The organism is uncultured Corynebacterium sp., from assembly GCF_947253065.1.
Classification (GTDB): domain Bacteria; phylum Actinomycetota; class Actinomycetes; order Mycobacteriales; family Mycobacteriaceae; genus Corynebacterium.
Window position 1 is genome coordinate 1 of record NZ_CAMXWS010000011.1, and the last position, 57,671, is coordinate 57,671.

The window sequence follows — 57,671 nt, forward strand, 5'->3', positions numbered from 1 at the left end:
GCGCGATTAGCTCAGCGGTAGAGCACTACCTCGACACGGTAGGGGTCACTGGTTCGATCCCAGTATCGCGCACAGGGCGAAAGCCCGATGCGGATGTAGCGCAGTTGGTAGCGCATCACCTTGCCAAGGTGAGGGTCGCGAGTTCGAGTCTCGTCATCCGCTCCACTCCCCCAGTTGCTGGATTCATTTCCGGGCAGCTGGGGTTATTCTTTTGCCATGACTGGAACCAACACCTCCCCAAAAACACACGAAGAAATCATTGGTGCGGACACCCCCGCTGAGGAAGTACGTGCTGTGGCGATCACGACGACATTCGGATCCTTCACCGCGTCAGGCACCTCTGGGGCACTCGGCAACGATGCGGACAAGGAAGTCATGTTGGCGCTGCGCGAATGGGCTGATGTCATCCTGGTCGGTTCCGGCACGGTCAAGGCCGAGGATTATGGCCCAGCAGCTACCGCGATGGCGGTCGTGTCACGTTCATTAGATTTCGACACAACTACAAAATTATTCTCCGGTACGCCCCCGCTGATCCTCACGCCGGACAAGTCACTGACTGACCCGGAACTACAGGACAGGCGAGATGCCCTTGCCCAGGTGGGCGCAGAACTCATCGGGACGGGCACGGGCGAGCCGCAAGCAATCGTCGATAAGCTTCGTGCCCGCGGTTACGGCCGCATCGTGTGCGAAGGAGGCCCGTCGCTGTATGCCACGATGTTCGAAGCATCGCTTATCGACGTCCTCCACCTCACCTGCTCACCCCACGTCAACGGCGAACCATCAGGCCTTGACGGCAATATCGATGTGGAGCTCGAATTGGAAGATGTTTACTCCGCTGGCTCGCATATCTTCGCTCGCTACCGGCGGGTAAGCGCGGAAAACTAGTTTCGCTTTAGTAGTTTTGGGTGCTGTGACTACCCGCATGAACGCCCTTCGCACGACCTGGTCCTCCCCCGCTACGGAGGAACCACAACGCTGGTCGGCTGTGGCGAGCGCGTTCCTGTGGCCGCTGGCCCTGTTCCTCGTTGCGCACCGCCTCTTGGTCATGGCGCTTCCGGGTGGCAAGACCGATGATTTCACCACGGTGTGGTCAGCTGCGCGGCGGTTTGTTCTGCGCGAGCCGGTATACAACGAGATCTACCACCACGTCGATCCGCACTATCTGTACAACCCGGGCGCGACATTGTTGTTGTCCCCTCTGGGTCTGACTGGCAATACCGATGCGATGCGTTCGCTGTTCATCCTGTTCAACGCCGTATGCATCATCGGTGCACTGGCATGGTTGACGCGACTTGGCGGGTTCCCACTGCGTGGCCCAGTCTTTCCGGGGGCTGTGGCGCTGGCATTTCTCACGGAAGCAGTGACGAATACCCTCACCTTTGCCAATATCAACGGCGTGCTGCTGTTGGGCCTGACAGCCTTTTTGGCATGGCTGCTCGCCGCGGGCGCTGGCTCGTCGTGGGCTGCCGGCGTAGTGCTGGGCCTGTGCATTCTGGTCAAGCCGATGTTCGCGCCTTTGATGTTGCTCCCACTGCTGCGATTGGATTGGCGTGCGCTCAGCAGTGGGATCGTCGTGCCTATCGTGTTCAATGCGATCGCCTGGCCGCTGACCCCGGGGGCACGTGACTACATCGATGTTGTCGCCCCGTATCTGAAGCAGACGCGCGATTATGCGAATTCCTCGCTGGCTGGTGCTGCGGTCTATTTCGACATGCCGGGCTGGCTGCACGGGGCCTTTTTCCTGTTGTTTGCCGCTACTGTGCTCGTCGCAGTGGTATTCCTCGCACGCTTCCGCTTCACCGCAGAGTGGGTTTGGGCGGCGACCACGGCAGCGGTGCTGCTCGCTGGTGTCTGCCTGTTGTCCTCGCTGGGGCAGGCGTATTACTCCATGATGTTCTTCCCCGCGATTTTCACCGTCGGCAGTGCGCTAAGCGCTTTGCGCTCCCCTTCTGCATGGGCGGGAATAATCCTGTGCTTGTCGCCGCTGACGTGGGTAGTGGAAGGCCACGTTGTCACCGGCCGCTGGTTGAATACCTTCCTGCCCACCGTGGGCTGGGCCGTCTTCATCGTTGCGGTCGCTGCTTGGGTTGTGGCCCTCACTCGCTTTCAACAACCGGAAAGGACGCACGTTCATGGCGGACAACACAAATTACAGTGACTGGACCGAACAGCAGTGGCGCGAGCGCTTAAGTCCGGAAGAGTATTACGTGCTGCGCGAGGCCGGCACGGAGCCACCGGGGGTGGGCAAGTACACCAACACCACTACTGAGGGCGTCTACCGCTGCCGGGCATGCAATGAGGAACTCTTCCGCTCCACCGAAAAATTCGAATCCCATTGCGGTTGGCCGTCCTTCTTCTCGCCCCTGGCAGGCGACAAGATCATTGAGCGCGAGGACCGCTCGCTGGGCATGGTCCGCACCGAAGTGTTGTGCGCCAATTGCAATTCGCACCTCGGTCATGTCTTCGCTGGCGAAGGCTATAACACCCCTACTGATCTGCGTTATTGCATTAACTCGATCAGCATGACGCTGGAGGAAAAGCCAGTCCAGTAGTCACGCGACTTCATACTGGCCACGCTCTAGATAAACAGAATAAAACGCCTGTTCACGCGAAAATGCGTGGACAGGCGTTCGTCGCTAAGCGAACTGTTGCTTAAGGCAAGACCTCGATGATCTCTGCGACGTCCTTCACGCGACGGCCAGAGAAGAACGGCAGCTCCTCGCGCACGTGCAGGCGTGCCTCGGTATAGCGCATCTTGTGCATCAAATCGGAGATGCGCTCCAGGGTCGGAGCCTCAAATGCCAACATCCACTCGTAATCGCCGAGCGAAAATGCCGACATCGTGTTGGCGCGAACATCCTTGTAGTCGGCTGCGGCCTGACCATGCTCGATAAGCAGCTGACGGCGCTTGTCCGCGTCCATGATGTACCAGTCGTACGAACGGGTGAATGGGTAGACCGTGATCCAATCTTGTGGCTCTTCGCCCATGATGAATGCCGGAAGGTGGCCACGGTTGAACTCGGCCGGACGGTGCAGGCCCACGCCGATCCAGAACACCTCGAGGCACTTGCCAAAAACGGTAGTGCGGCGGAAATCGTTGTACGCCTTCTGCAGATCAGAGAATTCTTCGGCATGCCACCAGATCATCACATCCGCCTCAGAGCGGATGCCGGAGATGTCGTAGATGCCGCGAACAACGACCTTGTCCTCTTCCTCGAGGCCGGCAAAGAACTTCTTCGCCTCAGCGATGACGTCTGCGCGATCGTTTCCGAGCGCACCCGGAATGATGCGGAACGTTGCCCACTGGGCATAACGCTGGGTGTTATTGAGCTTTTCAAGGTCCGGCTGTGCCATGGAGGCGCATCCTTTCTTCCCGCATGGGACTATCCAACAAAAGTTCTATCGATATCCTACCCCGCGCCATGGGGAAGCTAACGGCGCGCCTCCACAGTTTGGAGGCAGCCACTGGATAGCTTGGAACGCGTGACACATTCGGACCACCCGCATCTCTCCGCCGCTCCCTCCCCTGCGTCTAATTCCGCGGCTCACACCGCAGCTAATGGGGAGTCTGCAACCATCCCTGCCGAATTCAATGAGGCAGTGGAATCGATGCATCGTGCACAGTTGCGGCCGGAGATCAGCCTCGGCACCATTCGTCCGCCGCAGCGCCCCGCGCCGTACAGCCATGCAGTGGGCCTTGAGGTGCAACAGCTTGACGACGACGCCCCAATCCCCACCGACTCCCAAGGCGATGCCTTCGGACGATTGATCCTTCTCTACTCCCCTTCCTCGGAGGAGGCATGGGAAGGTTCGATGCGTCTCGTCGCCTATATCCAGGCCGATATGGACGATGCCGTGGCTTCCGACCCATTGCTGCCGGATGTCGCATGGCAGTGGCTCGGCGAGTCCCTGGCTGAGACTGGTGCTGATTACACCAATCTTGGTGGCACGGTGACTTCTACCGCCTCAGTCCGCTTCGGTGAGATCGGTGGCCCGCCACGCGCATACCAGATTGAAATGCGTGCCTCCTGGACCGCGACCGGCACTGACCTCTCACACCACGTCGAGGCGTTCTCAAAGGTGCTCGCTCACGTCGCTGGCTTGCCGCCGGAAGGCGTTGCCGGCATTGATGGTCGCCGCTAATCCGCGATGCGGCACAACCCACAGCGTTCAGCAGACACCACGGATTTTGAGCTCGCGGCCACGCCGGATGCTTATCGACGCGCCGCCGACGCCCTTTCCGCCGGCCGTGGCCCATTCGCTATCGACACCGAACGTGCGTCGGCCTACCGTTATGACGACCGCGCGTTCTTAGTTCAGATCTATCGCCGCGACGCCGGGACCTTTCTGCTCGCCCCAGAAGGCCACCGCGTTGAGCTCGAGGAGATCATCGCTCCTGTAGTCAACGGTGGCGATTGGATAGTTCACGCTGCACCTGAAGACCTGCCCAGCCTGGCTGAATTAGGCCTATATCCCGGCACACTCTTCGACACCGCGCTGGCCGGACGCATCGCTGGCTTTGATAAGCCCAACCTGGGCGCCATGGTCGAAGAATTCTGCGGCATCACCCTGGAAAAAGGCCATGGCCGCGAAGATTGGTCTGAAGTTCCGCTGCCCGCTGATTGGCTGAAATATGCCGCCGAAGACGTCATCTACCTCAATGAGCTCGCCGAAGCTCAGGCTGAGCTGCTCGCTGCCGAGGGAAAGCTCGATTTCGCTGATGAGGAGTTCGCCTTCATCGTCGCTGAATATGAGGACTTTCAGCCAGCGACCAAGACCTGGCGGGACCTCAAGGGGGTCTCACACCTCAAATCACGCAAATCCCTCGCCGTGGCCAAAGCACTGTGGGAAAAGCGCGATGCGCAGGCTCGCAGCCGTGATATTTCCCCGTCCCAGATTTTGAACAACAAGGCACTCGTGGCAATCGCCAAAGAACTACCTCGCACGCCACAAGAACTTGGCTCTATTTCGGGCTTTCCCCGTCGCCGCCGCGGCGCGGTGAACGCCTGGTTCCGCGTACTCCGCGAGATCTACGCATCGGATCCTGGCACCTGGCCGGACCAAACCCAGCGTGAGGATGACGGATCAGCCCCCGGTAAATCTGCTTGGCAACGCCATCACCCTGACTCCTGGGAGGCACTGCAGGCCATGCGCTCTGCAGTAGCATCCACCGCTTTCGACATGAAGGTGCAGCCTGAAGTACTGCTCACGCCAGCGATCTTGCGCGAAGCAGTGTGGACGGTGACCAATGAGCCAGGCCCGTGGAGCACCCACCAAGCAGCTATTCTGCTCCGCTCACTCGGGGCACGTGAATGGCAGATCGCCGAAGTCGCCCCATTACTCGGCTCGCTTGAAACCGAGTAGAACTACAGGTTTTTAATCCACGCTTCGATAGCCGCCTGAGCCGAATCTGCATCCAAGCCCACATCAGCGATGAGCTGCGAACGCGATGCGTGCTGCGGGAAGACATCCGGGAATGCGAGATGACGCAGCGGCGTATCCACCTCAGCGGCATTGAGAACTTCGCCCAGTGCGGAACCGATGCCACCGCGGACCACACCATCTTCGTACACCACGACCATGTCGGCGCTCGCCGCCATGTCAACCAGTTCAGGATTGATCGGCACAATCCAACGCGGGTCCACCACTGTGATGCGGTGGCCTTTCTTGTTCAGGCTCTCTGCGACTTGGACCGCGAACTCAGCAAATTCACCGATGGCCACGATGAGGACCTCGGGTGTTGCATCATCGCTGCTCTCACCATCTCCGGCTGCTGGCTCGACCAGAACATCGCAACCGCCGTCAGTTCGACGCACAGCCTCGATCGCAGGACCGACATCGCCCTTGGGGAATCGGACCACGGTCGGGCCATCATCGACCGCGATTGCCTCACGGAATTCCTCACGCAGGGTGTCCGCATCACGCGGAGCCGCCACGCGGATACCTGGCACAATCGATGTGATCGCCATATCCCACACACCGTTGTGGCTTGCGCCATCACTACCGGTGATACCGGCACGATCCAGCACCAACGTGACCGGCTGATTGATCAAGCCGACATCCATGAGCAGCTGATCAAACGCACGGTTGAGGAATGTGGAGTACACCGCGACGACCGGATGCAATCCGCCCAGCGCCATACCGGACGCAGAGGTCACTGCATGCTGCTCGGCGATGCCGACATCGAAGAAGCGGGACGGGAATTGCTCCGCAAAAGGCGTCAGACCTGTCGGACCTGCCATCGCGGCGGTCAGCGCAACGATATCTTCACGCTCATGTGCTGCACGCAGCAGTTCCTCCGAGAAGACAGAGGTCCAGCCCGGACGGGACGTGCCCAGCGACTCACCGGTGACCGGATCAATCGCACCGGTCGAGTGCATCTGGTCGGCCTCATTATTCACCGCGGGGGCGAAACCATGGCCCTTCTCAGTTGCCACGTGAATGATCAGCGGACCATCATGCTGCTTCGCATACGCCAGCGCAGTCATCAAGGCCTCGATGTCGTGCCCCTCAATCGGGCCGACATATTTCATGCCCAGGTCTTGGAACATCTGCGTGGTCACTACCTGGTGCTTGATGCCCTCTTTGACTGCCTGCAACGCACCGAACGCACGCTCACCTACCCAGCCCATGGACTTCAAGGTGCGCTTGCCTTGCTGCATCACCTCGTCATAGCCAGGCTGAATCCGGATCTGTGCGATCTGGGATTTCAAATCCTCCAGGTTGCGGGCAAAGCCACCGATCGTCGGCGAATAGGAGCGACCGTTGTCATTGACCACGATCACCACATTGCGGTTGCCCGCAGCGATATTGTTCAACGCTTCCCAGCACATGCCACCGGTGAGAGCACCATCACCGACAACAGCGACGACATTGTCTGCACCATGGCCTTGCAGCACCTTCGCCTTCGAAAGCCCATCGGCGTACGACAACGCCGCGGATGCGTGCGAGGACTCAGTCCAGTCATGCTCAGACTCACTGCGACTGGTGTACCCAGACAGGCCATCTTTTTGGCGGAGAGTATCAAATTCGCCAACACGTCCCGTGAGAATTTTGTGCACGTAAGACTGGTGCGACGTATCAAACAGGATCGGCTCCTGCGGTGAGTCGAATACCGCGTGCAACGCGATCGTCAGCTCAACGACACCGAGGTTCGGGCCGAGGTGCCCGCCTGTTTTAGAGACCTTTTGAATGAGGAATTCGCGGATTTCACGAGCAAGGCGGTCGAGTTCCTCCGCCGACATACGCTTCAAGTCAGCGGGAAGGTTGAGGTGGTCAAGCCTACTCACTTTTCGTCTTGGCTCCTTCTCAGCGAATTCTCTCCCGCCTGTATCACCCCAGTTAGGGCAATCATTAGCGGTCTTCATCGTTTGGACTAGTTTACACGCTAGCCCAGCAAAACCATTATTTTCCGTGGGCCGGAATCAGACTGGTCAGCACTTCGAAGTGGTGAGTGTTCGGGAATGCGTCGATAAGCGCCATGTGCTCGACAACATAGCCTGCTTCGCCCCAGGCAAAGAGGTCGCGGGCAAATGTCGCCGGGTCACAACCGATGTGAATCACTCGCTGTGGTTCACGCGCTGCTACTGCTTTAACGACTTCTTCACCCGCCCCCGTGCGCGGTGGATCAAGCACGACCAACCCCGGATCGGGCAAGGCGTCGATGCTGGCTTCGACCTTTTGGTTGCGTACCTCAACATCGAAGTGCTCCAGTACGGGCTGTTTTGAGCGGGTCGCTGCCGCCGAATAATCCACGCTGACCACCTGGGCGCCAGTGCCTAGTGCCTCGCTGATCTGCGGGACGAAGAGTCCGACACCGCCATAAAGGTCCCACCCAATGGGACGGGCATACGTGTCTTGCGCCCACTTAGCGATGTAGCCGCAATAGGTCGCCGGCGCGGACGTGTGTGCCTGCCAGAATGCCGTTGGCGGAAAGGTGAACACAGACTCTCCTAGTCCGCTCCCCACCGGCGCCGGCACGGCCTGCGTGACATTCTCTTCGCCTTCAATGCGCGTTTGGATCCGCTCAATGCGCTTGCCTCGCTGAGCACGCTGTGTTTCCACGACATGGCGCCGGCCGCGTGAATCCATGACAACGACCAATTCCGCACCGGGTGTGAACGTGCGTGCGTCCTCGCCCACGATTCCGTCTTGCACTTCGTCGCCCACTTGCGTGCATCGAATTCCTGAAATCACATCGTGGCTTTTCGCCTTACGCATTCCAGCACGCCCATCGGGTCCAACGCCGAACCGGACGCGTGTGCGCCAGCCTGTTTGCGGGGCGAGAGCTTCCTGCTCAAGATCGGAGGCGAGATCGAATCCGGTGAGCACGCCACTGCTCTTAGCAAATTTATCCAGCTGCCCTACCAGGATCTCACGCTTAAACCGCTGCTGTGCAGCCGGTGCGATATGCGAATAATCGCAACATCCAGCACCTGCCTTTGCTGCTGGGCACATCGGGTCCACACGATCAGTAGACGGTGCCTCGATCGATGTCGCCGTCCCGCGCGCCCAATTCTTCTTCACCCGGGTCAAGGTCACTCGAGCGGTATCACCAGGGATCGCCCCGGCGACAAAGACCACTCGCCCATCAGGCGCTTGCGCGATGGCCTCCCCGCCGTGCGCCATGGCGGTGGGAGTGAGTGTGAGTTCATCTCCCACATTGAGGTTGGAAGGTGCCCCTGGTGCGGAGGCAGAAGACATTGAGGGTTGGTCGTCCATTGAAGGTCTAGTTTTCCGGATTCTGGTTCTGCTGATTCTGTTCGTTTTGCTGCTGTTGCTGTTGCGCCATTGCCTGCTGGAGCTGGGCCGCTAGCTGTGCAGGAAGTTCCACCGGCAGTGAGTTACCAGCCAGCACCGGCGTCGAACCGCGGTAGACGAACGAGCGGGCAATGATCTCGCGTGCGAGTTTGGCCAGGTCGTCTTCCTTACCGTGCGGTGCAGCTAGGGTGACGCGGTACAGCCAACGCGGTCCTTCCACACCAACGATGCGAATCACGCCATTCTCACCGCGGCCAACAACTTCGCGTCCCCATGGGCCAGCCTCGTACGTGACGGGCATGCCTTCTTCAGTCATGCCTTCGAAGATCTCGTCACTGGATTCTTCCCACATGCCGCCAGAACTTGGCGACGCAAAAGCGACCGGCGTGATGCGACCGTACTGAGTGACAACATGGAGCATGCGCGGGCCTTGCTCCCCCATCTCCACCTGCACCTGGGAGCCCTTCGGCAATGGCAGCTGGATCGAACCCAGATTCAAGATGCCTTCGGCGAAATCACTGAAGTCAAAATCATTGATGTCCACGCTGTCGCCATCGAACGGGCCAGTGTTTCCACCAATGGCATCGTGCTCGATGGTGACGGGACCCTGGTCAGCTGGCTTCGCCGGTGCGGTGCTTTCGGGCTCGTTGTCGCGCTCAGCCTCGGTTTCGGAAGGCTCCTCATTGGCCTTCGTGGTTGCGCCTTCTTGAAGGTCCGTAATAGTCAGCTCAGAACTCGGATTCTGCGAAGATTCCTGGGAGGTCTGATCTGCAGATTGCGGTGCCTGCGCAGCCTCATTTGCTTTCTTATTCTTCTTGCCAAACGGCCACAGTGCCATGGTGCGAGGTACTCCTTAACGTCGTTTTCGTCGCTACTAACTAATTATCGTCGTGCTTGTCTCGTCATCAGTTCACGCCAGTGGAGCCGTAACCGCCGGCACCACGAACTGTTTCATCCAATTCGTCCACTTCCATGAAATCAGGCAGCTCCACACGCTGAACTACGAGCTGAGCAATGCGCATCCCACGCGTGACTTCAAAAGCAGTGTCCTTATCAGTGTTCAACAGGCACACTTTCAACTCACCGCGATAGTCCGCGTCAATAGTGCCCGGTGTGTTCACGATGGTCAGACCATGCTTAGCGGCTAAACCAGAGCGCGGATGAATCAAGCCCACTGTGCCCAACGGAAGCGCCAAGGCAATACCCGTGCTCACCAGAGCGCGCTCTCCCGGTGCAAGAGTGATGTCTTCAGCTGAGTGCAGATCCACCCCGGCATCACCGCGGTGCGCACGCTTTGGCATTGGCAGCTCCGGGTCCAACCGCTTCAGCGGAATCGGCCCAATGCCAGCTGACTGCCCGTTGTTTTGAGGTTCATTCACGTGATTAGTCACGGCCCCACACTACGTCACGGGGTTGAGCGGACGCTGAAGACGGTTGCTGTCGGCGTCGATAAGCATGCCCCGTAGTTCGGCGCGCAGTGCGCATGATTAAGCGAACCGGCCCGCCCTGCTTAACATGGAATGCGTGACCGAAAATACGAGTGAGAATATGAGCCCTGCTTCGAGCGATAATCCCACTGGAAGTCCCCGTCCGGCCGCTGGCCCGGAAGTCCTCTACTCCGAGCGCCAATGGGTTCCGGCGTGGTGGTGGGTTGCTGCCATCGCATTCGCAGCACTCATCGGAGCCCAAATGGGCAATAACCGCGGAATTGCGTGGTTCGCCATCGCATTTCTGGTCGTCGCAGCGGTCATCGCATGGTTCTTAATCCACCTGTCTTCAACCGTGGTCAAGGTTGAACGCGATACCGATGGCACACGGTGGTTGGTGATCGGGGAAGCGAACCTTCCAAATACTGTGGTCACGCGCTCTTTGGCTGTGCCGAAATCCGCGAAGCGCAATGCGCTCGGCCGGCAGCTCGACCCCGCTGCGTACCTCGTGCATCACGCCTGGGTAGACCAGCTGACGCTGTTTGTACTCGACGACCCAGAAGACCCCACCCCCTACTGGTTGGTGTCGTCAAAGAACCCCGAAGAACTGTTGCGCGCCTTCGTGCCCGATCAAGCCGACCGGGCCATCGAACCCCTCACGAAGGCGTAACACCCAGTTTTATTCGCAGTCGAGGCAGATCTTGGAGCCGTCCGGCTCGGTGTGCCCCAGGCGGTTGTTCTTCTGCACCAAGAAACAGGACGCACAGGTGAACTCATTCTGCTGCTTCGGCACAACAGAAACATTGAGCTCCTCCCCAGACAGATCAACCTGCGGAGGATCAAAAGCGTCAACAACCTCGCCGTCATCATCCATGCTGCTTCCGGCAGCCTCCTGAGCCTTGAGACCTTCGAGCGAGTCGGTCTCAATCTCATCGTCGAGGCGGCGGCGCGGTGCGTCGTAATCGGTGGCCACTAGTGGGTCTCCTTTGCCAAACATCGTCCCAGTAAGAACCGCACAGTTGTGGCGAAAAGAACGCCTCTCGAAGGCCCTTACTGCTCTACTTTCGACGCGATCCTAAAACAACGATCTTGATCTGTCATGTTTCTGACACACATTGGCCTTTCTGGCGTGTCGTACGGGGTGCCTTCGCCGAGCCTCGTGGCCCCAATCTCGCCGTGAGCCAGCTAGAATTGTGCACCATGGTTAACGGAGTTAACGGCAATAGCGAAAACAGCACGCAGCCAGCAGTGACAGATGCAGAGCATTACTGCTGCGGCATCGATATCGGAGGCTCCGGTGTCAAAGGCGCCATCGTGGATATGCACACTGGCGAGTTCGTCGGTGAGCGCATCAAAATCGCAACTCCACAGCCCGCAACGCCCGAGGCTGTCGCGTCCACCGCGGCAGAAATTCTCAACCAGCTTGGGTGGGATGGTCCGGTGGGCGTGTGCTTGCCGTCAGTTGTCACTGACCAAGTCGCCCGCAGCGCCGCGAATATTGACAGCTCGTGGATTGGCACCAACGTCCATGACCTTTTCACTGAACATCTCGGCGGACGCCACATTGCAGTGCTTAACGACGCAGATGCGGCCGGCCTCGCCGAAGTCGCCTTCGGTGATGAGACTGCTCGCTCTGGTGCCGTCATCTTCCTGACATTCGGCACCGGAATTGGATCCGCATTCCTCATGGACGGCGAGCTCTACCCCAACACTGAGATCGGCCACATGATCGTGGATGGCAAGGAAGCCGAGCACCAAGCGTCTTCCTCAGCGAAGGACCGTGAGGACCTCAGCTACAAGAAGTGGGCAAAGCGAGTGGATAAGGTCCTCACTGAATACGAGAAGTTGTTCAATCCGACCACATTCGTTGTGGGCGGTGGCATCTCCCGCAAACACGACAAGTGGGTGCCTCTTCTCACCGTTGAAACTCCTGTGGTGCCGGCACAGCTGCGCAACCGGGCAGGCATCGTCGGTGCCGCCATGGCTGTGTGGAAAAACGTGGCACCCTAAATTCCCCACTCAGACGAAGCGAACAGCACGGTCATTAACCAGACCGTTCACCTACAGCACTGGCCCTAATCGCCCACCGTTGAAACTAAAAAGTTAATGGAGGTGGCGCACACTACTTGTACATGCGTATGCTGTAGGGTTGTTCAATACCCAGCGGTACTGGCACCGGCAAGGACAATCCTTTTCGGTGCTGGTGCCGCGCCGTAACTCATGGACGTAGGAATAGACTCCGCCTCTCCTTGTTGAAACCACTCTCCCGTATGGTGGTGGCACATTGACAACGAGAAGCGACGAGCTCATGAAAGGTCGTACGTGGCAGCGAGCACCGCATCCAACAAGAAGAGCCCTGATACCAGCTCTGACGCAGCAACTAGCAGCGCCGACGGCCAGGCATCCGGAAGCACCGGGGCTGCTTCGCCTGCCCGCAAGACCGCTGCGAAAAAGACGGCAAAGAAAGCAGCGAAGAAGACCGCCCAGAAGACCACTGCCAAAAAGACTACGAAGAAGGCAGCTAAAAAGACTGCCAAGAAGGCAGTGAAGAAGACCGCCAAGAAAACCGCGAAGAAGACGGTCCGGAAGTCGGCTGCGAAGAAGACCGTGCGCAAGACTGCAGCAGCTAAAGCTGCTCCGGAGGCGGACGAAATCGACGAGTCCGAGGACAGCGAGGACGAACTCAACGACGACTTGCTGGACGATGACATCGATGAGGACGGTCTGGATGATGACCTCGACGATGACATCGATGAGGACGGTCTGGATGATGACCTCGATGAGGACCTTGATGATGAAGAGGTCGTCGATGCTGTGATCGAGGAAGACGAGGACGAGGACGACGCAGAGGATGTCGTGCCGGAGCTGGGCAAGGAAGACGCTTCCGATAAAACACCAGCACCCAGCGATGATGATGAGGATGACAGCAACTCCGCACCGTCCGTCTGGGATATTGAGGAATCTGCTGCCCTGCGCCAGGCTCGTAAGGATGCACAGCTCACGGCTTCTGCTGACTCGGTCCGCGCTTATTTGAAGCAGATCGGCAAGGTCGCACTGCTCGACGCTGAGCAGGAGGTCTCTCTGGCAAAGCGCATCGAGTCTGGCTTGTACGCCCAGTACCGCCTAGATGAGATGCAGCGTGCTGCTGATGAGGGCGATAAGGACGCCAAGCTCACCCCTGCGGTGAAGCGCGACCTGCGTGCCGTGGCACGCGATGGTCGCAAGGCGAAGAACCACCTGCTCGAGGCAAACCTTCGTCTCGTGGTCTCCCTTGCTAAGCGCTACACCGGCCGTGGCATGGCTTTCTTGGACCTGATCCAGGAAGGCAACCTCGGTTTGATCCGTGCGGTGGAGAAGTTCGATTACTCCAAGGGTTACAAGTTCTCCACGTACGCAACGTGGTGGATCCGCCAGGCAATCACCCGCGCGATGGCTGACCAGGCCCGCACCATTCGTATTCCGGTGCACATGGTCGAGGTCATCAACAAGCTCGGCCGCATCCAGCGTGAGCTGCTGCAGGACCTCGGCCGTGAGCCGACGCCGCAGGAGCTGGCTAAGGAAATGGACATCACCGAGGAGAAGGTCCTCGAGATCCAGCAGTACGCTCGCGAGCCGATCTCGCTGGATCAGACCATCGGTGATGAGGGCGATAGCCAGCTTGGTGACTTCATTGAGGACTCTGAGGCAGTCGTTGCTGTCGATGCTGTGTCCTTCACCCTCCTGCAGGATCAGCTGCAGGACGTGCTGCACACGCTGTCTGAGCGTGAAGCTGGAGTTGTGCGCCTGCGCTTTGGTCTGACGGACGGAATGCCGCGCACGCTCGATGAGATCGGCCAAGTCTACGGCGTGACCCGTGAGCGTATCCGCCAGATCGAGTCGAAGACGATGTCGAAGCTGCGCCACCCGTCGCGTTCGCAGGTGCTGCGCGACTACCTGGACTAATTCCAAGCAGTACAAAGCGCTTATCGACGATTGAACGGCCCCACGGGATTCACTCCCCGGGGGCCGTTTTCGTGTTTCAGCTACTTCATTTCAGCTCTTAAGTGTGTTCCATGTAGCGGTCGCGTGACCGGTCCAGGAAGCTTTCGTTCTCCCCGACTCCGCTGTCGGGAACAGCAGGATCGGTGAGAGTGCCACCGCCTTCTTCCATGATGATCATGAAGACAAGCACCGCGAAGATGATGGCGATGACCAATGCCAGACTGCTCAGGATGATTCCGATGATGCTTCGCGCTTGGCCTGATTGGGTCAACCCGCGACGGTGCTGGCTCAGCCCGATTGATCCGAAAATGATGCCGGCGATGGCACCAAGAGTGCCAAAGATGAGGAAGTACCACGAACCCAGAACCGTAAGGATCCCGAGAGTAAGCGAGGCTGTAGCGAACCCATTGCCGCGTCGCGCAAAACCAGCTGGGTGTGGCTGCGGGACCGGCGGATACGAATTCGGCACATACGGATTTGGCCCATGCGGGGTGTAGCGACCGTATGGGTCAACAGGGCCACGGTTCATGGGATTCGGGTGCGCCATAATGCGGCCGAGCCTACCACTGGGTGAGGTATTTGATCCGCTCTCTGAGCTGGTCGGCTGTACACAGCGCTGTCGGTGGACCGCCACAAGCCTTGCGTACTTCTGTGTGGATCGCGCCGTGCGGGCGCCCCGTGCGAGACGCCATGATGGCCACACGAGCATTGAGCTCTTGGCGCAATGCCGGGATGTCCTCTGAAGCCACACCACTGTCACCGGCCGACGACGGCGCACCATGCACAGACGGCGCGCCTGCCTGCGATCGCTTTTCTTCAGCAGCCTCTTGCGCCCGGCGCGCTTTTTCTTCTGCTTCCCTAGCGTCGAGCTGTTCAGATTGACGCTTGCGCAACAAGGTCTTTACTTGTTCTGCATCAAGCAGGCCCGGCAGTCCAAGGAAGTCTTGTTCTTCTTCGGTGCCAGCAAGCGTCGGTGTGCCATACGTTGAGCCATCAAAGATCAGGGAATCTAGTTCGGCGGAGGCCCCGATGGACTCATAGGTGGGGGCCTCGTCCGGTTCACTGCGCTTTTGGTTGGCTTGTTCCAGTAGCTCATCGGACCACCCGGGTTCGCGGTGCGGTTTGCCCAGAACGTGGTCACGGGAGACTTCCATCTCCTCGGCCAGACGGAGCAGTACCGGGACGGATGGTAGGAAGATCGAGGCTGATTCACCCGGCATACGGGAGCGAACAAAGCGCCCGATTGCCTGAGCGAAGAACAGCGGGGTGGACGCTGAAGTGGCGTACACGCCTACTGCTAGACGGGGCACGTCAACGCCCTCAGAGACCATGCGGACAGCCACCAGCCATTCGTCCTGCGAGGCTGAGAACTCGGCAATGCGTTTGGATGAGCCTGGCTCATCAGAAAGCACCACCGTCACCGGGGTATTACTGATTGTCTTCAGGATCTTCGCGTACGCACGCGCAGTAGTCGTGTCGGTAGCGATGACTAGGCCACCGGCATCAGGCATGTGCCCACGAATCTTGGTCAACCGTGTCTGTGCTGCTTGCAGTACCGCGGCGATCCAGTCCCCCTTCGGATCAAGGGCGGTCTTCCAAGCACGGGCTGTCTGCGCAGCATCGAGCGGTTCACCCAGGCGTGCGGAATACTCTTCACCCGCGGAGTCCTTCCACTGTGCCTCACCACTGTAGGCAAGGAAAACAACGGGGCGCACCACGCCGTCGGCAAGCGCTTCGGCATAACCATAGGTGTAGTCCGCTTGTGAGACGAGGTGGCCTTCCCCGTCTTCTTCATAGGTGACAAACGGGATCGCCGAATCATCTGAGCGGAATGGCGTACCCGTTAGTGCGAGGCGGTGCGTGACGTCGTTATATGCCTCACGTACACCATCACCCCAGCTCTTTGCGTCACCGGCGTGGTGGATCTCATCCAAGATCACCAGAGTGCGGCGAGCAGACGCCACCGCATGGTGCTTAAAGGGGTGCATACCCACCTGTGCGTAGGTGACCACCACACCGTCATAGGCAGGGTTGACCGCGGAAGAGTTAGTGAACTCCGGGTCAAGGGAGAGCCCGAACCGGGCTGCTGCCTCAGACCACTGCACCTTCAGGTGTTCCGTGGGCACCACCACGATGATGCGCTCCACAGTCCTTTCGGCATGCAGCGTGCTCGCCAAAGTCAGCGCAAAGGTCGTCTTACCTGCGCCAGGTGTAGCCACGGCAAGGAAGTCCTTCGGCTTCTTAGCGAGAAAAAGGTCAAGGGCCTCCTGCTGCCATTGGCGCAGAGACGGCCCATTCCCTGAAACAGCCTGGGTCACTTGCGGCGCAGCCCCTTATAGATCCGCTCACAGTCCGGGCACACAGGTGAGCCGGGCTTGGCTTGCTTGCGCACCGGGAAGGTCTCTCCACACAACGCGACCACCATGTCACCGCTTACAGCGGAGCTGACAATTTGGTCCTTCTTCACGTAGTGGAAGAACTTCGGGGTGTCATTGTCCTGCGAGGTGTCTTCGCGGACATCGGGCCGTTCAATAGTCTTCGTCGTTGTCTGCGTCACGCACCCCATCATGCCTCATTGCCCGAACCATGATGAAACGCGCTGCGGCACACCCGGTCGCACAAGCATCGCTTCCGGGTCTACCCTTGGGACTCATGAGTACACCAGGTGATTACAACGATCCCTCCGTTGTGGAGGGGGATGCTGTAAGCACGCCCGGCAAGCGTTTTTCGCGCAAGAAAGCGGCTTTGATCACCTCGGCGCAACGCTCACAGTCGGAGAATCGCCGTTCCCGTGAACGTGCGTATTTGATCATGCAGGGTCTGCGTTTGCCATTTGTGTTCTTGTCCATTGCGGCTGTGATGTGGTGGCACAACTGGTGGCTTGCCATCCTCTTTTTCGCTATTTCCATTCCATTGCCCTGGATTTCGGTCGTGGTGGCAAATGACGGCCATGAGGTGCGCGATAAGCGCACGCGCAACGTGTACAAACCAGCTGTCGCACGCCAGGCACAGATCGCGGCGGCACAGCAGCAGCAACTGACATCCAGGATGCCTCACGGCTCCTCGCCCAATCTCCCCGACACGATCGACCACGAGGATTAAGGAGAACACCGTGCAGCCACTATCCGTCGCGCGCGAACTAACCCGCGAATTCGAAGCTGCGGGGTTCACCGCTGATTCCATCGCCGCACACCTTGGCCCAGATGCGGTCGAAGCGCTCTTCCGCGGCGAGCCCGGCGCGGTGTTGGAAGCCTGTGATGATTCACGGCTCTCCGGCTTGATCCGTTTCTTCCTCGTGCGCGAAAAGATGACGGCAGAAGAGCTCTCTGAATTCCTTCCGCCGCGCCTCGTGCTTTCGCTTATCGACGCCGGGGTGCTCACCCGTACCCCTTCCGGCGACGTCCAAGTGGCATTGGATATTCGTCCGCATTTCATCGCCGGCCACGATCGGTTTGTGTTCTCTGACCTCGATGCATCTGTCACTGACCATGTGCCGGGACCGAACCATGTCCTTGGTGTCGGTGCGGCGAGTTTGTCTCTGTTGTCTGCTACTCCCCTGACTCCGGTTGAAACAGTGCTGGATTTGGGAACGGGCTCGGGTGTTCAGGCGTTGGCGCAGTCAGCCGCTGCTGAGCGGGTGGTGGCGACCGATGTTCACGGGCGAGCCCTCACTCTTGCAGAAGCCACCATGGCCGGCGCAGGAGTGAACAATGTGGAGCTGCGCCACGGTTCCTGGTTCGAGCCAGTCGAAGGCGAGAAATTCGACCGTATTGTGACAAATCCACCTTTCGTGGTCGGACTGCCTGAAGTCGGGCATGTCTACCGTGATTCTGGTCTGGACCTTGATGGTGCGACGGAGCTCGTTGTCGGTGCAGCACCGGATTATCTCGCTGAGTCCGGTTCTGCGTTCGTTCTCGGATCCTGGGTTCACACCAGTGGGCAATCGTGGGAACAGCGCGTGGCTAGCTGGTTCCCGTCCACGGGTGTTTCCGCCTGGGTGCTGCAGCGCGATGTAGTCGATCCGGCGCTGTATGTGTCGACGTGGTTGAAAGACGAATCAATTGATCCACGCTCGGCAGAAGGAATCGCTCGCACACGTACGTGGCTTGCTCACTTCCGGGAGCACGATGTCCGTGCTGTCGGGTTCGGGTGGATCTTCATTCGCGATATCGGTGACGCCCCCACGGAGGTCACCTCGGAAACACTCGCCCAGCCATTCACTGATCCGCTCGGCCCGGAAGTCGAGGAGTATTTCGTGAGGATGGAGTGGTTGCGGGAGGCGTCGATAAGCGATGTGCTCGATGCGCGCTATGCCCTGCGCCCTGGCGTCGCACTCGAAGACGTCAGCCTGTCCGATACTGAAACGGGCATGGGCTTTGCCTCTGAGGTCAAGCGCGTCACGCGTACCGACGGCCCACGATTCACTCACGATGTTGATGATGCTGTCGCCGCGATCCTCGCCGGACTCAATCCAGACGGCCTACCGCTGCGTGACATCGTTTCTTTGTGGGCCGCATCCCATGGCCTTGACGATGATGCGGAAAACGCGCTTTACGACGAAGCCGCTGGCGTCATCATCGACCTCATTCGCCACGGATTCGTCCTACCGGCTGATCTGGTCAGCCTGACTACCTAGTACTGCCCTGTTGAAAGGAAGCAAAAGAACCGATGAAAGCTGTGCTCACTCGCGTTACGCAAGCATCCGTCACCGTCGATGGTGAGGTCGTCGGAGCGATCGATTGTCCGGAAACCGGCGGGATTCTCGCACTCGTCGGTGTCGGCACCGACGATGCCGATGATGCATGGGAAACCATGGTGCGTAAGATCGCTGAACTGCGCATCCTCGACGGTGAGGTCTCCGTCGAAGATGCCGGCGCTCCTGTTCTTCTCGTCAGTCAGTTCACGCTGATGGGCCGCACGAAGAAGGGACGTCGTCCCTCTTGGTCTGACGCTGCACCTGGCGATGTCGCCGAACCGGTGATTGCCAAGATCGCGGCTGGTTTACGCGAGCGTGGAATCCACGTTGAAGAGGGCCGCTTTGGCGCGATGATGGACGTTGCTTCAGTCAACTCTGGGCCGTTCACTGTTCTTGTTGAAAGCTAGACCGAAGCTGCTAAAGTCCCTTTCAGACAACCGCGTATCCGCTCCCTACGAAAGATCCCACCTGAACTGCATGAATGCGTATGCAGCCAAAGGGGCCTGACAACGGGGAACAATTTGCTCTTGTCCGGCGTTGTACCGATAGATTCGCGAGACTTAAAGGAGCTTCCATCCATGACTCAACCCGATGTGGATCATGCTGATGCCAATGAAGAAAAGGTCGACCGCGGGAGCCGCCGGAACCAGACGAATGACAACCCGTCTGCAGACTTGGTTCGTGTGTACCTCAACGGCATCGGCAAGACCGCTCTGTTGAACGCTGAGGAGGAGGTCGAACTCGCCCAGCAGATCGAGGTCGGTCTCTACGCACAGCGTCTCCTCGACGACCCGGAGGTAGAGCTCACCCGCGCTAAGAAGCGCGATATGAAGATCTTGGCCAAGGAAGGCCGCAAGGCACGCTCCCACCTGTTGGAAGCTAACCTGCGTCTCGTTGTCTCCCTAGCGAAGCGCTACACCGGCCGTGGCATGCCACTGTTGGACCTGATCCAGGAGGGTAACCTGGGCTTGATCCGCGCGATGGAGAAGTTCGACTACACCAAGGGATTTAAGTTCTCCACATACGCAACCTGGTGGATCCGTCAGGCGATCACCCGTGGCATGGCTGACCAGTCGCGCACCATTCGCCTCCCAGTCCACCTTGTGGAGCAAGTGAATAAGCTCTCCCGCATTCGCCGTGAGATGTACCAGTCCCTGGGCCGCGAACCAACGAATGAGGAGCTGGCCGACGAGTCGGGCATTGAAGAATCCAAGATCGAGATGCTGCTGCGCCAGTCCCGCGATCCGGTGAGCTTGGATATGCCCGTCGGCGCTGATGAGGAAGCACCTTTGGGTGATTTCATCGAGGATGCTGAAGCTGCTGACGCTGAAGATGCGGTCGTTTCCGCACTGCGCCACGACGATATTAATGACATCATCGGGGGCCTTGAGCAGCGCGAGCAGGACGTGATTCGTCTGCGCTACGGCCTTGATGATGGTGTGCCACGCACCCTGGACCAGATCGGCCGTAAATTCGGTCTGTCCCGCGAGCGCGTACGCCAAATTGAGCGCGAAGTGATGAGCAAGCTCCGCGTGGGCGAACGCGCCGACCGTCTGCGCGATTACGCGCTATAGTCCCAGTTCCTTGCCACGGCGACACCGCCCTTGCGGACCGTCGCCGGTTTTCTGGGTTACTATGTGCCCTAGCCATTGCTCAGTCTTGAACGAGTAGCGGCCAACGAGCACTCCCCTTAGCTCGATCTACGAGGAGCGCCCGCTCGGCTCGCATGAGGATCGAAGGAAGTTCGTAGTGAGAGATCTCGTAGATACCACCGAAATGTACTTGCGCACGGTCTACGAGCTAGAAGAAGAAGGCATTATTCCCCTGCGCGCCCGCATCGCTGAGCGCCTCGACCAATCAGGTCCGACAGTGTCCCAGACTGTGGCGCGCATGGAGCGTGACGGGTTGATGGTCGTCGAAGCTGACCGTTCACTCTCGCTGACGGAGCGCGGCCGCGAACTCGCAACCTCCGTGATGCGCAAGCACCGACTCGCTGAGCGCCTGCTTACCGACGTTTTGAATCTCGAGCTCAGCCAGGTCCATGCCGAGGCATGCCGCTGGGAGCACGTGATGAGTGAAGACGTGGAGCGCCAACTGATCAAGGTCCTCGACGACCCGACTCGCTCCCCCTTTGGCAATCCGATCCCCGCGCTCGACGAACTGGGCTACGAAGAACCGGCCGAAAACGACCTTGGCGTTCGCGTCAGCGAGCTCGACTTGAGCGAACCAGTCCGCGTTGAAGTCGTGCAGATCAATGAGATTCTCCAGCTCGATTCCGAGCATTATTCTTCGATCTGCCGCTACGGAATCAACCGCGGTGTGCACGTCACTATCGAGCGCACCGATAACGGCACGATCGCTGTTACCACGGAAGCGGATTCACAGATCACCCTCGCGCCGGAGCTCGCCCACGCCCTCCGCGTCACCGTGCTGGACTAGCCCGCATCCCTGAAACAAACCGGAAGGAACCATGTCCCACCTCGTTGTCACGGGCGGAGCCGGCTATGTCGGCAGCGTCTGCTCCAAAGTTTTGCTGGAAGCTGGCCACGCAGTCACGATCGTGGACAATTTCTCCACGGGTAACCGTGACGCTGTGCCGGAAGGTGCGACGCTGGTCGAAGGCGATATCAACGATGTGATCGACGATGTGCTTTCCACCAAGGACGGCCAGCCACCTGTCGACGGGGTGTTGCATTTCGCCGCCCGTTCCCTCGTGGGCGAATCCGTGGAAAAGCCTGATGAGTACTGGCGTGACAATATGGGCACCACGCTGAAGCTGTTGAATTCCATGCGGGCCAACAATGTGACTTCCTTGGTCTTCTCCTCCACCGCAGCGACGTATGGCGAGCCTGAGCGTGTCCCGATCACGGAAGACATGCCCACTAAGCCCACCAACGCTTATGGCGCGACCAAACTGGCGATCGACTACGCCATCACCTCGTATGCCACCGCGTTTGGGCTGGGTGCCATGAGCTTGCGCTATTTCAATGTCGCTGGCGCCTATGGCGGTCTCGGCGAGAACCATGCGACGGAAACGCACCTGATCCCGCTGGTGCTCCAGGTCGCGCAGGGCAAGCGCGAGAAGATCTTCATGTACGGCAATGACTGGCCCACCGCTGACGGCACGTGCGTGCGTGACTACATCCATATCCGTGATCTGGCTGATGCTCACCTGCTCGCGCTCGAATCGAATACGCCGGGCAAGCACCGCATCTTCAACCTTGGTTCCGGCGACGGCTATTCCGTCAAGGAAGTCATCGAGGCATGCCGCCGCGTCACCGGCCACGAGATTCCAGCCGAGGTCGCTCCCCGGCGCGCTGGTGATCCGGCAACGCTTATCGCATCCTCGCAACGCGCGAAGGAAGAGCTGGGGTGGGAACCGACCCGCACCGATCTGGACCAGATTGTCCGTGATGCGTGGGAGTACACCCAGTCGCATTAGTGCAATTGATCAGGCGCTTGCTGCTTGGTCAAAGTCCAGACCATCATCACGTTCTTCATCTGTCCCGGTGATGTGTTCACAGGCGAGCTCGCAGCCCTGCAGAATCGTTGTAACGAGGTGCTGCTGTTGACCGGCAGCGAGGATCTCCAAGCAAATCGCTGACATGGAGTGCTTCGGCATTTCTTCTTGCGCAGTCACTAGTGCGGCGGATGCCCATGATGACAATCCCCGACTAATGGCCACGATCGCCCACAGGCTCAATGCATTGGCACGAATGACCCCTTTGAAGGAGCGTGCAATGGCAAGCAAAGCTGTGGCAGATTGCTCCGGGTAGCGCACGGCTGTGCCAATGACACAATCGCGAAAAAGGGACCTGCTCAGCGCCGTCGCGAGCGCATTGAGTGCTTCCACTTCCTGGAACGCATGGCCCAAGCTGCATCGCCCATCCACTCCGACGAGGGGTTGTGGCGGAGCATCGCGCAAAGCTGTCATGGCTCTCCGCACGAACCATCCCGGCGTGGGACTGCCCTGATCAAGCTGGCGGCGAAGCACGTCAGCACGGCGCGCGGCATCGCGTGTAAGTGAAGCGATATCCACGATCTCCCCATCGACGATGACATCGATTCCGCTGTCAGCGACCGAATCATGCTCGAAGTATTCGAATGTGTCCGAACGATTCAATGCGGGCAGCGTGCCGTTGTCACGCATTGCTCGCATTGCGGGGGAATTGATCACTGATCCCACTACCCCATGGCCCCAATTCACGTGCGGCCATTCACGGGCCATCAACGCAGGATCCGGCCCGAAGAGCATGGTGTACGGGGTGCCTTGCGCGATTTCGGAAACATGCCACAGCACATCAACGAGCGGTTCGCCATCCTCGCGGACCAGACCGTCGAGATCGTTGATCGCGGTGCGCGCGCTTGCGGCATCAGGTGTGCGCGTAACTAAGACGCCAAGGAAGGCGACACAACGTTCAACCGGTGCAGTCTCCAAGAAGTTGGCCAGTTGGCCAGCATGGGCAAGATCAGCGCGCAACACGGGCCCTAAGATCAGTTCCTTTCCGTTCGCTGGATCAGGGATCAGTCCGATCACCACGATGGATTCCTGTGGGTAGTACCCCAAAGTGCCAGGAATGGTGGCGATGATTGCAGATGGGTCATCAACGGAACCGACATCATCGGTCCACGGGTCAAAAGGTGGCAGGTTCTGTGAGCGTGAGGATTCATTTTTCATGCCCTATTGGACTTCCCTACCCATGCTCAAGGTTCCCTGGGGAGGGTGAAAAGATTGGGAACACGGGGCGTCGTTAAGCGAAGCTGTGCATTTCTGGACAAAGTGACAGGTGCGCAACCGAATGCCGCGCCCGGTCCGTAAGGTGGGAATGAAACGCTGTACCCGGTAGTTGAACGGGGTGTTAGACGGTTCGAAAGCAAGGAGGATGTCATATGACGTCAGACGACCAACGGCACATGTACGAGCTGGAGTACCCAGCTCCCGCCGTGGACGCCGGCGCGTCCTCTGGGCCCACCCTGATCGTGGCCATGCAAGGCTACGCTGATGCAGGTCACGCCGTTGAAGGCGCAGCCAGTCACTTGAAGGCCGCGCTGGATTCACGCACTGTTGCCACCTTCAATAACGACGAGTTGATTGACTACCGCGCCCGTCGCCCCATGGTGACGTTGAGCGAGCATGAAATCACCGATATGGACAATATCGACCTGGATATTCGCGTCCTGCGTGATTCGAAGGGCGAGTCTTTCTTGCTGCTGTCTGGCCCGGAGCCAGACCTGCGGTGGGAGGCTTTTTCGAAGTCCGTTGCTGATCTGGCGGATCGCTTCAATGTGGATAAGACGATCTGCTTGTACGCCGCGCCGATGGGTGCGCCGCACACGCGTCCGCTCGTTGTGTCCGCGCACGGCAATGACCGTGACCTCGTTGGCACAATGTTCACCTTTGACGGCATGGTGTCTGTGCCTGGCGCTGCCGCGGTGATGATCGAGCGCGAGCTTCACTCGCGTGGTCGCCGTGTTGCTGGCTATACCGCGCACGTGCCGCACTATGTTGCGTCCTCGCCGTACCCGAACGCGGTCTATCAGCTGCTCCAGTCAGTTTCGGATACGTCGAACCTTGAATTCCCACTGCGTTCGATCGAGCATGATATGGACCGTGTCGCCGCGCAGCTCGCGGAGCAAACCAATAACTCTGAGGAAATCTCCCACGTCGTTGCGCAGCTTGAGCAGCACTACGACTCGGAGATGGCGTCCTACCGCAAGAAGAACCCGCAAAAGATGATGCCGGGCGAGGCCCAGGTGCCCAGTGGCGAAGAGATCGGTGAGGCCTTCGAGAACTTCCTCGCCGCGATCGATGACCGGGATCGTGGCAAGACGCTTGGCCCTGGTGCAGAGGATATTGATGGCATGTGGGAGGACCCCGGGCACATTGATCTGCCCGAGGACCCCGACGACGATGAGTAGGCGCGGGCTTCAAGTACCGTAGATGGGGTGACTTCCAACAACCCCGCGCCGACGCTTGCAGATTCCATCGCTGACCTCGACAACGTGCCGAGCTCGCTTGTCGACGACGCAGTCTGGGACTCTTTTACCTCCTGGACTACCTCCCGCGGTATCTCACTGTATCCGGCCCAGGAGGAAGCGTCCTTGGCTCTGTTGGCTGGGGACAATGTCATCCTGGCGACCCCGACTGGTTCAGGGAAGTCGATGGTGGCTAATGCCGCGCACTTCATCGCGATGTCCCGTGGCCAACGGTCGTTCTACACCGCACCGATCAAGGCGCTGGTGAGTGAGAAATTCTTCTCCCTGTGCGAAATCTTCGGCCCAGAAAATGTGGGCATGATGACGGGCGATGCCACTGTCAACGGCGATGCCCCCATCATCGCCGCGACTGCCGAAATCGTGGCCAATATCGCGCTGCGCGAGGGCGCGAAATCCGATATTCGCCAGGTGGTCATGGATGAATTCCACTACTACTCCGAGCCCGATCGTGGCTGGGCCTGGCAAGTTCCACTGCTGGAGTTGCCGAAAGCGCAGTTCTTGCTCATGTCCGCCACTCTTGGTGACACGAAATGGCTCGAGGACGACCTGACGCGCCGAACGGGACGAAAGACGACCTTCGTGGGTGGCTCCGAACGCCCTGTCCCCTTGGACTTCCACTACGTATTCACCCCGGTGCACGAGACCATTGAGGAATTGCTCGATAACGGCAAGGCCCCCATCTACGTGGTGCATTTCTCCCAGCGCGAAGCCACGGAGCGCGCGCAGGCGCTCACGTCGATCTCGATGATCACAGCCGAAGATAAAGAAGCGATCCGCGAAGCGATTGGGGATTTCCGCTTCACCACCACCTTCGGTAAGACATTGTCGAAGTTGCTGCGTCGCGGCATCGGCATCCACCACGCAGGCATGCTGCCGAAATACCGCCGCCTAGTCGAGCGTCTCGCGCAAGCCGGTCACCTCAAGGTCATCTGCGGTACGGACACGCTTGGCGTTGGCATCAACGTGCCGATCCGCACCGTACTCATGACCGGCCTGGCTAAATTCGACGGCACGAAGCAGCGCATTGTGAAGTCCCGCGAATTCCACCAGATCGCAGGACGCGCAGGGCGTGCTGGATACGACACCGAAGGAACAGTCGTCGCCCAGGCACCCGAGCACGAGATCGAGAACGTCAAGCTACGTCGCAAGGCAGGCGATGATCCGAAGAAACTGAAGAAGATCCGCAAGAAGGCCCCGCGCGACGGCGAAGTTTCGTGGTCGGAGAACACGTTCAACCGCCTTAAAGAGGCAGAGCCGGAAGAGCTGACCAGCCAATTCACCGTGACTAATTCAATGCTGCTCAACGTCGTTGCCCGCCCGGGCGACGGCTACGAGCACATGAAACACCTCCTGCGCGATAACCACGACACCCGCGCAAAGCAGAACCGCGACATTCTGACCGCCGTCGATCTCTTCCGTGGTCTCATCGCAGCCGAGGTGGTCGAGCGCACCCCGGACTCCCCCGCGTTCCGTCCGTACACTCTCACCGCCGAGCTCGACCGCGATTTCGCGCTCAACCAGCCATTGGCACCGTTCGCGCTCGCATTTCTGACGTTGCTCGACCCAGCTTCGGATACCTACGACCTCAACGTCATTTCAGCCTTCGAGGCGATCCTCGACGACCCACGCCAGCTGCTTCAAGCACAGCAATCCGCTGCACGTGGCGAAGAAATCGCCGCGCTCAAAGCCGACGGCGTTGATTACACCGAACGCATGGCGCTCATCGAAGATGTCACCTACCCGCAGCCGCTGCACGACGAGCTCGAGGATGCGTACGAGACTTTTGTGCAGGGCAACCCATGGGCAAAGGAATTCGATCTCTCGCCGAAGTCCGTTGTGCGCGACATGATCGAACACGCGATGACATTCTCCGACGTCATCGCCACGTACGGTCTCGCGCGCAGCGAAGGCGTCGTCCTTCGCTACCTCACCGACGCGTGGCGCACCCTGTCACATTCCATCCCCGACGCATACATGACAGAGCGTCTCGACGACATCATCGTCTGGCTCGGCGAGCTCATCCGCCAGGTCGATTCATCGCTTATCGACGAATGGGCCCACATGACCGATGAAAACACCCCGATTAGCCGCGACGATCTGGAACGCGAATTGGCCTTCGGTGTGGAAGATCCAACAGCTCTGACTGCCAACCGCCGTGCCTTCACGATCATGGTGCGCAATTACCTCTTCCGTCTCGTCGAGTTGTTTGCCTATGAGAAGGAAAAGGAACTCGCCGACATGCTCGAATACATGGAGCTGGCTGACCAACCTGACTGGCCCGCTCTTATGGACGACTATTTCGATGAATACGACGATGTCGATCTCGACGCCGATGCTCGCGGTCCCGAATTCTTCTCACTTCAGGAGACAGAGGCACGATCTTGGACCGTCACCCAAATCATCAAAGACCCCGACGGTGACAATTCCTTCCAGTTACACGGCACCGTTGACCTTGATGCCTCAGATGAAGCTGGTGAAGTAAGGCTGAGTTCTTTGGAAATGCGCCACTAATTGATTTAGCTATTTTCCTCCGCCAACCTATCAATCCTTGTACTTTTAAAACATGAGTAACAAGGAGTACCGCCCAACGCTGTCTCAGTTGCGCACTTTCGTGACCATTGCCGAGCACCGGCACTTCGGCACCGCCGCCAACCAGCTGCAGATCTCCCAGCCCTCACTCTCCCAAGCGCTCGTCGCGCTGGAGACCGGGCTGGGGATCCAACTGATTGAACGCTCGACCCGCAAAGTCATTGTCACCCCGATCGGTGAGCGGCTCCTCCCCTACGCACAGGCCACGCTTGAAGCTGCCGAGGCCTTTGTCAATCACTCCCGCGGTGTCCATGGCACCCTAAACGGGCAACTCACCCTGGGCATCATCCCCACCATCGCGCCGTATCTCTTGCCCGAGTTATTGCGCCTGACCAATGAGCGCTACCCCGACCTTGAGCCGAAGGTCGTCGAGGAGACCACCCCAGCACTCATGGAGCAGCTGCGCAGTGGCCAGCTCGATGCAGCCCTGATCGCCTTCCCCACCGGCACGACTGGTCTTATTGAGATCCCGCTCTACACCGAAGAATTCGCCATCGCCGTTGCAAATGGCCATCCCCTCGCTGGCCGCGACGATGTCACACTCCCTGAGCTAGACCAGCTGAACATGCTGCTCATGGACGATGGCCACTGCCTGCGTGACCAGATCATGGACCTGTGTCGCACCGCCAACCTCAATGTCGCCGGAATGGCCGATACCGTCACCCGCGCGTCATCGCTGACTACGGTCATCCAGCTCGTCGCCGCCGGATACGGTGGAACCTTGCTGCCGGTTTCTGCCGTCGACGTTGAATGCGCCCGCCCTGGCGTCACGGTGGCCCACTTCGACGATTCCGTCATTGCTTCCCGCAATGTCGGCCTCGTGCACCGCGCGTCTTCTACTCGTGATGACGAATTCGCTGCCCTCGGGGAGATCATCGTGGAGGCGTTCAACGCGACCGTCGATAAGCGAAGCTAGGTTCCGCCCAGCGTGCGGGTAAACTCGCACGTTGACTATGACGAAACCTGAACTGACCCGCGACGAGCTATACCGCCGACTTGACCAGCTACCTATTGCTAGCGTCCGGCGGTTCCAACGACGCCTGAAGAAGGCGCGCTCACCGCACGCGCTTAGCCAGATCAGCGCGGACATGGATAAGGATGCCGCCAAGGTCACCACTATCGACGCGCATGTCCCCGCGATCACGTACCCCGAAACACTTCCCGTCTCCGAGCGCCGCGAAGACATCATGGAGCTCATCCGAGACAACCAAGTCGTCATCATCGCTGGTGAAACCGGTTCCGGCAAGACCACGCAGATCCCCAAAATGCTGCTTGAACTCGGACGTGGCCGCCGTGGCCTCATTGGGCATACGCAGCCCCGCCGTATCGCAGCACGCACCGTCGCTGAACGCATCGCCCACGAGCTCGGCCAAGACATCGGAGAGACCGTCGGCTATGCCATTCGTTTCGACGACCGTGTCAGCGACACCAGCGCCGTCAAACTCATGACCGACGGCATCCTGCTTGCTGAGATGCAGCGCGACCGGTACCTCAATGCCTACGACACGATCATCATCGACGAGGCTCACGAGCGCTCCCTCAACATCGACTTTCTCCTCGGATACCTCAAGCGGCTGCTGCCCGCACGCCCTGATCTGAAGGTGATCATCACCTCCGCAACGATCGACCCGGAACGATTCGCCGCTCACTTCGCTGATGCCTCTGGCGAACCCGCGCCAATCATCGAGGTCTCCGGACGCACCTATCCCGTGGAGATCCGCTACCGCCCCCTCGAAGTGGAAGTTCCCACAAAGGACGGTGGCACCAAGGTCGTCGACACCGACATGCTCGACGGCCTCGTCGCCGCGTTGAAGGAACTCATGGCCGAAGGCGAAGGCGATATCTTGTGTTTCTTCGCCTCCGAGCGCGATATCCGCGATGCCATGGAAATCATCGAAAAGCAGCACTGGCGTAGCGTCGAAGTCACTCCCTTGTTTGGCCGGCTCTCCAACGCCGAGCAGCACCGCGTCTTCTCGCCGCACTCTGGCCGCCGCATCGTCCTGGCAACAAATATCGCCGAGACATCCCTGACCGTGCCCGGCATCCACTACGTGGTCGACACCGGTCTAGCACGTATTTCGCGCTATTCCACCCGCACCAAGGTGCAGCGCCTACCCATCGAGGAGATCTCGCAGGCCAGCGCGAATCAACGCTCCGGCCGATCGGGCCGTATCGCCGATGGCATCGCCATCCGCCTCTACTCCGAAGACAATTTCTTGTCGCGCCCCGAATTCACCGACCCGGAGATCCTGCGCACCAACCTAGCCAGCGTGATCCTCCAGATGATCAACCTACGGCTCGGGGATATCGCCGATTTCCCCTTCGTTCAGCCACCAGACCGCAAAGCAGTGCGCGACGGTTTGCTGTTACTCCACGAACTTGGCGCGATCACCGACCGCGAAGACCACGATGCACCCGTGTTGACCGATATCGGCCGCACCATCGCTCGCATCCCCGTCGACCCGCGTATGGCACGCATGCTCGTCGAAGCCAACCGTCTCGGCGTGCTTGCTGATGTCACCGTCATTGTCGCCGCCATGACCATCCAAGACGTCCGCGAACGCCCCCTTGAATACCAGGCACAGGCCGACCAGGCGCACGCACGCTTCAAGGACAAGACCTCTGATTTCCTCGCGTCTTTGAACCTGTGGGATTACATCAAGGACTCCCGGGACGAATTATCCGGCAACGCCTTCCGCAAGCGCATGAAGAAGGAATACCTCCACTACATGCGCATTCGTGAGTGGTTCGACCTTGTGCGCCAGCTTCGCGACGCCGAAAAGCAGCTCGGCTGGAGCAAACTCCGCCACGCTGAAGCCGGCGAGCGTGATCCGAATGCGATCCATCAGTCCCTGCTCACCGGACTGCTGTCCAATATCGGTGCCCGCGACGGCAATTCGAAGGAATTCTCCGGCGCCCGCGGCACCCGGTTCATGATCTTCCCCGGCTCGGCTTTGGCGAAGAAGCCACCGGAATTCGTCATGGCATCGGAGCTCGTTGAAACGTCCCGCCTGTGGGCGCGCGACGTCGCCGCTATTGACCCTGGTTGGGTGGAAAAACTCGCCGGCAACCTGCTCAAGCACTCCTATTCGGAGCCTGTCTGGTCACAAAAGCGCGCCGCCCCCATGGTGCACCAGAAGTCAATGCTCTACGGCGTCACGGTCGTCGCCGACCGCTTCGTCCCGTACCACCGCGTCGACATGGAAGCCGCCCGCGACATGTTCATCCGCCACGCTCTCATTGAGCGCGAGTGGAATGCGCACCACGCATTCTTGAAGCACAACGCAGCATTGCTTGAAGAGGCCGCCGCCGTCGAGGAAAAGGTTCGACGCCGCGGCATCGTCGTGGATGAGGATGCACTGTTCGAGTTCTACGACGAACGCATCCCCGCCGACATCGGCACCGGCCGTCACTTCGACGCATGGTGGAAGAAGAAGCGCCACAAAGACGCCGCCTTCCTCAACTTCGACCCAGAGGCATTGCTTAACGACGCCTCCGCCGACTCCTCCGAAGCCGCCTTCCCCGACAAGTGGCGCCAAGGTTCCATTAATTACGACCTGCAGTACAAATTCGAGCCAGGCGACCCGTTCGACGGTGTCACCGTGCTCGTTCCCGTTCCACTGCTGGCTGGCCTTGAGAACACTGATTTTGATTGGCTCGTTCCTGGCCTGCGCGAGGAGCTCGTCACCGAGCTCATCCGTTCACTACCTAAGGCACTGCGCAAGACGGTGGTCCCCGCTCCCGAGTTCGCCGACCGTGCAATGGACAAACTCATTCCATTCGAAGCTCCCATCACTGAGCAGCTCGCAGAGGTCCTCCGTTCCCTTGGCGGTCACGGCATCAATGCCCCGGATTTCCGCATCGATGCTCTTCCCGCCCACTTGAAGATGACGTTCGCCGCTGTTGATCGCCGCGGTAAAATCATCGACCACGACAAGAGCCTCGCTGCTTTAAAGAGCAGGCAGGCTGGTCACATCACCTCCTCGGTTGCGAAAGCAACGAAGAAGGCTGAGTCCGATTCCGTCAAGGAATGGACTGCGGATTCTCTTGGCAAGGTCCCCGAGACCGTCACCACCGAAATCGAGGGCAACCATGTCGACGCATTCCCAGCGCTGGAGGCGACCTCTGATGGTGTGCGAGTCAAGGTCTTCCCCACCAAGGCCGCAGCTGATGCATCCATGATGACTGCGACGTTGGCGATGCTGATGCGCAATATCCCCGTCAATGTTTCGCAGATGACGAAGGGATTGCCCCTGCGGCAGCGAGTAGCCGTGGATAAGTATCCCCACGGTGGTGCCGCTGGACTGGTGGAAGATGCCCGAGTAGCCGCGATCCGTGATCTGATGATCAAACACGGCGGACCCGTGCGCACACCCGAAGAGTTCGAAGCGCTTCTCAAGGCCATCAAGCCTGAGGTTCCTGGCGTCGTTCGCCGCTCGGTCGTTGGGATCTCCGGCGGCGTGGTCGAATACATCAATATCGCAGCTGAGCTAGCCAATTGGTCGGGCCCTGCCATCGATGACATCCGCCAACAAATGGACTTCCTACTGCCCAAAAACGCCATTACGATCCACGGGATGGAAAACCTCCAGCATCTCCCGCGGTACATGTCTGCGGTTCAGGTGCGCCTGGAAGAGATGAATCGTGACCCTGACCGCGACGCTGACCGCCAGGCAGTCATTGATGATGTGAAGGCCTACCGCGACGCCAAACTGAAGCGATTGCCGCCAGCACTGGCGAAGTCACGGGCGGTCAAGGACGTGAACTGGCGCATTCAGGAATTGCGTGTCAGCTTATTCGCGCAGCGTCTCGGCACTGCGAAACCGGTCAGTCCGCGACGTATTGAGAAGATGATCGACAAACTCTGAAACCGGATTCTCTGAAACCGGATTAGAGATCTTCCATGCCGCGGTCCTTGCGGCGCATGAGGCGGATTTCCGATTCGAAGTCATCGGCGCTTTCGAAAGATTTGTACACGGAAGCGAAGCGCAGGTAAGCGACTTCGTCGAGAGCACGAAGTGGCTCAAGAATGGCTAGACCGATCTCATTCGACGGGACTTGGGAACTGCCGTGGCTACGGACGATTTCTTCGACTTCTTGCGCGAGGCGCTTCAATGCATCGTCTGAGACATCACGGCCTTGGCATGCACGTCGCACGCCAACGATCAGCTTGTCGCGGTCGAATGCTTCGCTGACGCCATTGCGTTTGACCACAGTGAGCACCGCTTTTTCCATGGTGGTGAAGCGTCCCCCACATTCCGTGCATTCGCGCCGTCGACGAATGGCTGCTCCTCCGTCAACGAGACGGGAGTCAGAAACACGGGAACTATCGTTGTGGCAAAAAGGGCAGTACACGGATACGGATCTTACCCCTCCTCATGATCCGCCATCGAGCGCTGCGCCTCCCCCGCATTAGGACTGTGTGGCAGCGGTGATGGTGTTGCCCATCTGGTCCGGATTGAATCCTGCGTCCCCGCCGGAGAACGCGCCACCGAAGGCCGAACCCACGATCAGTGCAAGACCGAACAGGGCGCCCATAATGACTGCGCCGGCCTTCTCGCGGCGAGGTTCGATAACCGAATCTGGCTCAATTTCCTCTCGAACATACGCCCGCGAGGAAGGTTCATATTTTCGACTAGAAGCCTCAAGCGTTCGAACAGAAGCTACATTGCGGCGCGTGGGGACCCGACGATCTACATCCCAAACATCGGCAGGTGCGACCCGGCGAGAGGAATAAGCAGAAGCGGTATCGGTGCTGTTGGAGCGTGCGATGGAGATGGTCATTTTCTTTTCCTTTCTGTTTACTGGCGATGATTCTACGAAGCGGTTTGAACCACTCGTCCAGTTGGTTCGATTAAGTGTTCGATCGTTTCTATGTTCGATTTATAGCAAGGTCGAAAACTTTTGTCTACACCTGGGCCAAATTGTTCGAACAAACTTGCTTACTCGTGGTAAACAAGAAGCAAAGGGAACCGATCGCCAGGAAGCATCGTCAAAGTCTTTAGGGGCCAACCCCCACCCGACGGACGTAGAGAGCAAAAAGAAAGAGGCTAAAAGGCCATGCCGAAGCGAGAAGATAAGAAGCCAGATCTGAAATCGTTGTCCGAGCGCCAGCGTCGCATCCTTGAGGTCATTCAAGATGCGGTCGTTTTGCGCGGTTATCCGCCGAGTATTCGCGAGATTGGCGATGCCGCGGGCCTGCAGTCGACGTCTTCTGTCGCATACCAGCTCAAGGAACTCGAGAAGAAGGGCTTCCTTCGCCGGGACCCGAATAAGCCACGTGCGGTCGATCTCCGCCACCTGCCCGATACGAATGCACGCAAGAGCCGCAAGCAGGAGGCAACTCCGGAGGACGCGGCAGCGCCGCGCTATATTCCGGTGCTCGGTCAGATCGCCGCAGGGAATCCAATTCTCGCGGAGGAGAACGTCTCCGAATACTTTCCACTTCCGGAAGAGCTCGTCGGCGATGGCGATCTTTACTTGCTCCAGGTCGTTGGCGAGTCAATGCGCGACGCGGGCATCCTCAACGGCGACTGGGTTGCCGTTCGCACGCAGCCCGTTGCGGAAGAAGGACAGTTCGTCGCCGCGCTTATCGACGGAGAGGCGACCGTCAAGGAATTCCACAAAGACTCCTCCGGCGTCTGGCTCCTGCCTCACAACGATGCTTTCGCCCCCATTAAGGGCGATGATGCAGAAATCATGGGCCTGGTTGTGTCCGTTTTCCGCAAACTCTAATCTCCCCCAAAGGGGGTGAAACGGGCATATCCGGACCCTTTCGGGCGGGCTTTTATGCCCGTTCGAGGGATAATGGGCACGTACGTAGCCCCGCTACCGGAAAGCGCGCCAGGCGTGCGCTGCAAAGCAATGTAGCTAGCCAATGACACGGTTAACTTCCGCGCGCTCGGCCGGGGACTCGTGGTCGATGCACCGGAAGGAAGTGCCCATGTACGCCGAAGAACGGCGCCGTCAGATTGCGTCCCTCACTGCTGTTGAGGGGCGCGTCAACGTCACCGAACTATCTGAGAAGTTCGATGTGACCGCCGAAACCATTCGTCGCGATCTCGCTGTGCTTGACCGTGAAGGAATCGTGCAGCGCGTTCACGGTGGTGCCGTATCCAGCCAGTCATATCTGACGACGGAGTTCCCCCTCGATACACGATTCCGCTCCGCAACAACTGCGAAGGCCGCTATCGCTAAGGCCGCTCTGGACTATTTGCCAGATGATGGTGGCTCTGTCTTTCTTGATTCGGGGACGACAATCAATATTCTCGCCAGCCTGATCAAAGACACATCCTCAGCGCGCACGCAATCTTTTGTCACAAACTCGCTGCCAATCGCTGTTGAGCTATCCAATACTGGCGACATCAACGTCCAGCTCCTCGGCGGAACGGTACGTGCAATCACGCAAGCGGTCGTTGGCGATACTGCCTTGCGCACTCTCGCTCTTTTGCGCGCGGATGTAGCTTTCATTGGCACGAATGCACTCACTGTCGATCACGGATTGTCTACCGCAGATGCGCACGAAGCAGCCGTTAAAGCAGCAATGGTCACGAATGCACGCAAGGTCGTCGTTTTGTGTGATTCGTCCAAGCTCGGCAGTGATTACCTAGTCAGTTTCGCATCCCTGGACAGCATTGATGTTGTCATCACTGACAAGGAAGCACCTGCCGCATTCATCGAAGAGCTGACGGAACTAGGCGTCCAGGTCGTCATCGCCGAGTAGTTTCCCCCGGTTGAGCGAAGATCACACCGCTTTTCCTTGAGCAAACCAACACAATCGGGCATAATCGGACATTAAGGGGTGAAGTTCACCCGCATGTGAGGGAAGCGGCACCCTGAACCTATTCACGCACACGCCCGAAAGGGAACTAGACCTGTGATTGTGACCTTCACTGCCAATCCGAGTATTGATGCGACGATGAGCATCGATACGCTTTCCCCTGGCGGAGTTTTGCGCGTTTCCGATAGCTCGCGCGAGCCAGGTGGCAAAGGGATTAACGTCTCCAACGCCGTCCTCAAAGCCGGCCAGAAGACCCTTGCCATCGCCCCTGCACTCGACTCCGACCCGTTCGTCGCTCTCGCGTCAGGCGCACGCATTCCACTTCAGACAGTTCCTGTCGACGGTCGCGTGCGCACCAATACCACGGTGACCGAGGCGGACGGCCGAACAACCAAATTCAACGAACCCGGAGCTCCGCTTGACGACGTCGCACGTGACGCCCTCCAGGCCCAGCTCGTTTCCGCAGCCGCGGATGCCAAGGCTGTCGTACTCGCCGGTTCTCTGCCACCGGGCGCACCAACTGATTGGTACCCCCAACTCGTCGGCACGATCCGAGAAGCAAACCCCGATGTACTGATCGCAGTGGACACTTCCGATGAACCACTCCGCGCGCTCGGCCGCAACCTGGAGAGCGCAGCGCCCGACGTGGTCAAGCCCAATGGCTTCGAACTCGGGCAGCTCGCAGGTCTCGACGGCGAAGAACTTGAACGCCAAGCAGATGCGGGCCACTTGGATGCGGTGGTTGAGGCTGCGCAGGGGCTCGTCGATAAGCGTGTTGGCCAGGTGCTCGTTACGTTAGGCGGTGCAGGCGCCTGCCTCGTCACTGCGGACGGCGCGTGGCACGCATCGCCACCACCGGCCACTGTGCGTTCAACTGTCGGCGCAGGCGACAGCTCACTCGCCGGCTATGTCCTCGCACGACTTGCCGGCAAGGACTATCCCGACGCCCTGCGCCAGGCCGTCGCCTATGGCACAGCCGCAGCAGCCAATCCCGGTACCGAAATTCCCTCACCCGAAGACCTTGACCTCGACCGCACCACCGTGCGCGAAATCTAAGTAAAGGAACGACCGTGACACAATCAACCATCACCCCGGAGCTCGTCCGGCTCGATGTGGATTTTGGCGGCACACCCGCTGATGTCATCGGGCAGCTCGCCGAACTCGTCGGTGCAGCAGGACGCACGACCGACCCGAAAACGCTTGCCAGCGCCGCCGCTGCCCGCGAAGAAAAAGCCGGCACCGGCGTCAACGGCCGCGTGGCCATCCCACACTGCCGCACCTCCGCGGTGACCGAACCGACCCTCGCATTTGCCCGCTTGTCGCGCCCGGTCGACTTCGCTGGCCCGGACGGCGACGCTGAACTCGTCTTCCTCATCGCCGCCCCAGAAGGTGGCGGTAAAGAACACCTGAAGATCCTGTCCAAGCTGGCAAGAGCTTTGGTGCGAGGCGATTTCATCGACAAGCTGCGCAACGCCGCGACCCCCGAGGATGTCGTTGCAGCTGTCAACGAAGTACTCAACGCGGCCCCGAAGAAGAAGGCTGCAACAGCTGCTGCAACACCGGCTCCTGAGAAGCCCGTTGAAGCTGCACCCCAGAAGAAGCGCATCGTCGCTGTCACCTCGTGCGCAACCGGTATCGCGCACACCTACATGGCCGCCGACGCCCTAGAGCAGGCAGCAGCTAAGCGTGACGACGTCGAACTGCGCATCGAACCCCAAGGTTCCTCCGGTGGTGACCGCGTTGATCCCGACTTCATCGCATCCGCTGATGCCGTGATCTTCGCGCACGACGTCGCTGTCCGCGACCGTGAACGCTTCGCTGGCAAGCCCGTCATCGACAGCCCGGTCAAGCGTGGCATCAACGAGCCGAACGTCATGATTGACGAGGCAATCGCCGCCGCTGACAACCCGAATGCACGTCGCGTACCAGGCGGCAGCGCCGCTGAATCTTCCGGCGAAGCTCAGGGTGACGTGGGCTGGCCGAAGCGCATCCAGCAGGCGATCATGACCGGTGTTTCCTACATGGTGCCGTTCGTCGCCGCTGGCGGTCTGCTGCTCGCCCTCGGATTCCTCGTCGGCGGCTACGACGTCGCAGGCGGCTGGCAGGTCATCCCGCTCGAATACTCTCCGACTAACCTGCCGAGCAACGAAGTGCTTATCGACGGAGCCACCGTCGTCTTCGACCGCTCCGGCTGGGCCTTGTACCTCGGCGCCGTCCTCTTCGCCATCGGACAACTAGCAATGCAGTTCGTGGTGGCCGCGCTTTCCGGCTACATCGGATACGGCATTGCTGGTCGCCCCGGCATCGCACCGGGCTTCGTCGGTGGCGCAATCTCCGTCATGGTCGGTGCTGGTTTCATCGGTGGCCTGGTCACCGGTCTGCTCGCTGGTTTCATCGCATACTGGATCGGTTCCTGGAAGGTGCCGCGTTGGCTTGGCTCGCTGATGCCTGTGGTCATCATTCCACTGCTGACCTCGCTGGCGGTTGGCCTTGTGATGTTCCTCCTGCTCGGCCGCCCGCTCGGCGCACTGATGATGGGTCTGCAGAACTGGCTGGAGTCGATGAGTGGTTCGTCGGCAATTCTGCTCGGAATCATCATCGGCCTGATGATGTGCTTCGACCTTGGTGGCCCGGTCAACAAGGCTGCTTACCTCTTCGGTACCGCTGGCCTTTCCGCCGGTACGGATGCTGCATACGAGATCATGGCAGCTGTCATGATCACCGGTATGGTCCCGCCGATCGCTCTGTCGATCGCCACCTTCCTGCGTTCCAAGCTGTTCACTCCTGCTGAGCAGGAGAACGGTAAGTCCGCATGGCTCCTCGGTCTGTCGTTTGTCTCTGAAGGCGCAATTCCGTTCGCTGCGGCTGACCCGCTGCGCGTCATTCCGTCGATGATGCTTGGTGGCGCTGCCGCCGGTGCTACCTCAATGGCCCTGGGCGTCGGCGCAAAGGCTCCTCATGGCGGTATCTTCGTGATCTTCGCTTACGAGCCGTGGTGGGGCATGTTCATCGCCCTTGCTGTCGGAACGGTGGTCGCTACCATCGCAGTCCTTGCGGCTAAGCAGCTGTGGCCCAACAACGCGATTGAAGAGGCCGCGGAAAAGCACTCAGCTGCTACCGAGGCTGAACCGACTTCCGTCGCCTAGTCTCCGAAATTCTCCTACGATGGGGCGCACACTGCGTCTCAGCGCCCCATTGACGAAAATCCGAGACGCATCAACGAAAGGATAACCTCACCATGGCTTCCAAGACTGTCACTGTTGGCTCAACCGTCGGCCTGCACGCCCGCCCCGCAACTGTCATTGCTGAGGCAGCTGGCGAGTACGACGACGACATCATCCTCACCCTCGTCGGTGGCGACGAAGACGACGAGACCGATGCGGCCTCCTCTCTGATGATCATGGCCATGGGCGCCGAGCACGGCGATCAAGTAACGGTGACGTCCGACAACGACGAAGCTGTTGAGAAGATCGCTGCTCTGATCGAGTCCAACCTCGACGACGAGTAAGCCCTACTCCCTCTGCGCGCACGCGCAGGCACAGCTGGGGTGGCCCCAGCTCCCTAGCTCCGACCCACCGCGGTCGGAGCTTTTCTTTTCAGCCACCGTGGCCGAACAAGCTGTGCATCGCCCCGTATCTGTTGTGGCCATTGACCACGGGATATCCGCGGGGCGAGCGCCAAATCGGTGTGCCACGGATTCTTTCGATCCGCCCGCGGCGTTTTCGGTACGGGTCATCGTCGTTTACACCGTTGTGATATCTGCACAAGGGCGCCAGATTGGCCAGATTCGTCTCACCACCGTGCTTCCAGGCCTGAATGTGGTGTATTTCGCAGGCATCCGCACCGTGGCGGCAGCCGGGTACTGGGCACACGAGGGTCGTTGCTCGTGCAAGGTCGCGTTGCTTCTGATTCGCCAATCGGGCTCCGCGGTATAGGTTCACGGGACCTTCTTGCGGGTGGAACAGCGCGACCTCCAGTTCATCTCCCACGTGACGGCGAAGGTATTCGGCGCCGGTGATTGTGGTGCCGTCGGAAAGCCCGAGGACGATTTCGTCGCCTTCGCCGCGAATGATGCGGCACCATGCGGGCATCGGCACGGCGATAATTGGGCGCGGGGCCGCGGTAGGAATGCTCCCGCCACCGCGAATGAGTTCGATGAAGCGGTCGTGCATCTGCTCAGCTACTGGCCGCGACCGGTCGATCCCACGTGCAAGAGCATGTTCAAGATCTGCTAAGTCGCGTTCGGCCGCGGTCACAGACATGGTTCGCATTCCTTGCCGCGACGCAGAGAATCGCACCTGTTTGCGCGGCCGTTTCGTCTTTTCAGGGATCAACTCTTTCGCTTTTCGACGCACCGCCTCATATCCCCCACGAACCCCCAGCAGTTCAAGTCTCACTTCCCATTTCGTGCGGGGATTTTTGACGCGCTGCAATTGTGATTCGATGAGCGCAAGCTGGTCAATGCTCATGCGCCGCGCGCGAGCACGGTCAGCTGCCCGCCGTTGCTGTGCTGTCCACTTGGTGGGCCCGAAATAGACGGCGTGGACTGTGCCCCATTCGGTGACGCTTTTCGGGCGGATGCCAGCACTTAGAGCAGCGTCGCGATCGAACCCGGCAAGGGTGTCGAGCGCGCTGCTCGTCTGTGTCTCCAAGAAGGCATCAAATGTGCTCATGCACCAAACATTAAAAGGGGCTGCGACATCGCCGCAGCCCCAATTCAAATGCCTGTGGATAACTTAGAGCATGCGCCCTTCGCCAAGATTCTTGTATGCCCACTGCATGATCGGGTACAGGATGATGATGCCGATGGAGCCCAGTGCAATGCCCTCGAGCGTGACATTGCCAATTTCAAAGGTCAGGTTGCCAATACCCACGATCAGCGCGACCGCGGCCATAGTCAGGTTGACCGGGTTGTTGAAGTCCACCTTGTTGTCCTGCCAGATACGCACGCCCAGCATGCCGATCAGGCCGTAGAGAACCAGGCACGCACCGCCGAGAACTCCAGCCGGGATGGTGAAGATCAGTGCACCGAATTTGGGGATGAAGGCGAGCATGATCGCAAAGACTGCGGCAACCCAGTAGGCGGCTGTGGAGTAAACGCGGGTGGCTGCCATGACACCGATATTCTCGGCATAGGTCGTGGTGCCGGAACCACCGAAGCCACCGGCAAGAGTGGTAGCAAGGCCATCGCCGATGAGTGCCGGGCCGGCAAGATCATCCAGGTCACGACGAGTCATCTCAGCAACAGCCTTGACGTGGCCGACGTTCTCGGCGATCAAAACGACGAGCACGGGCAGCGTCACCAGGATCGCGGAAGCGTGGAATTCCGGAGTGTGGAAGGTCGGCAGACCGATCCAGGGGGCGGCGGCGATGGTGTCGCCAGCGTCCTCGGCAAGATTGCCGGTCACAGCTGCAAAGACCCAACCGGTGACCACGCCGATGAGAATGGACAAACGCGACGCCATGCCACGGAAGCATGCTGTGGCAATGAGGATCGCCGCCAACGTGACCAGGCCAACTGCCGGCTGAGTCGTGGTATTCGCCACTGCTGTCGGCGCGAGGTTGAGTCCGATCAACGCCACGATGGCACCGGTGACAGCGGGAGGCATGACGGCATCAATGACGCGTTTGCCTGCCCACGTGACCACCAGACCAACTCCGATGAGCGCAATACCAGTGATCAGGATGCCACCGAGCTGCGCACCAATGCCGTGCTGCTGCGATGCCGTCAGCGGAGCAATGAACGCAAACGACGAACCCAGGTAACTTGGCAGCCGATTACGAGTGATCAGCAGGAAGATGATGGTGCCCAGGCCGGAGAACAGCAGCGTGGTATTCACCGGGAAACCTGTCAGGGTGGGGACGAGCAGTGTCGCACCGAACATCGCGATGACGTGCTGCATGCCAATCCCGATGGTGCGCGACCAACTGAGTCGCTCCTCAGGGGCAACAACGGAACCGGGCTTGATGGTTTTGCCGTCACCGTGGACGGCCCAGGAAGGAATGAAGCTCACAGACTCCAAAATCTAGCAGCTGATCAGTCCACTACGAATTCGGAGTATTGCTGGGCGAGGATGCGGGGGAAGCGGACGTCGATAAGCGTGCCTTCTTGTTTGTATTCCTCGCTGCGGACGGTGCCCTCTTCGTGGAGGCGCGAAATGATGTCGCCGCGCGTGTAGGGCACGAGCAAAGTGGCGTGCGCGTCGAGCGTGTTAAGGAACATCTCGATGCGACCTTCCAGCTCCGAGATGCCCTCGCCTGTGCGGGCGGAGACGAACACGACATCGCGGCCGGAATCCGCGAACGCGTGACGCAGCTCAGCGAGAACAACCGGGTCCGCCTGGTCAATTTTGTTCACCACGACGATCTCCGGCGGAATCTCCTCACCTGTATCGCGCGTGATCTCGGAGAGCACCTCGTTGACCGCTTTGATCTGTTTCAGCGGGAACGGGTCCGAGCCATCGACGACGTGCAGCATCAAATCCGCACCCGCGACCTCCTCGAGTGTGGACTTGAACGCCTCGACGAGCTGCGTCGGCAGGTGTCGCACGAAACCGACAGTGTCGGTGAGCACGACCGAGCGGCCGTCAGCGAGTTCGGCCTTGCGTGTCGACGGATCCAATGTCGCAAACAACGCATCCTCCACCAGCACACCCGCATCGGTCATGGCATTGATCAGCGAGGACTTTCCGGCGTTGGTGTAACCCGCGATGGCGATCTTCGGAATCGTCGAACGCTGCCTCTGTGCGCGCTTGATGTCGCGGGCTGTTTTCATGCCTGCCAATTCGCGGCGCAGCTTCGCCATCTCGGTGCGCAGGCGACGACGATCCGCCTCGATCCGCGTCTCACCCGGACCGCGTAGACCCACGCCACCGTTGGAGCCCGCACGGCCACCCGCCTGGCGCGACAGGTTGCCACCCCAACCACGAGTACGTGTGTACAGGTACTCCATCTGCGCGAGGCTAACCTGCGCCTTGCCCTCCTTCGACTTCGCGTGCTGCGCAAAAATATCGAGGATGAGCATGGTGCGGTCAATCACCTTGACCTTGAGCGCTTCCTCGAGCGCAACCATCTGGCCGGGCGAGAGCTCACCGTCACACACCACGGTGTCCGCGCCGGTCGCCTGCACGATATCGCGCAGCTCGTTCACCTTGCCGGAGCCGATATAGGTGCCTGGGTCTGGCTTGTCGCGCTTCTGGTAGAGCATTTCCACGACATCGGCGCCAGCGGTCTCAGCCAGAGCGGCGAGCTCGTTCATATTCGCCTCGACCTCGGCCATGGTGCCTTCAGTCCACATGCCCACCAAGATGACTTGTTCAAGGCGCAGCTTGCGGTACTCGACCTCGTAGATGTCCTCGTGGTCTTCGGAGCGGATCTCAGTGTCGCGGATGACGCGGCGGAAAGAATTACGCTCCGCCAGGTCGAGGGAGCCGACGGTTGGGTCGGTGTGGGTGTCGTCGATAGGCAGATCGCGCCCCGGGTCTTCAGTGGGAGGCGTGTGGTGGCGGAAAGCTTCGGCGAGGAGCTCCTCGTGGGTCGTCTCGTCGGGAGTGTGTGAAAAAGGTTTCGTCATTGAGTCCTTATTGTCTCATGCCTGCTTTTTCAGGCAAAGATTCGTGGCTATCTCCCACAACCGGCACGGCGTGCGGATTGTTCCCTCCCCCGCTTCCGGCACTAGGATCGAGATTTATGAGTGAGACGATCACAACAGATCTTTCCAGCATCGGTATGGGGTATTCGCGGTGGCAGGATGCCGTTGAGGCTGCTATCGCATCGAATCAGCTCTCGGTGACGGGCGAAGTGCGCGGCGGGCAGCTGATTCAGTTCGCGGATCCGTCGGGGGCGCAGCTGAACATTCTCGCGGTCGAGCCTTTCGCGACTTTCGCGGGCTTCGATTCCACAACCCGGACGTATGCGCACGTGACCATGCTCGATGACGTCGTGGGGCTGTGCGACATCGTCGATCCGATGGGCAATGCGATCGCGTCCGTCACGGCCAATATCGCACAGGGCCCTTTGCTTGTCGACGAATCCACTCTCCAATGGCAAGAAATGGGATTCACCGCCCTAGCTGTGGATACCCAGCACTATGGCAGCGTCGATGAGTACTTGGCTGCTACCGGCGAGACACTGGGCGTGATCGTGTCTGAGGGTGCTGAGCGCGTTGCTGCTGGTGCAGCTGCTGCCCCGGATGCCGCTGCGAAATTCTCCGCACGCGTTCTGGAATCGGAATACCGCACGAACACGCTGACTGGCGAGCGTTTCATCCACGTTTCCGTGGACGGTGCTTTCCCCTTCGACATCGTGATGCCGGATAATGGCGCTGAGCTCCCCGAACGCAATTCTGTTCTCGCTGGCACTGCTGTGCTCGCAGGCCAGGTCGCTATGGCTGCTGGTTGCGGCGGCGGTGGCGGTGGCGGCTGCGGTGGTAATGGCGGCAGCTGTGGCTGCGGTGGCCACTAGTTCTTCACCACTAGAAGGATTGAACCGTCATGGCCGGGCATCAGCGTAACCGTGAGGCAGCGATTTGGCTGACTCTTGCGCTTGTTGTTGCCATTTTGCTCGGAACTCGTCTGGGCGTTCCAGGTCTGCTGTCCGGCATTGTCATCGCTGCGGTGGCTTTTCTGGGTTACCGCAACAGCACGGTGGATCCGGAGATTGAGGCGTTGAAGTCGTCGTTGCGCGTCGCCAGCGACGATATCGCCGATGTGGTCGCTGAGTACGACCAATTCGCCACGGGCACGGATGCTCATTCCATTGCGGAGCGCACCCTGACCTACCCGGCGCTTGCGCAGCCGCACAGTGACGTCAGTGCGATTGAGGATTTCCACCTCCGCTTAAGTTCATCGCGTCGTTTCCTCTCCCGGGTGGAGAGGCACTTGACCAAGGATGACTTGGACCGTCGCGCTTTGGAACGCATGATCACTATCGCTGACCAGCGCGCCTATGAGCTCGCCGAAGCATGGGCGGATGCACGGCGTGCAGCGCGTCGTTTAGGTCCTGCCTAAAACAAACACCGCTTATCGACGCAGCGCCCCCAGCTCCACCTCTCCCCTCGCCACGATGACTGATGGTCCGGTCATCGTGGCTTCATCGTCAGTAATGGAGATGGTCAGTGCACCCCCTGGGACGTTGACGGTGACGGAGCCGTTTTCAACGCCGGCGTCGGCAAGCGCGGCGCGTGCTGCTGCGACGGTGCCAGTCCCGCACGAGCGGGTCTCGCCGACGCCGCGTTCCCACACGCGCATGTGCACGACGCTGTCTTTCATTTCGGTGAGGATTTCCACATTGACGCCGTGTGGGAAGAACTCGTGGTCAAAGGCGGGTTGGGAAAGCTCCAGCCCAGCCAGTTCGCTCGGTGAAAGCCCAGGAATGACAGCGGCGAGGTGCGGGTTGCCCACATCGACGCCGAGTCCCGCGAAATCGAAATCACCGATACGCGCGGTGGACACGCCGGTGACTTCCACGTGGCCCATGCCGACCTCGACCCGCGCGTGCGACGGCCCATGCGGTCCATCACCGGAAAGCTCATGCATGACGATGTGCTTGATCCCGGCGCGGGTGGCCACGTCAAATTCGCGTTCCGCCTCCAAGCCTTGAGCGGCGAGTACGTGGGCGAAGACGCGGATGCCATTGCCGCACATCTCCGCGATCGAACCGTCTGCGTTGCGGTAATCCATGAACCACTGGCCTTCGTGATCACGAACAACGCGCAAGAAGCCATCGCCGCCGACCCCTGCGCGACGGTCACACAGCGAGGCAACGAGATCCTGGTCAAGAACACCTAGTTGTTCAAGCTGGTCATCGACGTCAATGATGACGACGAAATCATTCTCCGTACCGTGCGCCTTGATGAACGGCAGGATGGACAGATGTGCTTCGTTATTGGTGCTCACGCCAGCGAGTCTAGCGCGGTGGACAACACCGCTTCGCTTCCCTGGTCGGCGGGCAGCCAGGTAGTGCGTTTGTCGCGGTTGAACCACGAGCGTTGTCGACGCACGTACCTACGTGTCCCCGTGATCGTCGCCTCAACCGCTTCATCAAGAGTGTATTCACCCGTGAGGTGACTCAGTACCTGGGCGTAGCCAATCGCGCGGCCAGCGGTGGAATCGGCAGCGAGACCTTCTGCGACCAAACCTTGCACTTCTTCGACAAAGCCACGCTCAAACATCTGGTGGGTGCGCAACTCGATCCGGGGATTCAGCCAATCGGCGTTGGTGCGCAACCCCAGGATGCGTGTCCCCCACCGTGGCGGCGCATCCTTTGGTGGTTGCGATGCCTGGAAGGGTTTTCCGGTCAGCTCAATGACCTCCAGCGCACGCACAGTTCGCCGCGGATCATTGTCCTCGATGATGCTCGCTGCCTGTGGATCTACCTTGGCCAGCTCGGCGTGAAGAGCCTGCACACCGATTTCTTTCTGCCGTGCTTCGTACTTGGCGCGGACGGATGGGTCGGTGGGTGGGAACTGCCAGTCGTCGATAAGCGATTGCACGTACATCATGGAGCCGCCGACGAGAATGGGGACCTTGCCGCGCGCGGCGATCTCCTCGACGGCTGTGATCGCGCGGGCCTGATACTCGGCGACGGATGCGGTGTGGGTGACCTCCCAAATGTCCAGCAGGTGGTGAGGGATGCCACCGCGTTCCTCGTGCGGGAGCTTCGCCGTACCGATGTCCATGCCGCGATACAGCTGCATCGAATCGACATTGACCACTTCCCCGCCGAGCTCGTGCGCAAGCGCGATTCCCAGGTCCGATTTGCCGGATGCCGTCGGCCCGACAACCGCGATTGGGGTGACGGTAAGTTCAGCCATGATTCACCTGCCATGTAGCCAAGAATCGTCCCACGCCATGCGTTTCGTCATGTGCGATGAGCTGCTGGTGCGATGCGTTCAGCATGGCGAGCTCCTCCCACAGCGCAGGCTCGATGACACCGTAGTCTGCGAGGTTGCTCGGAAGTGCACCCTTGCCGCCGAGAAATGCTGCCATCTGTTCATGCGCATCGGACGCGCCTTCGATGAGCGCGAGCGGCGCGCGCGGCGTCAGCCCCGCGGAACCATCGAGGACGACGACCGTGAGCACCTCCGGATTCACCGGCGCTACCGTTGCGCGCGATTCCGTCACTCGCGCTGCCGCATCCCCCAGCGCATATCGCGCAACGAGTTCCGCCAAATAATTCCCCGCACCGACAGTGACGTGCGGAGCACCCCACGCCGCGAAAGAACCGGTGTGCTCCGTGCGCCACCGCGCATCCTGTGAGCCCACGATATGGACCTCGCGCGGATCGTCCACGATCAACTCACGGAGCGAGCGCACCAGCTCGCGCCCCACGCCATCGCGCGGCGCGAGCTCTGTAACGAGCGCTGGCGAGCCCGGCACAACGCACACATTGAACTGATTCACTCCAACCACCCTAGCCAGATACCGCAAACCTGCACGCAGACGACCCCAACACCTGACATCACCCGGGCGAGGACGGTAAAGTTTCAAGGAATTACGGCAGCCGTGTCGCGCGGCACACACACGAAAGGACAGTCACACAATGACGCAGCCACCTCACGACGGACAGAAGCTGACCCCCAAGCCGGTTCCCTCGCCTGGTTCGATGCCGAAGAATGCACCGAAGCCCGGCCCGCGCCCGGGTGCAGTTGTCTCCCACGCGCCGACACCGTCACCGGTTCCTGCAGCTGCGGCTGTCCCGGCAGATACTGCTGAGGCCAAGAAATTCGGCCGCGTCGACGAGGACGGCACCGTATACGTCACCCGTGGCGGAAGTGAACGCGTTGTCGGCTCCTGGCAGGCCGGCACCCCGGAGGAAGGTCTGGAGCATTTCGCTGCCCGCTACGGCGACCTTGTCACCGAGGTGAGCCTGCTGGAAAACCGTTTGAGCGCACGCCCAGAGGATGCAAGCACTGTCCAGACTCAGGCGCAGCACCTCATTGATTCGCTCGACGAGCAGGCTGTTGTCGGTGACCTGGATGCGCTGGAGGCTCGCCTGAAGGAGCTGCTTGGCCAGGCAGACGTCGCTGGTGAGAAGGCGAAGGAAGCCAAGGAAGCGCGTCGTGCTGAGGCGATCTCTCGCAAGGAAGCACTCGCCGCTGAGGCTGAGGACTTGGCTGCAAATTCCACCGAGTGGAAGGCCGCCGGCGACCGGATCCGCGCGATCTTGGACGAATGGAAGACGATTCGTGGCATCGACCGCAAGACCGATGATGCGCTGTGGAAGCGCTATTCCAAGGCCCGTGATTCCTTCAACCGTCGTCGTGGTTCCCACTTCGCTGAGCTTGACCGTGGCCGCGCTGCTGCCAAGGCGGCAAAAGAAGACATCATCGAGCGCGCCGAGAAAATCAAGGATTCCACCAATTGGGGCGAGACAGCCCGCGCTTTCCGCGATCTGATGACTGAGTGGAAGGCAGCGGGCCGCGCGCCCCGCGATGTGGACGACAAGCTGTGGGAGCGTTTCCGCGCCGCCCAGGATCACTTCTTCAGTGCACGCAACGCAGTCAATGAGGAACGCGACCGCGAGTTCGCGGCCAACGCACAGGCTAAGGACGACCTGATCGCTGAATACGATGCACAGATCGACCCGGAGAAGGGTTTGGGCGCGGCGAAGTCGAAACTGCGCGAACTGCAGGAGAAGTGGGACGCGATCGGGTACGTTCCGCGCGGCCAGATCCGCGAGTACGAGGACAAGATCGGCGCGATTGAGCAGCGTGTGTCCGACGCTGAGGAGAAGCAGTGGCGCAAGTCGAATCCGGCGCAGCAGGACAAGGCGAACCAGTTCCAGGTCAAGGCGGATGATTTCCGCGCCAAGGCTGAAGCGGCTGATGCGAAGGGCCAGGCAGCTAAGGCCGCGGAATTGCGCGCGCAGGCTGACCAGTGGCAAGAGTTCGCAGATGTCGCTGCGAAGGCGATTGACGGCTAGTTTGCAATTTCTCCTTTATTCCCCGACTAGTCGAGATGCCGAGGAGATCGTCGGTGCATACGCGTTTTCGGCTACGCTTTCGATCCAGGACATTACCGGCAGCGCGCATTCGGGGCTTTCGGCATCACATATTTCGAAGCGTCTCGAAGGCTCGGCTGAGTCCGACTCGCTGTTATTCGCGCTGACCAGCGTGCAGGCACCGCGTCCGCTCGGGCCACGTGGTTACCCATTGATCAGCGTCGATGATCTTGCGGACATCGAGGCGTGGGTATTCATCTCATTACCATTGCTCGAGGACACTAACGTCATCGAGGCGGCCATTACGCTCGACGCCGCTATCGCACCACTGCCCGGCGAGCCCGTTCCGCGTGAGCCGTGGGATAGTGCTTTATCGCTTATCGACGCCCTCTCTCGCTCCCTTTCTCGCCCCACCCGCCAGATCTGGGAAACCCACGCGGCTGATTCATCGGCTCCTGCAGCCCCTTATCTCGCTGAAGCCGGCTACACCGATGCCTACCAGGAGCAACAAGCCACCTTCACCGTCGAAGAGTCTGTTGTTAGTGTGGCTGAGCTGCCCATCGATGACATCAACGTGGTCTTCAATAACGAAATTTCTACCACTGACCTCGACCTTTTCCGTGTTCTGCTCACCGAAGCCTCCAAGGGATATCCGCGCGGTGACTTGCAGCTAGACACCGTGGAATGGACGCCCCAGCGTCTCCACGATGCCCAGGCGCGGTTGCTGGACCGTGGTGGAAATCAGTACACCGCCATCGCATTCGCAGGCGGTGAAAACCGAAAGGCCGTTGGACTTGCCGAGGCCGTTCATTACGACGCCGACGATGACTCCCTCATCGAACTCGGTCTCGTCTTCGTCTTGCCCGAGTACCGTCGCGCCGGTATCGGAAGCGCGCTCGTTGAAGCTGCCCTGTCAGCAGCCAAGCACAAGTGGGGAAAGGTGGAGACGGGGTATAGCTCGTATCCGTCGATAAGCGAAGCTGCCCACGTCTTGGCGCGACGCGGTGGTGCTCAAGCCATCTCCGCGACGACTGCTTGGCAGCGTAATTAAACCCATTTCACCCCCATTATTGCGTGATTAAATTCGCAAATATGGTGGCACAAAAACGAGCGCTAAACTGGGTTTTATCTGTATTGATCCCGTGCAATGTGTGAATTGGTGATGAAATAAATGAAGAACCCGGTGTCGGCTATCAAAAAATATGCTTCACAGAAACCGGGGGCCGTCATCGCTGGCACGGCTGCAGCCGCGACTGCATCCCTGGCAGCACGAGATCTAACGCAAAAGAAAAATTCCATCCTGCGCAGGTACCCAGTGCTCGGCCATGCACGCTACCTTGCGTACCGCATCCGCCCAGAAATCCACCAGTACTTCGTGGAAAGCAACTGGGATGGCCGTCCCTTCAACTACCAGACGCGAGAGATGATCAACCAGCGCGCCAACGGCACCGACGGGGACCGCTCATTCGGTACTGAACGCGATGTGTTGAAGCCTGGCTACGAATACCTCGTCCACTCCATGATGCCGGCGCAGGAGCCAAGCCTTCCCCCGCGGGCACGGGTCGGTGGCAAGGACTGCACACAGCCCTACGACATTTCGCTGATGAATATCTCCGCGATGTCTTTCGGTGCTCTTTCCGCAAACGCCGTGCGTGCGTTGAATAAGGGCGCCGAGATGGGCGGCTTCGCTCACGACACAGGCGAAGGCGGACTGAGTACCTACCACCTGGAAAACAACGGTGACCTGATCTGGGAGCTTGGAACCGGGTATTTCTCTGCGCGCACCCCTGACGGCAGGTTCGACCGTGAGAAATTCAAAGAGCTGGCCGCAACCGACCAAGTGAAGATGACGGAGCTGAAGCTCTCCCAGGGCGCCAAGCCGGGAATCGGTGGCGTGCTGCCGGGCACAAAGGTGACCGCGGAGATCGCTCGTGTGCGTGGTGTGCCAGAGGGCAAGACAGTTATTTCGCCATCGCGTCACTCGGAGTTCTCCACCCCGACCGAACTGATTGAGTTCATCGCTGAGATGCGCGAGCTATCCGGCGGTAAGCCTGCTGGTTTCAAGATGTGTGTCGGCTCAATGACCGATGTTCTGTCTATCTGCAAAGCAATTCGAGAAGTCGGCACCGCACCCGATTTCATCGTGATCGACGGTGCTGAAGGCGGAACCGCCGCTGCCCCACTCGAGTACGAGAACCACGTTGGTCTCCCTCTGACCGAAGGCCTCATGATGATGCACAACGCACTCGTTGGCACTGGGCTACGCGATCAGATCAAGATTGGTGCCTCCGGCAAGGTCGCGGCAGCCAACGATATTGTGAAGCGCCTGATCCAAGGTGCGGATTACACGCTTTCGGCTCGCTCCATGATGATGGCTGTCGGATGCATCCAGGCACAAAAATGCCAGACCGGAAAGTGCCCCTCCGGCGTGGCTACCCAGAGTAACTGGCGACAGCGCGCCCTGGATGTTGATTCCAAGGCCCTGCGCGTGAAGAACTACCACGAAGCCACCGTCCAGCACGCGGTGTCCATGATGGCGTCGTGTGGCGCAACGTCGCCAGAAGAGCTCACCCACGGCATGCTCCGCCAGGTCATTGAGCCAGGTGTCGCTAAGTCCTACGAGGCGCTCTACGACTGGCTCGAGCCCGGCGAACTCCTCGCTGAAGCTCCGGAAGCATGGGCAGATGCATGGAATCACGCCAGCCCGGATGAGTTCCGACTGCCCGTGAGAACCCGGTTGCGCTAAGTCAGTTAATCGCCCTGCACGCGGCGGTGGCGTTGGGCGGCGCGTGCGCGGCGGTCGTCGATAAGCGTTTCTGCGTTCTCCGCGTGGCGGACGGACTGGTGGCCCGCATCGGCCTGGACTTCAGCGACCGGGTTGAAATCGGTCTGCTCGCGACGCAGGGCTTCCATTTCCTGCTGCCTCGGGTCGCGGTGCATCCACGCGGCAGTCAACAACGGGACAGCGACGATCACGCACGCGATGGCGAGATACATGCCGGCGCCGGTCGAATCATCGCTCGTGCCGGTCTGACGTAACCACAACCCCAGCAGTGCCGCCACGAGTGAGACACAACCCGCCATCCAGGCAAACAGTGCGAATTTCGTGCGCTGGGTGATCACCAGCAAAAGCGTGAACACGACTAGGCACACAAACGACAGCACGGTGAAAACGCGCTCGCCCACTGCGACATTAATGCCATCAGGCTCAGTGAACGCGAGCATCTCCCACCCGGCGGCATCACCGGCGAAAGGCAAGATGAGCGCCACGATGAACAAAACTATCGACGCAGCGAGCACCCAACGGCGCACACCCAAATCGATGTTGTCTGCGCTTTGCTTTTCTAAAGCGGCGAGGTCGGGGCGGTTAGCGTCGTCAAGCATGTGTGCTCCTTTTATCCGCATGAGCCGCATGCATTGGCGGCGGGTGCTTGCTTGGGGGCACCGATCGTAGGCAAGCCGAGTCCCACGCCGACAGGTGCTGTGGTGGGAACCTGGCCAGCCTCGGCGTTGTCGCCGGCGAGCGTGCGACGGTGACTGTGAATTCCGGAATCCGCGATCAAATAGTGCGGACGCGCATCCGTGACCGTGACGTGCACGATATCGCCCGGGCGCACCGTGCGATCAATATTGCCCTCGACGGTGAAATGCACAAGGCGGCCGTCGCGCGCACGGCCCGACATGCGGCCGGTGTCCTTCTTGTCGTGCGTCTCCTGCACGAGCAACTCCTGGTCCGTGCCCACGAGCTTCGCGTTCTCCTCGGCGCTGATGCGTTCCTGCAGCTCAAGCAGGCGCTCGAAACGCTCCTGGACTACCTTCTTCGGAATCTGATCGGCTATCTCCGCTGCCGGCGTGCCCGGACGCGGCGAATACTGGAACGTGAATGCCGAGGTGAAGCGGGCCTTCTCCACAACGTCAAGCGTTGCTTGGAAGTCTTCCTCCGTCTCACCCGGAAAACCGACAATGATGTCGGTCGTGATCGCCGCGTGCGGCAGCTTCTCACGGACCTCATCCAAAATGCCGAGGAATTTTTTCGAACGGTACGAACGACGCATGTCTTTAAGCACCTTGTCTGAACCAGACTGCAGCGGCATGTGCAGCTGCGGGCACACATTCGGTGTCTCCGCCATCGCGTCGATCACATCGGAGGTGAATTCCGCAGGGTGCGGGGACGTAAAACGCACGCGCTCCAGGCCCTCGATGTCACCGCACGCGCGCAGCAGCTTCGAGAATGCGGAACGGTCACGCTTCATGTCCGGATCGACGAAATTCACGCCGTACGCATTGACGTTCTGGCCAAGCAGTGTCACCTCAGTCACGCCCTGGTCGACGAGGGCTTTGACCTCAGCGAGAATGTCGCCCGGGCGGCGGTCCTGCTCCTTACCACGCAAGGACGGAACGATGCAGAACGTGCACGTGTTGTTGCAGCCCACGGACACGGATACCCAACCAGCGTAGGAGGACTCGCGCTTCGCGGGCAGAACCGATGGGAAATGCTCGAGAGCTTCGACGACCTCAACCTGGGCTTCTTCGCTGACGCGTGCACGGTCAAGCAGCGCCGGAAGCGCCGCCATATTGTGGGTGCCGAACACGGCATCGACCCACGGGGCCTTGTCGATCACGGTGTCGCGATCTTTCTGTGCCAAGCACCCACCGACGGCGATCTGCATGCCTGGGTGGTTGCGCTTGACCTCACGCAGCTGGCCGAGCGTGCCGTACAGGCGCTTGTCGGCATTCTCACGCACTGCGCACGTGTTGAAGACGATGAGGTCAGCTTCCGCATCTTCCGGTGCAGCCTGGTAACCAGCCTCTTCGAGCAGACCCGACAGACGCTCAGAGTCATGCACGTTCATCTGGCAGCCGAAAGTACGCACCTCGTAGGTGCGTGGATTTGTCTCTGTTGTCCCGATTGTCACGGTGGTCAAGTGTATTGCCCACCGCGGTCAACGCATAACCGCTCACCTGAGCACAGCCACGCTAATCTTGAAAGGGATCCAGCCCCCTGGAGGAAAACATGCTCACTTTTTCGCATCAACGCATCGGACGTTTCGTCGTCGGTGTGCTTGCTGCGTCTGTTTGCGCTCCGACGACCAAGCATCGATCGACGCTGTCAATGACGCTTTGCAGAAGATGTACGACGACGGTTCTTTCGATCGTTTCGTAATTGAGCACTTGAATATCGATCCAGATGAGCTGCGCGCCACCCCGGGCGATACATCCTTCTTAGCTGCGGAATAACAAGGGCACGCTTAGCCCTCTAGCTCTTCGCAGCGCTCATCGAGAGCTTCTTTCGCGATCTGGAGCGCCATTGATTGTGGGAAGCCACGGCGGGCCAACACCCCGACGATGCGGCGCAGCATTTTGTCGCGCTCCGCGCGGTCAGCTGGCACAGCTTTTACCGACTTAGCTTTCTTCCGTGCGAGAGTGCGGGCGAGTTCGCGTTCATCGTCTTCGTCGATTTGTTCCAGTGCGCTTTCCTGGTCAGCGGCAGATACGCCTTTGTCTTGCAATTCCAGGCGGAGCATTTTCGAGGATTTTCCGCGGCGCTCAAAGCGCTGGCGGACCCACTCATGCGCAAAGGCTTCATCGTTGATAAGGCCGGAGCGTTCGAGGGAGTCCAAGACATCGTCGATAAGCGCGGGGTCAGGTGCGTCCTCCCCTTCTTTGATGCGACGCGGATCAAGAAGACGCTGCCGCAATTCGTGGCGCGAGCGAGACCGCTGATCCAACAAGCGCAGAGCACGTTCGCGCACCTTTGCGGTGGCCTTTTCGTGCTCGTGGTCGATCAGCCCCGGACCACCGCCTGCCGCGTATGCATCGAGCGCTTCTTGCAGCTTGCGGAGCTTTTCCGGGTCCGGCTCCCGCCGCGACGAACGTGACTGCATTCCGGGTTATTTCTCCCCGGCGCCGGCGTCCTCATCATCGAAGTCGATATTGGGCACCATGTCGATCGCTTCGTCGCTCAGCTCATCGTCCTTGCCGGCGAATTCGCCGACGCCGAGCTTTTCAAAGATCTTGCGCTCCAGCTCATCAGCCAGATCTGGATTGTCCTTGAGGAACAGGCGGACCTTCTCCTTGCCCTGGCCGAGCTGATCCCCCTCATAGGTGAACCAGGAACCGGACTTCTTGATCACGCCGTTGTCCACACCAAGGTCAATGATGGAGGACTCACGCGAAATGCCTTCGCCGTACATGATGTCAAATTCGGCGATCTTGAACGGCGGTGACACCTTGTTCTTGACCACCTTGAGGCGAGTGCGGTTACCGATAGAATCCTGGCCGTCCTTCAGAGTTTGAATACGGCGGACATCGCAGCGCACGGACGAGTAGAACTTCAGCGCCTTACCGCCGGTAGTGGTCTCCGGGGAGCCGAACATGACGCCGATCTTCTCGCGCAGCTGGTTAATGAAAATCGCGGTGGTGCCGGAGTTGTACAGCGCACCGGTCATCTTGCGCAGCGCCTGGGACATCAGGCGTGCCTGGAGGCCGACGTGGCTGTCACCCATCTCGCCTTCGATTTCAGCCTTCGGGGTCAGCGCGGCGACCGAGTCAATGACGATCATGTCGATCGCGCCGGAGCGCACCAGCATGTCCGCAATCTCAAGGGCCTGCTCACCTGTATCCGGCTGGGAGACCAGCAGGTTGTCGGTGTCCACGCCGAGCTTCTTCGCGTAATCCGGATCGAGTGCGTGCTCCGCATCGATGAAGGCTGCGATGCCACCTGCCTGCTGCGCTTGCGCGATGGCGTGCAGCGCAACCGTGGTCTTACCGGAGGATTCCGGACCGTAGATCTCTACGATGCGGCCACGTGGCCACCCACCAATGCCAAGTGCGACGTCGATCGCGGTGTTGCCTGAGGAGATCGACTGGATCGGCGGGCGCTTCTCATCACCCAAACGCATGATGGCGCCCTTGCCGTAGTCCTTCTCGATCATCGCCATTGCCGCGTCAAGCGCGTTCTGGCGGTCGTTCGCAGCGGAGGCAGCCTTCTTCTTCGTTGCCATGGCGTGGTTCCTTTCGTTTTGTGTGTTTCCCGTTTCGCGTGGCTGAGAGTCTTGTCTTCTTAGACGGCACTCATCACGTGTCCGGTTCCCTCTTCACTGAAAATCACACTAGTGGGATGCGCGACATCACCCTCGAACATACACGCACGAATGTTCGAATAGGTTATTCGCCCGGCCTGTCAATGCCCAGTCGGCGCTCTTCAGGGACATCGAAGTCATCGCACAGGTGGTCCCACACGATGCGGGGGTCTACGCCAGCGTCGATAAGCTCGCCCGCTGTTTTCCCTTCACCTGCGAAGACGTGCGAGGTCACAACCCACTGCCCTTTCGCGTCGCCGAATTCGTCGGTGACACGTTGGTGGAATTCCGTCAATCGCATGCGGCCCACTTTACGCGTCGCGCACAACGCTTATCGACGCCCACCCAACCCCCTAATTGAACACCGTTCAATGCCTCGCTATTGTTTCCTCCATGACAACTACAACCCCGTCCGGCGCACGCGGAACCAGCGTCGCCACAGACATTGCGTATATCGCGGTTTTCGCCGCGCTGATCTCCGTGCTCGGCTTCGTGGCAATCCCGATCGGTTCGGCTGGTGTGCCGATCGTGCTACAGAATGTCGCGACGATTCTTGCCGGCCTTGTCTTGGGGGGCCGTCGTGGATTCTTCGCCACAGGACTCTTCTTGCTCATCAGTATTGCTTTCCCTGTGCTCGCTGGCGGCCGCACTCTCATTCAGGCCTTCGCGGGCCCGACGATCGGTTATCTGCTCGGCTACCTGCTTGGCGCTGCTGCCGCGGGCTATATCGCATACCGCGCACCGCGTAACAACAAGCTCGCTATGGTTGGCTACTTCGCTCTCGGCGGCGTCGTGGCGGTTTTGCTGCAGTACTTCTTCGGTGCCCTTGGCCTGATGTGGCGCGCTGACATGGCCTTCGGCCCAGCGATTGCTGCTCAGCTGCCGTTCATCCTGCCGGGTATGGCTAAGCTCGCCGTCATGATCGCCATCGCCATGGCTGTCCACGCTGCCTTCCCCCAGCTGCGCCGGACCCGTTAATCTCTCGCTGTGCCCACTATTTCTTTCGACCGCGCCTGCGTCGCCTACAACTCCGATGCTGTACTGAAGCCATTCACGCTCGAGCTAACTGAGCAACGCATCGGCATCATCGGCTCGAATGGCTCCGGTAAATCGACTCTGGTGCGGCTCATCAACGGGCTCATCGATCCGTCGTCGGGCACCGTGACCTATAACGGGCTCGATGTGTCCAAACACGGCAAAGAGGTGCGTCGCAAAGTCGGCTTCATTTTCTCCGACGCTGAAGCGCAGATCGTCATGCCCCAGGTGCGCGATGACATTGCTTTTTCCTTACGCCGCTTCAAGCTGCCCAAAGCTGAGATCAAAGCACGTGTCGACGACATGCTGCACCGCTTCCAACTCACCGACCTTGCTGAAAACTCCCCACACACGCTTTCCGGTGGCGAGAAGCAGATGCTCGCGCTTGCCTCAGTGCTGGTCATCGAACCAGAAACGGTCATTGCCGATGAGCCCACCACCCTGCTTGACATGCGCAACCGGCGACGCATTATCCGCGAGCTGACTTCCCTTGACCAGCAGGTCATCGTAGTCACCCACGATATCGAGATGCTCGCCGATTTCGATCGTGTGCTGTGCATCAATGACGGCGACATCGTCTTCGACGGCCAGCCACGACAGGCCATTGCGTTCTACACCGACCTGATGGACCGGCTGGACCGCGCCGAAACTGAAAACCGGGAACCATAACTATGCGGATCAAAGAACTTCCGCTGGGCGTCTATATCCCAGGAACAACCGTTGTCCACCGCGCTTCCCCGGCAGCGAAATTCGTGGCACTGCTGGTCTTCATCATTTTGATCACCGCCTTGCCGACACACCCCTGGCACCCGTTTGCCGCAGCTTGCGGTGTGGCCGTGCTCTACGCGATCGCTCGCATCCCCTTCCGCACTGCCCTTCGCCAAGTTCTGCCGATCTTGCCATTCATGGCTTTCATCGGGGTATTTCTGTGGTGGCAGAACGGCCTAGAGCGAATGCTGATCACCGTCTTCGGGCTCATCGCCGCGCTCATGGCAGCAAGCTTGTTCACCTTGACCACCACCATCGAGGACCTCATGGAGGCTCTGGAGACCAATATGGCCCCGTTGGAACGCATCGGTGTGCCAGTAGACACGATCAGCCTTGCTATCGCACTGACGATTCGTCAGATCCCCGTCATTCTGGGCACCGCGAATGAGTCCCTAGACGCACGACAGGCCAGGGGCGCGAATTTCTCGCTCCTGGCCTTTGGAACTCCACTGGTCATCCGCAGCATCCGCCGTGCCCAATTAACGGGCGAGGCGCTGATGGCACGCGGAGCAGTGGATTAAATGAATTAGTGCTCGCCGCGCAGCTCACGCATGCGCTCTGCAACAGCATCCTTGTCCACGTTGGCGCTAGCGGCATCGTCTGCAGCGTTGGAA

General features: G+C 59.7%; 55 protein-coding genes and 2 tRNA genes. 34 read left to right on the top strand and 23 right to left on the bottom strand.

Translation table 11 applies throughout. From position 1 onward, the window contains the following. From Q0X21_RS04250 to msrB, 5 genes are all read left to right on the top strand, one after another. Positions 1-72, top strand: a tRNA-Val gene (locus Q0X21_RS04250). Positions 73-89: 17 nt separating this feature from the next. Then, positions 90-165: transfer RNA gene (locus Q0X21_RS04255), tRNA-Gly, on the top strand. Positions 166-216: 51 nt separating this feature from the next. Further along, positions 217-885: a dihydrofolate reductase family protein gene (locus tag Q0X21_RS04260; RefSeq protein WP_297850512.1), complete on the top strand. Its 669-nt coding sequence runs from the start codon at positions 217-219 to the stop codon at positions 883-885. 25 nt (positions 886-910) lie between these two features. Next, positions 911-2,158 carry a glycosyltransferase family 87 protein gene (locus Q0X21_RS04265; protein WP_297850513.1) on the top strand — a complete coding sequence of 416 codons (1,248 nt, stop codon included), beginning with the start codon at positions 911-913 and terminating at the stop codon, positions 2,156-2,158. Continuing rightward, positions 2,133-2,552 carry a peptide-methionine (R)-S-oxide reductase MsrB gene (msrB, locus tag Q0X21_RS04270; RefSeq protein ID WP_297850514.1) on the top strand — a complete coding sequence of 140 codons (420 nt, stop codon included), beginning with the start codon at positions 2,133-2,135 and terminating at the stop codon, positions 2,550-2,552. The genes Q0X21_RS04265 and msrB overlap by 26 nt, the downstream gene beginning before the upstream one ends. A 100-nt stretch (positions 2,553-2,652) precedes the next feature. Here msrB and hemQ read toward each other — a convergent pair whose 3' ends face one another. Further along, positions 2,653-3,354 (bottom strand): hydrogen peroxide-dependent heme synthase, encoded by a 702-nt coding sequence (hemQ, locus tag Q0X21_RS04275; RefSeq protein WP_297850515.1) that lies wholly within the window; start codon positions 3,352-3,354, stop codon positions 2,653-2,655. 222 nt (positions 3,355-3,576) lie between these two features. Between hemQ and Q0X21_RS04280 the strand changes: the two genes are divergently transcribed. Together Q0X21_RS04280 and Q0X21_RS04285 are read left to right on the top strand one after the other, a co-directional pair. Then, positions 3,577-4,143 (top strand): DUF3000 domain-containing protein, encoded by a 567-nt coding sequence (locus tag Q0X21_RS04280; protein WP_297850575.1) that lies wholly within the window; start codon positions 3,577-3,579, stop codon positions 4,141-4,143. A gap of 6 nt (positions 4,144-4,149) precedes the next feature. Beyond that, complete coding sequence (locus tag Q0X21_RS04285) at positions 4,150-5,364, top strand: HRDC domain-containing protein (RefSeq protein ID WP_297850516.1); 1,215 nt, start codon at positions 4,150-4,152, stop codon at positions 5,362-5,364. Positions 5,365-5,366: 2 nt separating this feature from the next. On the opposite strand, the gene dxs is transcribed toward Q0X21_RS04285, so the two are convergent. From dxs to dut, 4 genes are all read right to left on the bottom strand, one after another. Continuing rightward, positions 5,367-7,289, bottom strand: coding sequence for a 1-deoxy-D-xylulose-5-phosphate synthase (gene dxs / locus Q0X21_RS04290; RefSeq protein ID WP_297850517.1), 1,923 nt, complete (start codon positions 7,287-7,289; stop codon positions 5,367-5,369). Between the two features lie 115 nt (positions 7,290-7,404). Then, positions 7,405-8,703, bottom strand: coding sequence for a class I SAM-dependent RNA methyltransferase (locus tag Q0X21_RS04295; RefSeq protein WP_297850518.1), 1,299 nt, complete (start codon positions 8,701-8,703; stop codon positions 7,405-7,407). Between the two features lie 25 nt (positions 8,704-8,728). Next, complete coding sequence (locus Q0X21_RS04300; RefSeq protein WP_297850519.1) at positions 8,729-9,598, bottom strand: DUF3710 domain-containing protein; 870 nt, start codon at positions 9,596-9,598, stop codon at positions 8,729-8,731. A 67-nt stretch (positions 9,599-9,665) separates the two neighbouring features. Then, a complete protein-coding gene (dut, locus tag Q0X21_RS04305) occupies positions 9,666-10,139 on the bottom strand; it encodes a dUTP diphosphatase (protein ID WP_297850576.1) in 474 nt (157 codons plus the stop codon). Between the two features lie 169 nt (positions 10,140-10,308). Here dut and Q0X21_RS04310 point away from each other — a divergent pair, with 169 nt between their 5' ends. Beyond that, a complete protein-coding gene (locus Q0X21_RS04310) occupies positions 10,309-10,857 on the top strand; it encodes a DUF3093 domain-containing protein (RefSeq protein ID WP_297850577.1) in 549 nt (182 codons plus the stop codon). A 9-nt stretch (positions 10,858-10,866) separates the two neighbouring features. Here the strand turns inward: Q0X21_RS04310 and Q0X21_RS04315 are convergent, their stop codons facing one another. Then, positions 10,867-11,160 (bottom strand): DUF4193 domain-containing protein, encoded by a 294-nt coding sequence (locus Q0X21_RS04315; RefSeq protein ID WP_297850520.1) that lies wholly within the window; start codon positions 11,158-11,160, stop codon positions 10,867-10,869. A gap of 227 nt (positions 11,161-11,387) precedes the next feature. On the opposite strand from Q0X21_RS04315, the gene ppgK reads away from it, so the two are divergent. Together ppgK and Q0X21_RS04325 are read left to right on the top strand one after the other, a co-directional pair. After that, complete coding sequence (ppgK, locus tag Q0X21_RS04320) at positions 11,388-12,197, top strand: polyphosphate--glucose phosphotransferase (protein WP_297850521.1); 810 nt, start codon at positions 11,388-11,390, stop codon at positions 12,195-12,197. A gap of 312 nt (positions 12,198-12,509) precedes the next feature. Beyond that, the gene (locus tag Q0X21_RS04325; RefSeq protein ID WP_297850523.1) at positions 12,510-14,129 is read left to right on the top strand and encodes an RNA polymerase sigma factor; all 1,620 of its coding nucleotides are present in this window, start codon (positions 12,510-12,512) and stop codon (positions 14,127-14,129) included. Positions 14,130-14,226: 97 nt separating this feature from the next. On the opposite strand, the gene Q0X21_RS04330 is transcribed toward Q0X21_RS04325, so the two are convergent. From Q0X21_RS04330 to Q0X21_RS04340, 3 genes are read right to left on the bottom strand one after another with little or no spacing between them, the layout of a single operon-like run. Further along, on the bottom strand, positions 14,227-14,715 hold the full coding sequence (locus Q0X21_RS04330) for a DUF4190 domain-containing protein (RefSeq protein ID WP_297850524.1): 489 nt from the start codon (positions 14,713-14,715) through the stop codon (positions 14,227-14,229). Positions 14,716-14,728: 13 nt separating this feature from the next. Continuing rightward, positions 14,729-16,486, bottom strand: coding sequence for a DEAD/DEAH box helicase (locus Q0X21_RS04335; protein WP_297850526.1), 1,758 nt, complete (start codon positions 16,484-16,486; stop codon positions 14,729-14,731). After that, a complete protein-coding gene (locus tag Q0X21_RS04340) occupies positions 16,483-16,734 on the bottom strand; it encodes a DUF3039 domain-containing protein (protein WP_297850578.1) in 252 nt (83 codons plus the stop codon). The genes Q0X21_RS04335 and Q0X21_RS04340 overlap by 4 nt, the downstream gene beginning before the upstream one ends. An 86-nt stretch (positions 16,735-16,820) precedes the next feature. Between Q0X21_RS04340 and Q0X21_RS04345 the strand changes: the two genes are divergently transcribed. The 6 genes from Q0X21_RS04345 (at position 16,821) to galE (ending at position 22,306) form a co-directional block, all read left to right on the top strand. Next, positions 16,821-17,270: a DUF3099 domain-containing protein gene (locus Q0X21_RS04345; protein ID WP_297850527.1), complete on the top strand. Its 450-nt coding sequence runs from the start codon at positions 16,821-16,823 to the stop codon at positions 17,268-17,270. Positions 17,271-17,280: 10 nt separating this feature from the next. Continuing rightward, the gene (locus tag Q0X21_RS04350) at positions 17,281-18,804 is read left to right on the top strand and encodes a class I SAM-dependent methyltransferase (protein ID WP_297850528.1); all 1,524 of its coding nucleotides are present in this window, start codon (positions 17,281-17,283) and stop codon (positions 18,802-18,804) included. A 32-nt stretch (positions 18,805-18,836) separates the two neighbouring features. Next, positions 18,837-19,271, top strand: coding sequence for a D-aminoacyl-tRNA deacylase (dtd, locus tag Q0X21_RS04355; protein ID WP_297850529.1), 435 nt, complete (start codon positions 18,837-18,839; stop codon positions 19,269-19,271). A 171-nt stretch (positions 19,272-19,442) separates the two neighbouring features. Beyond that, positions 19,443-20,438, top strand: coding sequence for a sigma-70 family RNA polymerase sigma factor (locus Q0X21_RS04360; RefSeq protein ID WP_297850530.1), 996 nt, complete (start codon positions 19,443-19,445; stop codon positions 20,436-20,438). Between the two features lie 175 nt (positions 20,439-20,613). Next, positions 20,614-21,303: a metal-dependent transcriptional regulator gene (locus Q0X21_RS04365; protein WP_297850531.1), complete on the top strand. Its 690-nt coding sequence runs from the start codon at positions 20,614-20,616 to the stop codon at positions 21,301-21,303. Positions 21,304-21,334: 31 nt separating this feature from the next. Beyond that, complete coding sequence (gene galE / locus Q0X21_RS04370; protein WP_297850532.1) at positions 21,335-22,306, top strand: UDP-glucose 4-epimerase GalE; 972 nt, start codon at positions 21,335-21,337, stop codon at positions 22,304-22,306. Positions 22,307-22,315: 9 nt separating this feature from the next. Here the strand turns inward: galE and Q0X21_RS04375 are convergent, their stop codons facing one another. Continuing rightward, entirely contained in the window at positions 22,316-23,542 is a 1,227-nt protein-coding gene (locus Q0X21_RS04375) for a DUF4192 domain-containing protein (RefSeq protein ID WP_297850534.1), read from the bottom strand. Positions 23,543-23,754: 212 nt separating this feature from the next. Between Q0X21_RS04375 and Q0X21_RS04380 the strand changes: the two genes are divergently transcribed. Genes Q0X21_RS04380 through hrpA form a run of 4 tightly spaced genes read left to right on the top strand, consistent with a single transcriptional unit; the run spans position 23,755 to position 32,318 of the window. Then, a complete protein-coding gene (locus tag Q0X21_RS04380; RefSeq protein ID WP_297850535.1) occupies positions 23,755-24,783 on the top strand; it encodes a PAC2 family protein in 1,029 nt (342 codons plus the stop codon). Positions 24,784-24,810: 27 nt separating this feature from the next. Beyond that, complete coding sequence (locus Q0X21_RS04385) at positions 24,811-27,372, top strand: RNA helicase (RefSeq protein ID WP_297850536.1); 2,562 nt, start codon at positions 24,811-24,813, stop codon at positions 27,370-27,372. 52 nt (positions 27,373-27,424) lie between these two features. After that, a complete protein-coding gene (locus tag Q0X21_RS04390; protein ID WP_297850537.1) occupies positions 27,425-28,366 on the top strand; it encodes a hydrogen peroxide-inducible genes activator in 942 nt (313 codons plus the stop codon). A 37-nt stretch (positions 28,367-28,403) separates the two neighbouring features. Then, a complete protein-coding gene (gene hrpA, locus Q0X21_RS04395) occupies positions 28,404-32,318 on the top strand; it encodes an ATP-dependent RNA helicase HrpA (RefSeq protein WP_297850538.1) in 3,915 nt (1,304 codons plus the stop codon). Between the two features lie 22 nt (positions 32,319-32,340). Here hrpA and nrdR read toward each other — a convergent pair whose 3' ends face one another. Further along, on the bottom strand, positions 32,341-32,805 hold the full coding sequence (nrdR, locus tag Q0X21_RS04400; protein WP_297850540.1) for a transcriptional regulator NrdR: 465 nt from the start codon (positions 32,803-32,805) through the stop codon (positions 32,341-32,343). A gap of 57 nt (positions 32,806-32,862) precedes the next feature. Continuing rightward, positions 32,863-33,234 carry a hypothetical protein gene (locus Q0X21_RS04405; protein ID WP_297850541.1) on the bottom strand — a complete coding sequence of 124 codons (372 nt, stop codon included), beginning with the start codon at positions 33,232-33,234 and terminating at the stop codon, positions 32,863-32,865. Between the two features lie 276 nt (positions 33,235-33,510). Here Q0X21_RS04405 and lexA point away from each other — a divergent pair, with 276 nt between their 5' ends. The 5 genes from lexA to Q0X21_RS04430 all read left to right on the top strand — a co-directional run bounded on the left by lexA (position 33,511) and on the right by Q0X21_RS04430 (position 38,738). After that, entirely contained in the window at positions 33,511-34,185 is a 675-nt protein-coding gene (gene lexA / locus Q0X21_RS04410) for a transcriptional repressor LexA (protein ID WP_297850542.1), read from the top strand. 208 nt (positions 34,186-34,393) lie between these two features. After that, positions 34,394-35,173, top strand: a complete 780-nt coding sequence (locus tag Q0X21_RS04415) for a DeoR/GlpR family DNA-binding transcription regulator (protein WP_297850543.1) — start codon at positions 34,394-34,396, stop codon at positions 35,171-35,173. A 153-nt stretch (positions 35,174-35,326) separates the two neighbouring features. Further along, positions 35,327-36,286, top strand: a complete 960-nt coding sequence (locus Q0X21_RS04420) for a 1-phosphofructokinase family hexose kinase (RefSeq protein ID WP_297850545.1) — start codon at positions 35,327-35,329, stop codon at positions 36,284-36,286. A gap of 14 nt (positions 36,287-36,300) precedes the next feature. Next, on the top strand, positions 36,301-38,376 hold the full coding sequence (locus Q0X21_RS04425) for a fructose-specific PTS transporter subunit EIIC (protein WP_297850546.1): 2,076 nt from the start codon (positions 36,301-36,303) through the stop codon (positions 38,374-38,376). A gap of 92 nt (positions 38,377-38,468) precedes the next feature. Beyond that, positions 38,469-38,738 (top strand): HPr family phosphocarrier protein, encoded by a 270-nt coding sequence (locus tag Q0X21_RS04430; RefSeq protein WP_297850547.1) that lies wholly within the window; start codon positions 38,469-38,471, stop codon positions 38,736-38,738. Positions 38,739-38,826: 88 nt separating this feature from the next. Here the strand turns inward: Q0X21_RS04430 and Q0X21_RS04435 are convergent, their stop codons facing one another. The 3 genes from Q0X21_RS04435 to hflX form a co-directional block, all read right to left on the bottom strand. After that, positions 38,827-39,903, bottom strand: a complete 1,077-nt coding sequence (locus Q0X21_RS04435; protein WP_297850549.1) for an HNH endonuclease signature motif containing protein — start codon at positions 39,901-39,903, stop codon at positions 38,827-38,829. A gap of 63 nt (positions 39,904-39,966) precedes the next feature. Continuing rightward, the gene (locus Q0X21_RS04440) at positions 39,967-41,244 is read right to left on the bottom strand and encodes a uracil-xanthine permease family protein (RefSeq protein ID WP_297850550.1); all 1,278 of its coding nucleotides are present in this window, start codon (positions 41,242-41,244) and stop codon (positions 39,967-39,969) included. A gap of 23 nt (positions 41,245-41,267) precedes the next feature. Beyond that, positions 41,268-42,803, bottom strand: a complete 1,536-nt coding sequence (gene hflX, locus Q0X21_RS04445) for a GTPase HflX (RefSeq protein ID WP_297850551.1) — start codon at positions 42,801-42,803, stop codon at positions 41,268-41,270. Positions 42,804-42,919: 116 nt separating this feature from the next. On the opposite strand from hflX, the gene Q0X21_RS04450 reads away from it, so the two are divergent. Together Q0X21_RS04450 and Q0X21_RS04455 are read left to right on the top strand one after the other, a co-directional pair. Continuing rightward, a complete protein-coding gene (locus Q0X21_RS04450) occupies positions 42,920-43,693 on the top strand; it encodes a hypothetical protein (RefSeq protein ID WP_297850553.1) in 774 nt (257 codons plus the stop codon). Between the two features lie 29 nt (positions 43,694-43,722). Continuing rightward, complete coding sequence (locus Q0X21_RS04455) at positions 43,723-44,238, top strand: hypothetical protein (RefSeq protein WP_297850555.1); 516 nt, start codon at positions 43,723-43,725, stop codon at positions 44,236-44,238. A gap of 12 nt (positions 44,239-44,250) precedes the next feature. Here the strand turns inward: Q0X21_RS04455 and dapF are convergent, their stop codons facing one another. The 3 genes from dapF to Q0X21_RS04470 are packed head-to-tail and all read right to left on the bottom strand — an operon-like array spanning position 44,251 to position 46,632. After that, positions 44,251-45,126, bottom strand: coding sequence for a diaminopimelate epimerase (dapF, locus tag Q0X21_RS04460; RefSeq protein WP_297850557.1), 876 nt, complete (start codon positions 45,124-45,126; stop codon positions 44,251-44,253). Next, on the bottom strand, positions 45,123-46,043 hold the full coding sequence (miaA, locus tag Q0X21_RS04465) for a tRNA (adenosine(37)-N6)-dimethylallyltransferase MiaA (RefSeq protein ID WP_297850559.1): 921 nt from the start codon (positions 46,041-46,043) through the stop codon (positions 45,123-45,125). Before miaA ends, dapF begins: the two co-directional genes overlap by 4 nt. Then, entirely contained in the window at positions 46,036-46,632 is a 597-nt protein-coding gene (locus Q0X21_RS04470) for a hypothetical protein (protein WP_297850561.1), read from the bottom strand. Before Q0X21_RS04470 ends, miaA begins: the two co-directional genes overlap by 8 nt. Positions 46,633-46,834: 202 nt before the next feature. Here Q0X21_RS04470 and Q0X21_RS04475 point away from each other — a divergent pair, with 202 nt between their 5' ends. The 3 genes from Q0X21_RS04475 (at position 46,835) to Q0X21_RS04485 (ending at position 50,918) form a co-directional block, all read left to right on the top strand. Further along, on the top strand, positions 46,835-48,154 hold the full coding sequence (locus Q0X21_RS04475) for a DUF349 domain-containing protein (protein WP_297850579.1): 1,320 nt from the start codon (positions 46,835-46,837) through the stop codon (positions 48,152-48,154). A 1-nt stretch (position 48,155) separates the two neighbouring features. Beyond that, on the top strand, positions 48,156-49,223 hold the full coding sequence (locus Q0X21_RS04480) for a GNAT family N-acetyltransferase (protein WP_297850563.1): 1,068 nt from the start codon (positions 48,156-48,158) through the stop codon (positions 49,221-49,223). A gap of 120 nt (positions 49,224-49,343) precedes the next feature. After that, on the top strand, positions 49,344-50,918 hold the full coding sequence (locus Q0X21_RS04485) for an FMN-binding glutamate synthase family protein (protein ID WP_297850565.1): 1,575 nt from the start codon (positions 49,344-49,346) through the stop codon (positions 50,916-50,918). A gap of 5 nt (positions 50,919-50,923) precedes the next feature. Here Q0X21_RS04485 and Q0X21_RS04490 read toward each other — a convergent pair whose 3' ends face one another. Beyond that, positions 50,924-51,556: a hypothetical protein gene (locus Q0X21_RS04490; protein ID WP_297850566.1), complete on the bottom strand. Its 633-nt coding sequence runs from the start codon at positions 51,554-51,556 to the stop codon at positions 50,924-50,926. An 11-nt stretch (positions 51,557-51,567) separates the two neighbouring features. Next, positions 51,568-53,088 (bottom strand): tRNA (N6-isopentenyl adenosine(37)-C2)-methylthiotransferase MiaB, encoded by a 1,521-nt coding sequence (gene miaB / locus Q0X21_RS04495; RefSeq protein ID WP_297850567.1) that lies wholly within the window; start codon positions 53,086-53,088, stop codon positions 51,568-51,570. Positions 53,089-53,248: 160 nt separating this feature from the next. Here miaB and Q0X21_RS04500 point away from each other — a divergent pair, with 160 nt between their 5' ends. Continuing rightward, complete coding sequence (locus Q0X21_RS04500; protein WP_297850568.1) at positions 53,249-53,410, top strand: hypothetical protein; 162 nt, start codon at positions 53,249-53,251, stop codon at positions 53,408-53,410. Between the two features lie 11 nt (positions 53,411-53,421). Here the strand turns inward: Q0X21_RS04500 and Q0X21_RS04505 are convergent, their stop codons facing one another. The 3 genes from Q0X21_RS04505 to Q0X21_RS04515 all read right to left on the bottom strand — a co-directional run bounded on the left by Q0X21_RS04505 (position 53,422) and on the right by Q0X21_RS04515 (position 55,555). Next, a complete protein-coding gene (locus Q0X21_RS04505; RefSeq protein WP_297850569.1) occupies positions 53,422-54,057 on the bottom strand; it encodes a regulatory protein RecX in 636 nt (211 codons plus the stop codon). Between the two features lie 6 nt (positions 54,058-54,063). After that, the gene (recA, locus tag Q0X21_RS04510) at positions 54,064-55,176 is read right to left on the bottom strand and encodes a recombinase RecA (RefSeq protein WP_297850570.1); all 1,113 of its coding nucleotides are present in this window, start codon (positions 55,174-55,176) and stop codon (positions 54,064-54,066) included. A 163-nt stretch (positions 55,177-55,339) separates the two neighbouring features. Then, complete coding sequence (locus Q0X21_RS04515; protein ID WP_297850571.1) at positions 55,340-55,555, bottom strand: DUF3046 domain-containing protein; 216 nt, start codon at positions 55,553-55,555, stop codon at positions 55,340-55,342. Between the two features lie 92 nt (positions 55,556-55,647). Between Q0X21_RS04515 and Q0X21_RS04520 the strand changes: the two genes are divergently transcribed. Genes Q0X21_RS04520 through Q0X21_RS04530 form a run of 3 tightly spaced genes read left to right on the top strand, consistent with a single transcriptional unit; the run spans position 55,648 to position 57,578 of the window. Beyond that, positions 55,648-56,232, top strand: a complete 585-nt coding sequence (locus Q0X21_RS04520) for a biotin transporter BioY (protein WP_297850572.1) — start codon at positions 55,648-55,650, stop codon at positions 56,230-56,232. A 9-nt stretch (positions 56,233-56,241) separates the two neighbouring features. Beyond that, positions 56,242-56,958, top strand: a complete 717-nt coding sequence (locus tag Q0X21_RS04525; protein ID WP_297850573.1) for an energy-coupling factor ABC transporter ATP-binding protein — start codon at positions 56,242-56,244, stop codon at positions 56,956-56,958. Between the two features lie 2 nt (positions 56,959-56,960). After that, on the top strand, positions 56,961-57,578 hold the full coding sequence (locus Q0X21_RS04530; protein WP_297850574.1) for an energy-coupling factor transporter transmembrane protein EcfT: 618 nt from the start codon (positions 56,961-56,963) through the stop codon (positions 57,576-57,578). Positions 57,579-57,671 lie beyond the last annotated feature (93 nt).

Excerpts from the sequence above, each read along its gene's own strand:
- Q0X21_RS04260 (WP_297850512.1), top strand. The coding sequence starts at position 217 with ATGACTGGAACCAACACCTCCCCAAAAACACACGAAGAAATCATTGGT.
- msrB (WP_297850514.1), top strand. The coding sequence starts at position 2,133 with ATGGCGGACAACACAAATTACAGTGACTGGACCGAACAGCAGTGGCGC.
- hemQ (WP_297850515.1), bottom strand. The coding sequence starts at position 3,354 with ATGGCACAGCCGGACCTTGAAAAGCTCAATAACACCCAGCGTTATGCC.
- Q0X21_RS04285 (WP_297850516.1), top strand. The coding sequence starts at position 4,150 with ATGCGGCACAACCCACAGCGTTCAGCAGACACCACGGATTTTGAGCTC.
- Q0X21_RS04295 (WP_297850518.1), bottom strand. The coding sequence starts at position 8,703 with ATGTCTTCTGCCTCCGCACCAGGGGCACCTTCCAACCTCAATGTGGGA.
- Q0X21_RS04300 (WP_297850519.1), bottom strand. The coding sequence starts at position 9,598 with ATGGCACTGTGGCCGTTTGGCAAGAAGAATAAGAAAGCAAATGAGGCT.
- Q0X21_RS04310 (WP_297850577.1), top strand. The coding sequence starts at position 10,309 with ATGAGCCCTGCTTCGAGCGATAATCCCACTGGAAGTCCCCGTCCGGCC.
- ppgK (WP_297850521.1), top strand. The coding sequence starts at position 11,388 with ATGGTTAACGGAGTTAACGGCAATAGCGAAAACAGCACGCAGCCAGCA.
- Q0X21_RS04330 (WP_297850524.1), bottom strand. The coding sequence starts at position 14,715 with ATGGCGCACCCGAATCCCATGAACCGTGGCCCTGTTGACCCATACGGT.
- Q0X21_RS04340 (WP_297850578.1), bottom strand. The coding sequence starts at position 16,734 with ATGGGGTGCGTGACGCAGACAACGACGAAGACTATTGAACGGCCCGAT.
- Q0X21_RS04345 (WP_297850527.1), top strand. The coding sequence starts at position 16,821 with ATGAGTACACCAGGTGATTACAACGATCCCTCCGTTGTGGAGGGGGAT.
- dtd (WP_297850529.1), top strand. The coding sequence starts at position 18,837 with ATGAAAGCTGTGCTCACTCGCGTTACGCAAGCATCCGTCACCGTCGAT.
- Q0X21_RS04360 (WP_297850530.1), top strand. The coding sequence starts at position 19,443 with ATGACTCAACCCGATGTGGATCATGCTGATGCCAATGAAGAAAAGGTC.
- galE (WP_297850532.1), top strand. The coding sequence starts at position 21,335 with ATGTCCCACCTCGTTGTCACGGGCGGAGCCGGCTATGTCGGCAGCGTC.
- Q0X21_RS04375 (WP_297850534.1), bottom strand. The coding sequence starts at position 23,542 with ATGAAAAATGAATCCTCACGCTCACAGAACCTGCCACCTTTTGACCCG.
- Q0X21_RS04380 (WP_297850535.1), top strand. The coding sequence starts at position 23,755 with ATGACGTCAGACGACCAACGGCACATGTACGAGCTGGAGTACCCAGCT.
- Q0X21_RS04390 (WP_297850537.1), top strand. The coding sequence starts at position 27,425 with ATGAGTAACAAGGAGTACCGCCCAACGCTGTCTCAGTTGCGCACTTTC.
- hrpA (WP_297850538.1), top strand. The coding sequence starts at position 28,404 with ATGACGAAACCTGAACTGACCCGCGACGAGCTATACCGCCGACTTGAC.
- Q0X21_RS04405 (WP_297850541.1), bottom strand. The coding sequence starts at position 33,234 with ATGACCATCTCCATCGCACGCTCCAACAGCACCGATACCGCTTCTGCT.
- lexA (WP_297850542.1), top strand. The coding sequence starts at position 33,511 with ATGCCGAAGCGAGAAGATAAGAAGCCAGATCTGAAATCGTTGTCCGAG.
- Q0X21_RS04415 (WP_297850543.1), top strand. The coding sequence starts at position 34,394 with ATGTACGCCGAAGAACGGCGCCGTCAGATTGCGTCCCTCACTGCTGTT.
- Q0X21_RS04430 (WP_297850547.1), top strand. The coding sequence starts at position 38,469 with ATGGCTTCCAAGACTGTCACTGTTGGCTCAACCGTCGGCCTGCACGCC.
- Q0X21_RS04435 (WP_297850549.1), bottom strand. The coding sequence starts at position 39,903 with ATGAGCACATTTGATGCCTTCTTGGAGACACAGACGAGCAGCGCGCTC.
- hflX (WP_297850551.1), bottom strand. The coding sequence starts at position 42,803 with ATGACGAAACCTTTTTCACACACTCCCGACGAGACGACCCACGAGGAG.
- Q0X21_RS04450 (WP_297850553.1), top strand. The coding sequence starts at position 42,920 with ATGAGTGAGACGATCACAACAGATCTTTCCAGCATCGGTATGGGGTAT.
- Q0X21_RS04455 (WP_297850555.1), top strand. The coding sequence starts at position 43,723 with ATGGCCGGGCATCAGCGTAACCGTGAGGCAGCGATTTGGCTGACTCTT.
- miaA (WP_297850559.1), bottom strand. The coding sequence starts at position 46,043 with ATGGCTGAACTTACCGTCACCCCAATCGCGGTTGTCGGGCCGACGGCA.
- Q0X21_RS04475 (WP_297850579.1), top strand. The coding sequence starts at position 46,835 with ATGCCGAAGAATGCACCGAAGCCCGGCCCGCGCCCGGGTGCAGTTGTC.
- Q0X21_RS04485 (WP_297850565.1), top strand. The coding sequence starts at position 49,344 with ATGAAGAACCCGGTGTCGGCTATCAAAAAATATGCTTCACAGAAACCG.
- Q0X21_RS04490 (WP_297850566.1), bottom strand. The coding sequence starts at position 51,556 with ATGCTTGACGACGCTAACCGCCCCGACCTCGCCGCTTTAGAAAAGCAA.
- Q0X21_RS04505 (WP_297850569.1), bottom strand. The coding sequence starts at position 54,057 with ATGCAGTCACGTTCGTCGCGGCGGGAGCCGGACCCGGAAAAGCTCCGC.
- recA (WP_297850570.1), bottom strand. The coding sequence starts at position 55,176 with ATGGCAACGAAGAAGAAGGCTGCCTCCGCTGCGAACGACCGCCAGAAC.
- Q0X21_RS04515 (WP_297850571.1), bottom strand. The coding sequence starts at position 55,555 with ATGCGATTGACGGAATTCCACCAACGTGTCACCGACGAATTCGGCGAC.
- Q0X21_RS04520 (WP_297850572.1), top strand. The coding sequence starts at position 55,648 with ATGACAACTACAACCCCGTCCGGCGCACGCGGAACCAGCGTCGCCACA.
- Q0X21_RS04530 (WP_297850574.1), top strand. The coding sequence starts at position 56,961 with ATGCGGATCAAAGAACTTCCGCTGGGCGTCTATATCCCAGGAACAACC.